Genomic DNA, 57516 nt, shown 5'->3' with positions numbered 1-57516 from the left:
GACCGCGACAGCAGTGCCGTACCTGCCGATGCGGACGTGCTGTCGCGGTCCGCGGCCGTTTCCGGAGCTTCCGGCATTCCTGGAGTTTCTGGGGTTTCCGGAGTCGCTTCCGGGGCTGACGGCGGGGCGAGTCCCGGGGCGGACGGCGGGGCGGACGGCGGGGCGAGTCCCGGGGCTGACGGCGGGGCGGGCCCCGAGGCTGACGGCGAGGCCGTTTCCGGAGGCGTTCCGTGGGGCGAGTGGTCGTCATCCTGGATCCTCAAGGTGGTCGGAGTCGCGGTTCTGCTGGTGCTGCTGCTGAACGCTTTCGTGATGCGGCCCTTCGGCGTACCGTCCGGCTCGATGGAGAACACCCTCCAGCCGGGGGACCGGCTGGTGGTCAACCAGCTCGCCTACTCCTTCGGCGGCCACGTGCGGCGCGGGGACGTGGTGGTCTTCGACGGCATCGGCTCCTTCCTCCCGTACGCGGCGGAGCCGGGCGCCGGGGAGCGTCTGCTCGACCGGCTGGGGCTCGCCTGGGGCGGTGACTCGATCTACGTGAAGCGGGTGATCGGCGTGGGCGGGGACAGGGTGACCAGCGCTGGAACGGACGGGCGGATCACCGTCAACGGGATGCCGCTGGACGAGTCGGCCTACCTTTATCCGGGGGACATGCCTTCGCGAGTAGCGTTCGACGTCGTGGTCCCGAGCGGGAAGCTGTTGGTGCTGGGCGACCACCGAGGCGCGTCCCGGGACTCCCGTGACCACCTCGGCGAGCCCGGCGGCGGTTTCGTGCCGGAGAGCAAGGTGATCGGCCGGGCGGACTGGGTGGTCTACCCGATCGGGCACTGGACGTCGTTGGAGCGGCCGGCCGCGTTCGCGGCGGTGGACGCGGCCAGGCCGCACCTGGCCGGGCAGGCGCACGGTGGCGGCGGGTCGGGCACCGGTACGGGCGGGGGGATGGGCAGCGATGGGCAGCAGGGGTAGAGGCCGGGCCGCCGAACCGGCCGGTGCGAGAGCGGCCGGTACGGGAGTCGGGGTTGGTCCCTCCGCGGGTGCGGGTGCGGGTGCGGGCCGGGAGGGCCGGGGCGGGCTGGCTGCCGCCGAGGCTGTCGGAGCCGGCCAGGTGCCGCAGGCCCGAGGACGGGCCGATCGCCGGCGGACGGCGGCGCGGGCGCGGCGGAGCGGCCGACGGTCGTTGCTGCGCGAAGTCCCCGCGGTGCTGGCGATCGCGCTGGTCGTCGCGCTGCTGCTGAAGACCTTCCTGGTGCAGGTCTTCGTGATCCCGTCCGGATCGATGGAGCAGACGATCCAGATCGGGGACCGCGTCCTGGTGGACAAGCTCACCCCGTGGTTCGGCAGCGAGCCGGGCCGCGGTGACGTGGTGGTCTTCAAGGACCCCGGGGGCTGGTTGGAGTCGGATCACAAGAGCTCCTCGGACGGGCCGGTGGTTCGGGCGACGAAGAAGGTCTTCTCCGCCGTGGGGCTGCTGCCCTCCGACAACGAGCAGGACCTGATCAAGCGGGTGATCGGTGTTCCCGGCGACACGGTCGAATGCTGTGACGACCGGGGGCGGCTGACCGTGAACGGCACCGCGGTGGACGAGCCGTACATCGCGGCGGGCAACGTCCCGTCGCGGCAGCCGTTCAAGGTGACGGTCCCCGCCGACCGGTTGTGGGTGATGGGCGATCACCGGGACATTTCTGCGGACTCGCGCTACCACATGGAGAATCCCGGCGGCGGGACGATTCCGATGGGTAATGTGATCGGCCGCGCCGTGGTCATCGCCTGGCCGATCGGGCGGGTGCGTCAACTCGACGTTCCCTCTTCACTCTCCTCGCTTCCGGTCCGTGCGGCGGGTGTTCCGGCAGGTGGTCGGGTAGTGGCCGGAGCAGGGCCGGTCGGCTCCGGGGGAGGCACCGAAACACCAGGTGGGAACCCGGTGCCGCCGGAACCTCCGGTCGTTATGGGTGTGTTGGGCGTCATTCCGCTCGTTGTCCGGCCGAGGTCGGTCCGTGTGCTGGGTGTTCGCTCGGTCGGCTGATCGTCCTGGCTTCCGTGTGGGAGCGTTGGGCACGACTGCCAGGAGTGATAGAGAAGTGCAGGAGTGCTCGGTGTACGGCCAGGTCGCCTCCGAAGGCTGCGCTGGTGTCAGGTGTGGCCAGGGCGGGCAGCCCTGAGGCGGGTTGACGGTCGGTCACGGAGCGTGGTGCCCGCTGTGCGGCACTGTGAGAGCGGGCGCACAGGCGTCCGCGCAGCAGGGAGGAGATGTTGTGGGGGATCTGGTGATCGGCGCCCGCTCAGGGGCTCCCGAGCCCGATGGCACCGACGGAGGTTCTGGACAGGTGGACGGTACGCCGGAGGCGGTGCCGTCCGAGCCCGTGGCCGATGGGGCCGAGGAGCAGCGACCTGACCGGAAGGAGCAGAAGCAACGCTCCTTCTGGAAGGAACTGCCGATTCTGATCGGCATCGCGTTGATCCTGGCGCTGGTGATCAAGACTTTCTTCGTCCAGGCGTTCTCCATTCCTTCGGGGTCGATGCAGAACACGCTGCAGATCGGCGACCGGGTGCTGGTGGACAAGCTGACGCCGTGGTTCGGCGCCGAGCCCGAGCGTGGTGAGGTCGTGGTCTTCCACGACCCGGGCGGCTGGCTGAACGACGAGCCGGTGCAGCAGAACGACAACGCGTTCGTCCGGGGCCTGCAGGACGTGCTCAGCTTCATCGGGCTGATGCCGTCGGCCAATGAGAAGGACCTGATCAAGCGGGTCGTCGGGGTCGGCGGCGACACCGTCGAGTGCCAGGGCACCGGGCCGTTGAAGGTCAACGGCGTCGCGCTGAACGAGCCGTACGTCTTCCCTGGTGCCACCCCCTGCGGAGACAAGCCGTTCGGGCCGATCAAGGTCCCGAAGGGCCGGATCTGGGTCATGGGTGACCACCGCAACGACTCGCTCGACTCGCGGTACCACCAGGACCAGCCCGGTGGCGGGACCGTCCCGGTGGACAACGTGATCGGGCGCGCTTTCGTGGTGGCCTGGCCGATCAGCAACTGGGCGACCCTGCCGGTGCCCGACACCTTCGACCAGAAGGGCCTGGCTGCCGCCGCGCTGCCGTTCGCCCCGCCGGCCGCAGGGGCGGCGCTCGCGGTGCCCGCCGTGTACTGGCTCCGGAGGTACCGGCGCTGAGCCGGGCACTCCGGTAGGACGGTCTCCGTCCGGGAGCCGGGGCTGGTCCTCTCTTGGGTCTCGGTTCGGTCGAGAGGTCTTGCGCGGGCCGTGGTACTGGTGAGTAATCTGCTCGCACGTGCCACGGCCCGTCGGCTTTCCCGGCCCGGCCACGGCGGACTCCATGACGGACTCCACGGCGGACATGTCCGCCGGGCAGCCGGACCAGGAACGGATGGTGGCGATGAGCAGCGTGGCGGAGCGGACGCCCCCCGCACAGGGCCGGACCGGGGCGGCCGGACGGCGCCCCAGCCCGGCAGCCCTGCTGCAGGGGCTGGCGATCGGCCTCGGCTTCGTCCTGATGGTCGGCGGCTTCGGCGCTATCGCCGTGAGTTACCGGCCCTACCGGATCCCCACCAATTCGATGAGCCCCACGGTGGAGCCGGGGGACACGGTGCTGGCCAAGTCGGTGAGTGCCGACGGCATCGGGCGGGGTGACATCGTGATCTTCCATGATGCCGTCTGGGGCCCGGAAACCATGGTCAAGCGCGTCGCCGGGGTCGGCGGGGACACCGTGGCCTACAGCCCGGCCGGTGGCGGGCTCACCGTGAACGGCAAGCCGGTGGACGAGAGCTACCTGACCGGCGACCGGGGTGACGTCGCCTTCAGCGTGCAGGTGCCGCAGGGGCGGCTCTTCCTGCTCGGTGACGACCGCACGGTGTCGCTGGACTCGCGCAGTCACCTCCAGGTCGCCGCCGGGACGATCCCGGCCACCGAGGTGACCGGCCGGGTCGCGGGCCGGGCCTGGCCCTTCGACCGGATGGCCGTCCAGCAGCGCACGGCGGCCTTCGACAGCCTGGGCGGGCCGACGGCGTCGGGCCCGGGGCTGTTGCAGCCGGCCACGTACGCGATGGTCGGCGGAGCGGCGCTGATCGTGCTGGTCTCGGCCCTCGGCGGTGTAGTCGGGCTGGTCCGGCGGCTGTCCGGCCGGAAGGCCGGCTGAGCAACCTCCACCTCCCGTTGCCCGGTCGAGCCGGTGGTCGGCCCGGCAAGCGCCTCGGTCCGCCATGAGCAGCGGCCCGGTGGGCCGGCCCGCACGGAGCTGCGGACCTGCGGGGAGGTGAGGACCTGGGGGGAGCTGCGGACCCAAGGGGAGGCGAGGTCCTGAGGTGAGCAGCGGGCTCGAACCGGGCCGCGGGCACGAGCGGAGCTGCAGGATTGGACTGAGCCGAGGACATGGGCGGAGCCGGGCTCCCGGTTGGAGCCGCAGGCCCTGTCGCGGTCGCGGGCCGAGACGGGTGCGGGATCGGGCGGGCCCACGCGGACGGGTCTGCGGAGCTGAGGCACCTCCGGAGGTGGCGAGGGTGACGGTCGAGCGGCGCCGGGCGGCGCGGGTCCTGCTGCTGGACGGGGAGGACCGCATCCTGCTGCTGCGCGGGACGGACCCGGCCGTGCCCGGGGTGGCCTGGTGGATCACCCCCGGCGGCGGCTTGGAGCCCGGGGAGGACACCCGGGCGGCCGCACTGCGCGAGCTGGCCGAGGAGACGGGGCTGCGGAAGGTCGAGCTGGGGCCGTTGGTGGCGTACGACACGGTGGCCTTCTCCTTTCAGGGGCAGCGGTACGAGCAGGAGCAGTGGTTCCATCTGGCACGCGTGCCGGGAACGGAGCTCGGACTTGATCTGTCCGGCGCGGCTTTCGACGAACACGCGCGGCTGCTGACCGCGAGATGGTGGACTGTGCGAGAACTGCGGGACACCGCGGAGACCGTGTACCCGAACGGTCTGGCGGAGTTCCTGGCCCGGTTGCTGACGGATGGCCCGCCAGTCCTGCCGGTAAGGCTCTCCGCCGGGGTGTAGTGGTCCACAATGGGGTGGACGTGACGAGCTGAGGGGACGCCTGAATGAGTGCCGAAGACCTCGAGAAGTACGAGACCGAGATGGAGCTCAAGCTCTACCGGGAGTACCGGGACGTCGTCGGCCTGTTCAAATACGTGATCGAGACCGAGCGGCGCTTCTATCTCACGAACGACTACGAGCTGCAGGTGCACTCGGTCCAGGGGGAAGTGTTCTTCGAGGTGTCGATGGCGGATGCGTGGGTGTGGGACATGTACCGGCCCGCCCGGTTTGTCCGTAAGGTGAGAGTCCTGACCTTCAAGGACGTGAATATCGAGGAACTCGCCAAGAGTGATTTGGAGCTGCCGTCGGACGACGCCTCCTTCGGCAACTGACAGTGATCCGACTCTCGGCGCAATGTCCAGAGACATACCCGATTCTCCCTCCTACGGGTGATGCGAGTTATCCACACCCCGTAGTTATCCACAGGAATTAAGAAGTCTCTGGCCTGCGCCGAGTCGGCACGGCAGCCTCCCGCCCATGGAGGTGATGACCGTGCAGAGTTCCAACATCGGTCTCGGTCGGTACGGCGAAGAAGTCGCTGCGCGCCGGCTCGCGGAGAGCGGGCTGCACATCCTCGAGCGCAACTGGCGTTGCGTCGAGGGGGAGCTCGACATCGTCGCGCTGGAGGGCGAGACCCTTGCCGTCTGCGAGGTGAAGACCCGCTCCGAGCGTGGGTTCCAGGAGCCGAGCGAGGGGATCGACCGCGTCAAGGCCGAGCGGCTCAGGCACCTGGCCGAGCGCTGGCTCGGCGAGCGCTGGCCCGTCCACTTCGAGCAGCTGGCGAGGTTGGTCCAGCCGGAGTGGCACCCTGACGACCAGGGGGCGGCCCCGCCCGCATCCGTGCCCGCCGAGCCGGAGACCCCGGTACCGAAGAAGCGTCGCAGCGCCAGAACCAAGCAGGCCGCCGGGGCCGCCCCCCAACTGCCCGGGATGCCCGGTGCGGGCGGTGCGGGCGGTGCGGGCGGTGCGGGCGGTGCGGGCGGTGCGGGCGGTGCGGGCGGTGCGAGCAGCGGGGGAGCCACGATCGGCATCCGCCAGGTGCCGCTGCCGCCCGGCGGGGTGCGGATCGACTTGGTCGCGGTGGTCAACCGCCTGAAAGGCCCGGCCCAGGTCGAGCACCTCCGGGGGGTGGTCTGAGATGGTCTTCGCCCGCACCTGCTCGGTCACCCTGCTCGGAGTGGACGGCGTGGTGGTCGAGGTCCAGGCCGACCTCGAACCTGGCCTGGCCGCCTTCGCCCTGGTCGGTCTGCCCGACAAGTCGCTCTCCGAGGCCCGCGACCGGGTCCGGGCAGCTGTGGTCTTCCCTGTCAAGTCTATGTGTTCAGGTTTGAGCGTGTTGAAGGAGTGCTCGTGGGACCAGAGGTCGGTACGATTTTCGACACGGTGCCTGTGCATGTCGGTGAGCAAGACCCTTTCAGCGTGGGGGTGTTAGGAAGTGGCCGACGAGGTGACCTTCACCGGTCAGTCGGGCAAGACGTGGCGTTACTGGGAGAGCAAGCCGCTTGGGAAGCCGGGTGGGTTTGGCGGCGTCTACGAGGCCGAGGGGCCGGACGGATCACCCATGGCGGTCAAGGTGGTTCCGAAAAACCGCCCTGAGGGGAGGCTCGACGACCGGCTCCTACAGCGAGAGGTCCTCATTGGCAAACGGGTCGCTGAAAGCGGCAGTGGAATGCTGCTGCCGGTGATCGACGCCGCTGACGCCGGCGACGTCATGCTCCTGGTCATGCAACGCGCCGAGGGCGTGCTGACGTCCGGCCCGATGGCCGAGGCTGAGGCGGTGGCCGCCTTGGTGGACATCGCGACGGGTCTCCAGGACCTGCACTCAATCCCGATCACGCACCGGGATCTCAAACCAGCCAACGTGTTGCGTCACGAGGGCAGGTGGAAGCTCGGGGACTTCGGGATTGCCCGGGACGAGGAGATCGGAACCGGTGACCCGACGTTCCGTGGGGCCGGAACGTTGCCTTACATGGCACCAGAGCTGTGGGAACTGAAGTCTCCCACGGTCAAGACCGACCTATATGCGCTCGGGTGCCTGGCGTTCGAGCTGCTGGCCGGCGTTACGCCGTTCACCGGGGACCTGAATGCGATCCGCGACGGCCACCTAAATCAGGCCCCGCCCGAGGCACCCTGCAACGACCTCGTGCTCAAGAAGCTCATTGCCCGCCTCCTGGCGAAGCGACCGGAAGACCGCCCGCAGGATGCCCGAGCTGTGGTCGAGCGGCTCAGCCGGGTGCTGGTGCCCCGCACTCCGGTCCAGGAGTCCATCGCGCGCGGTCTCGAAGCCCACGTTGCCGCGAAGGCTCGTGCCGACTCCGCGCGCTTGCTTGCGCAGGCGGCCGAGGACACGCTGCGCCAGCAGACTGCCCAGGCCGAGGCCGACCTGCGCGAGATCATGGAAGACGCGCTCATCGATCTGCAAGCTATCGAGCCGAACGCGGCCCTCGAAACGCGGGGAACCACGGGAGGCTCAGTCAGGGCGGTACCGAGCTTCAGCCTGACTGCTGACGAGGTCAGGCTTCGGATTGAACTGTGGGAAGGCATGACCACGGACCAGCCGGTCCCGAACGACACGATGGTCGTGGCTGGCTGCGTCGTGATCACAAATCCGAACTTCTACAGCGAGTTGAACTCGGCCAACGTCGTCTACGAGCAGGTCGGCGACCGCCTCGTCTGGCAGGTCTACAAGTTCCAGTCCAGCTTCGTGACGCCCGACAAGTACAAGTTCGGGCCTCATGGGCGCACCCACGGTCTTCGGCACGGCGAGTTCTTCGACTCTCAGCAGCGATACTTCATGCTCCGCCCAGCAGGCATTCATGTCTGGAAGCACACTGTCAGGCGGCTGACTGCCGAAGCCCTCTTGGAGCTGTTCCAGGAGGCTGTTGATCTTCACCCTCCGGACCCGCGTACCGGCATCTGGTCGTAGTCTCCGATCTGGTCTGTTCCCGACAGGAGCGCTGCTGTCGGGAACAGACCAGATCGGTGCCCAGAGCTGCGGGAGATGACGGACGGCCTGGGGCACTGGCTCACGCCCGTTCACCTTCTCCATGGACAACATCTTCGCGGCCACGTCGGCTGTCACGCAGTTGGGCGTCGCCTCGGTCGTGAAGCATGCCGATGTAGGGCGTGTGAGTAACCTGGTAGTGCTTCGAGGCCGGTTGTGGGTGAGCCCTGCATCAGATCCGCACAGCCTTCAGTGCGTGGCCTCTGCTGACTGCGGCAAGCGGTGTGGGAAGCGCCTGGAGCGTGAGCGCGTCTGTGCGCCCGTCGAGGTACAGCTGGGGGCACTCGGTTATGTCGAGGCTTACGTCGATCCGTTCGGATGGCTTATCGACGGACACCGCTGGCTGTCTCAGCTCTGCATGGACCACGCTGCGCAGGGCTTTGCAACGGTCTCAGGACCCGAGCTTCGCCCGTTCCATGGCGAGCGCGACGCTGCCTATATCCGCTCGTATCGGATCGATGCCCGATTCGACCAGGCCGAGCCGACGCCTAGCGTCTGCCTCGTCGGCTAGCGGGCCTACGGGACCGAGCGGGTGCTCCGCCGCCTGTGAGGTCCTGCCCTGACTGCCAGTGCGACCTGAGTGACCGTGCGAGGGTGTCTGGCCGGTAGCGTGGCTGCTGGAGGCATCCGACCGGCTGCTGGGCCCCCTGGTGGAGGGCGGGTCGCGTACCCGGTGGACGGGCTCCGCAGCCATCCCGATGATCACGCCAAGATCACTCAACTCCCTCTGGCGGGATGCTCTGACCTGGCGGCGCGCCGGGGCGGATGTCGGTATGCTCGCCGCTACCCTGACAGCATGGGTGATCGTGATCTGATCAGCGAAGGGCAGCTGGAGGTTGCAGTGGTCGTCACTGCCCCCGGCCGCAATGTGCTGGTGCATCGCCCGGTCCGGTCCTCCGCTGTCCGACCGAGCCCATGGTCCACCCTCAGGGCTCGGACCGAAGGCGACAGTCTTCAGGCTGCTGTGCGGCTCATCGATGTGCCCTGGCTGCGTGATCGGGTCTCCGGCAGCATGCTCAACTACCTGGGCCGGGTCCGCGGGCTCACTGGGCAGTTCTCCGCAGTCGATGTCTACGAGGTGGGCTGGACCGGAGCCGGCACCGCCACCTTGAAGCGGGACGGCATGCTCTACGAGGCCGACTTCGTGAACCTGGATGAACTCGCCGGTCTCCCGCTCACCCAAGCTGGCGCTGCGGCATTCGCTACCTACGCCAAGTCCTTGGAGAAGCCTTCGACTCCGAGGTTGACCTTGCTGCTGAGGAGCCCTGTCACCTCCACCGTCGAATCGACGGTGGAGGACATCTTCGCGGTTGAGGAGAACTCGTACTTCCTGCGGGACCTCCTGAATCTGCTGTACGTCGAGGGCACGGGAGAACGCTGCACCCTGCGGTAGGACCTGCGACACCTAGAGCCGGCCCTTCTTCCGCAGGTAGACGACCGTCCGCCGGTGCGTCGCCACGAGGAGGTCGAGCTGGCCCTGGCTCAGGCTGTCTCTGGGGGTCGCCACGAAGGCGACGGGCCCTCGAAGAGGTTGGGCACCCGTAGCGCCGTTCAGACGCCAGCGCATGCCTCCCGCGACCCTGTTGATCGCCCGGTAGTCCCGGCCCCACGACTCGTACGGGTCGAACACGCACAGGCGTACGGGCGGGCATTTTTCGAGAGGATAAGTCTGAAGGCACCCGCCTCCCTTGCGGCCTTCTGCGAGGAGGGCCTGTAGATCCGCAAAGCGGTCCTGTCTGAAGACCAGAAGTCCGCCGGGCTCTAGGGCTGCGTAGCGGATAACTGGGGCGGTCGTGGCGTGATCGGCCACGGGGCCCCTCGGGCAGGTGCTCACAGAGGGCACAGTGCCAGATGGATCGGCGCGGAGGACCAAGCCACGCGGGCGTCTCGGGGCTGGTGAAGCCGATTCGTGGTCGATGCAGAGCGAGTGCGGCCTGCGACCGGTCCGGAACGTTCCGGTATCTCACCGAGTGTGTTCACCAGCCGCGAGGCCAGGCGCGAACGGGCCGAGCGAAACTCTCGCTCGGCCCGTTCGACTTCCTGGTTCTGATCGCCTAACGCGCGGGCTACTTCTCCAGTCGCAGGTACCAGAAGCCGGCGTCATCACGGTCTTCGACCGTTGCGGGGGTCAGCTTCCCGGAGCCGTCATCGACCTGGACCTGCATCCCGGGCGTGAGCTGCTGGTCGAGAGCGAACTCATGCACGAACGTGAGGCCGCCGGGCTGAACGTTGTCGACGTCTGCCGGGACGACCATCCTCTGAAGGGTCTGGGCCATGGCATCTTCTCTCGGGTCGGAACTCGATCGTACTCGCCACTCCTGCGGGAGGATAGTGACCGATGTCATAGTTCCAAGGGGTTGCTCCACAATGCCAGCACGGGTTCGAAGTGTGCCGCCAGGCTTGCTCGCGCAGCCTTCCGGGCATTCTCGGTGCTGCCGTCGCGGTTACTCAGAGCAGTCGGCACCTCCAGCGTGTGATCCGCGACGCAGATGTCGTAGTGCACCGGATTGGTGCGGTAGGGGTCGCCGTCCGCGCCCGTGACATCGGTCGGCCAGATCGTGTAGCCGACATCAAGAATCCGCTGGGCGATCACGGTCTGATACCGCTGCTGGTTGGTGCCTTCGGCAAGACGGTCCGGCGTCCATCCATCCCGCAGCGCGAAGACGCTCAGTACCCAAGCAGTTGCCCCCGGAAGCCCTAGTGAAACTAAGACTGGTTGGTAGAGCTTCCTGTAGTTCAAGGCGTGGAGCACGGCACGGTTCACGTCCTGGCACCACCACCGTAGGAGTGTGCAGGACGGGTCGAGGGCCGGGGTCTCCGCCCGCAGCGTGACACTCTGGGGGTGGTTGGGAGCGGGCCCGTTTGAAGCCTCCATATGTCCAGTTTGGGTGCGACCCAAGCAGCGCGCGCGACGACCGTTGGCCACCCCCGCCCAGACCACAGCACCTACGCTGACCCGTCGCCAACCACGAAGTCAACGGCCGCCAAGGAGGTCTTGCTGGTCAGCCGACGAGGCCCTGACAGTCTCCCGCTGAGCCCTCCGGAGCGGAGTGGGCGGTCGAGCGGTGAGACCGTCAGGAAGGGGCCGGGCCGGTCTAAGTCCTACTGGAGAGTGAGAAGTGCGCCGCGGTCGACGGCCTCACGAAGGACGGTGGCGAACTCCTGGGGGAGGACGGTGACGGCATCAAGCGCGGCTGTAGTCAGCGGGATCTCCTCCAGCAGGTACTCGCCTCGTCCTTCCTGGCTGAACTCGGGTCCGGTGCGGTCCTCGAAGTTCCACGTGTCGATGGTGGCGAGGTAGAAGTCCTGGCGCTCGTCGTCGGTCTCGATGGTGTGGAGGAGGCTGACGATCTGGGCCTCGCCGGCGATCTCCTCGCGGACTTCGCGGAGCAGGGCCTCTTCGGGGCTGGCGTCGGTGGGCTCGATCTTGCCGCCGACGATCACCCAGTATGGGTCGATGCCGGGGCGGATGCGCTTGATCAGCAGCATGGTGTTGTTCGGGGTGAGGAGGACGGCGCGGACGCGGTGCTGCACGGTGGTCTCTTCCTGGTGGGTGGGTGGTCAGTGGAGGAGCCAGCCGCCGTCGACGTGCAACGACTGGCCGGTGATGAAGGACGCGCTGGGGCCGGCGAGGAAGGTGACCGCAGCGGCGACGTCCTCGGGCCGGCCCCGGCGGGGGACGCACTGGCGGCGGATCTGGTCTTCGGGCCGGGCGCGGTGGTGGGCGGGCAGGTCGTTCTCCGCCTCGACCTGGATGGCCCCGGGCAGAACAGTGTTCACGCAGATTCCGGCCGGGCCAAGTTCCCTGGCCAACGAGCGGGTGAGGCCGATCAGTCCGGCCTTCGCGGTGCTGTAGGCGGTGAGCCCGCGGCGGCCAGCACGGGCGTTGACGCTGCCGATGTTGACGATCCGGCCCCACTGCCGGGCCGCCATACTGGGGGTGACGGCCCGGCAAGTGCGGTAGTGGATGGTTAAGTTGGTCTCGATGGCACGGGCCCACTGGTCCTCGCCGAGGTCATCCCATGGGGTGCGGGGGTAGGCACCCGCGCAGTTGACGAGAATGCCGATCGGACCAAGCTCGGATGCGACCTGGCTGGCCAGCGCGGCGACGGCGTGCGGGTCGGTGAGGTCGGCGCTGACCTCGATCCCGGGGCGACCAGTGCGGCGCACGTCTCCGAGCACGGTGCGGGCCTGGTCGATCTGCGCCAGGTGGCCGACAGCAACGGCCGCCCCGGCGGCGGCCAGGGCCCGGCAGATCGCGGCGCCGATGCCGGTACCCCCTCCGGTGACCAGTGCGACCCTGCCCTGGAGCGGGAGTGCGGCGATGGGCAGGTCAAGCCCGGTTGCTGTGGTCATCGTCTGTCCAATCGTCGGGTCCGGCCGCGGGGGCCGGCTGGGTGCGGGTGAAGACCTCGCAGGCCGTGTCGGGGTGCTGGACCTCGGCGAACTTGGCCAGCAACAGGAGCAGGTCGTCGCCGGTCAGGAGGTCGGGTGGGATCACCCCGAGAATCCGGAGTACGAGGAAGTGGCGGAGCTGGGCGAGGGCCCGGTCCGGGTCGAGCCCGGCGGCTGGGGCGAGGTCGGAGCGCACGCGCTCCAGCAGGCGGGTGATCGCCGCTCGGCGTCCGGCTCCGAGAGGCCAGGTGTAGCGGACCTCCAGGCGGCGGTGGCGCTCGTCGTGGTCGACATGCTGAAGGTGCGGGGTGGTGACGGGCGGCAGGTGCAGCGGGAGGGTGCGGGCGTACACGGCGGGCTGGTAGGTCGGCACGAGCCAGCCGCCCAGGCCGAGCAGGTACCAGAGCAGGACGGCGATCTCCCCGGCGAGCGTGTTGCGGCCGGCGTACTCGAAGTCGAGCCAGCACAGCGGATCAGCGATGTTCGGCTCGGTCGGGTCGCCCTGGGTGAGGGCAGTGGTCCAGCGACTGCCCGGGGCGAGGGCTTGCCGGGCCTCCCGGATAGCGGTGGGCAGGTCGAGCCGCAGCAGGTGGCTGTTGACGACGAAGGTGTGGCCGGTGAGTGTGCTGAGCGGGATCGGAGTGCCGGTGCGCGGGGCGGGGACGGCCAAGTGGCCGGACAGGTACCAGGTGTCGAGTCGGCCGCCGGGGCGGATGCGGTCCAGGTAGAGGCCGGACACGCAGGCGTCCAGCGGCGCGGTGCGGGCAGTGTCGGCGACGGCGGCTAGCCAGCTGTCGCAGACGGCGTCGATCAGCGCGGTGACCCTCGGCAGGACGTCGAGGTGGCGGTCAGCGGTGGAGATGAGGTCGCCCAGCAGCATGGTGCACCGGCCACCCGCGAGCACGTCCTCGTAGGCCACCAGGTGCCCGTTGGCCAGCTCGGTGCGGCCCAGCAGCTCGGGCACCGGCAGGAGCTGGGAGACGGCCTGCCAGCCCCTTACCTCGGCGTCGGCCGTCACCGAGTCCAGGACCTTGCAGAAGACCGGCGTGGGGGCGGTGTTCATGCGCGGCTCGTCGGCAGGGCGAAGGTGGCCAGCCAGTGGCCCAGCACGGTAGTGGCCAGCTCCACAGCTCGGTCCCGGTCCTCGCGGGCCTCGCGTCGCAGGGCGGCGCCGGCGGCCGGGTCGCGCTCCAGGAAGACGGCCAGGGCGTCGTCGTCGGAGGAGCACTCGGTGCCCTCGAAGCGGAGCATCACCTTGGCCAGCAGAGCGGTGATCTTGAAGAGGGCCCGCAGGTCGGGGGCGCCCTTGAGGAGCTGACGGCGGATCTCGACGGCGGCCTGCACCCCGGCCTCGACGCTGGCGGCGATGTCGGTGGCCGCGTCCGGGGCGGGCAGGGCGAGGCCGGGGCGGCACCACAGCGGGGCGAGGGCGCCGGAGCCGATCAGGGCGAGGACGTGCAGCAGCCGGGAGGTGACGGCCCCGGTGCGGCACTCGTCCGAGGTCAGCACGGTGAGGCCGAGCTTGACGCCGCCGAGTTCGGCTTCCAGCTCGGCCAGGGCCTGCCGCAGCTTGGGCGTGCTGTCCTGGTCGGCGACGACGAACACGTCCAGGTCGGACCAGCCGTGCTGGTACTTGCCGCGGGCGCCGCTGCCGGTGACCGCGAGCAGGTCGATGACGGGCGGCTGCTGGAGGGTGGTGCGGTCCAGCAACTCGGACAGGTAGGACTCCAGGTGGACGGGCAGGCCCAGCGCGTTGACCGGCACGGTGGTCGGCTCCCGCAGCGGCCAGCGGTGGGCCAGCGCGATCCCGTCGAGCCGGCGCTCCAGGTGCAGGCGGCTGCCGTTGTTGTCGATGACCTCGTGCGCGAGCGAGGCGACCTGGGCCGCCCCGCGCCGGGCCTTGACCGCGTCGCGCTCCACCACGTCGTCCGGCCCGGCGGTACCGCGCTCGGCCCGGACCTCGGGTGAGGCGTCAAGGTAGACCACGTTCAGCTGGCTGCCGAGCATCCGCCGCAGCTCGGCGGTGGCGTCCTGGTCGTGCAGGGACTCGATGGTCACCTGGTCCAGGAAGTGGTGGGCCGCGCAGTAGCGGTCGAGGCCGTCGACCAGCAGTTCGGCCCGCACCACGGCCGGGATTCCGTACGGGTCGGCGATGCCCGCCCGGTGGGCGGCGTCCTCGATCAGGTACCCGATCTTGAGGCGGGCGTACTCGTGGCGGGTCCGCAGGTACTCGCCCGCCGTGCTCTTGCCGCTCTCCGACATACCCCCGAGGGCCACGACCCGCACGCCCGCCAGCGCGCCGGACGGGACCAGGGGCGTGAGCGGGTGAAGGTGCCGGCGGATCTCGTCCTGCACGGCCATCACCCGGCGCTCGCCGACGACGATGGTCGTCGCCCACCTGCCCTCGTCGGCCAGCCGGTGCAGGTGAAGGTGCAGGTGCCGCTGGTAGTCCGCGTAGGTCGGCGTGACGTGGTGCTCGTGGGAGAGGCTGCGGGCGGTGCCGATCACCAGGTCCTCGTCGTGCAGCAGCACGATGCCGTGCTCGGCGGCCTCAGCGGCCCGCAGGTCGGCCGCGAAGGGCTCCAGCAGGACGCGGGCCCGGTCGGCGGCCTCCTCGACGCTGAGAAGCCGCTCGCGCACCGCGACGGTGGCGGCCAGCGACGCCTCCAGCATCGGGATGCCCCGGTCCATCAGCCGCACCGCGGCGGTGGCGGCCCGGCGGGAGCGTTCCAGGTAGGAGTGGGCCAGGACGTCGGCGACCTCCCCGATCGACCCGCGCTCGAACCACCAGGTGCCCATGCCCATGGCCTTGATCGTGTCCCAGCGCGGGTCGCAGTCGTCCAGCCGGCCGGTTGCCTGGGCGGCCGGGCCGACCCGGCGGGCCAGGATGCCGATCTGCTTGGTCTTGCCCACGTTGTCGGGCCCGCTGAACGCGATGGTGACGGGCCGGGTGGTGGTGTGGCTGTGCTCAGGTGCGATGGACACTGCTGCCTCCACGGGTGCTGCACACGGTCTCGAAGCTGCGGGGTGCCCCGGCTACGGCCAGGGCATGGGGTCAGATCGGCACGTCGTCCGGAGCGGTGGCGGCCGGGCGGGCGTGGCCTGCGGCGCCGGCCTGGTCGTGGTGCAGGATCAGGCCGGGTAGGAGGCCGATGGCGACCGCGTGGCCGAGCAGCCACAGCGCGGCCAGGACGTCGCGGAGGCGGTCGTGGGGCTCGCCCCGGTGCTGGCCGCTCACGTCCGGTCCACCGAGAGGTCGGCCCATACGGTCTTGCCGTACGGGTCCAGGTCGACGCCCCAGATCACGGCGAAGCCGTCCACCAGGACCAGGCCCCGGCCCGACTCACCGTCGGCGCCGGGGATCAGTACGGGCAGGGAGCAGGAGCCGTCGCGCACCGAGAGCCGCACGGCCCGGCCCACCCGGTTGGTCACCCGCTCCGCGCTGACCAGCATCTTGGTGGTGCACCCGGTCTTGGCGGCGTTGGTGACCAGCTCGGTGACGACGAGCTCGGCGTCACCCACCAGGTGCTTCAGTCCCCAGCTGACGAGCGCGTCGCGCACGAGCTCGCGGGCGGCCGAGGCGGACTGTGGCTCGTAGTCCAGCGATGCCGCCGTGGGCGGCGCGGTCGGTTCCGTGCTGGTCAGAACTTGTGTGGTCACGGCCCGCTCCCGGTCACCAGGGCTGCCCGTTCCGGACAGCGGGGGCGGTCCGGTTGGCAGCGGTCGGAGGTTGGCCGCCCGGGTACCTGAGCCAGAGTCGGCTCGCCTGCGGGCGGCTGACTCCAAGTCAACCGGCGTTCCTTCGTTCAAGACCCTGCTGCGGAGGGCCAGTTCTCTTTACCGTGTTTACCGCCACCCGGTGCCGAGAATGGGATAGGCCATGGCCACCCCTGTGACGAACCAGCAGCTCGAAGCAGCCATCACCGACGCCAACCTGACGTTCGACGCGCTCGCCCGCGGCGTGGTCCGGGCAGCAGCCGAAGCCGGCGTCCAGCTGCGGACCAACCCCTCGACGGTGCACAAGTGGCTGCGGGGAGCCGAACCCGACGGTGAGACGGCCAGGTTCATCTGCGAGGCGCTGTTCCGGAAGACGGGACGGATCTACACCCCGGCCGACATCGGGCTACGGTCAGTGGAAGAATCCGATCCGGGCCTCGGGCTGACCATCGGCCCGGACCCGGTGGACGTCCTCGCGCGGGTGTGGAGAGCTGATTTGGACCGTCGCAAGTTCCTGGCTGCCTCGGCGTTCTCCGTCGCTGCGATGCACCTGCCGCTGGAGTACGTCCGCGAAAGCGCCCAGCGCACCGCCGCCATCCGCAGCGGCGCCGTCGCCGGGAAGGCCGAGGTCGCCGCCGTCCGCGACATGATCAGCATGTTCACCGAGCTTGACGAGCGCCACGGTGGCCAGCACGGACGCTCCGCCTTGATCCAGTACCTGCGCTCCGACGTGGCCGCCCTGTGCCGGGGTTCCTTCCGCACCCACGAGGATCGCCGGCAACTGCTGTCGGCCGCGGCGGTCGGCGTGCACCTGGCCGGCTGGAAGGCGTACGACGCGGGCGAGCAGGGCCTCGCCCAGCGGTATTATCATCAGTCGTACGCCCTCGCTGTCGAGTCCGAAGTCGTGGGCCACGACGCCTTCGTGCTGCGGACCCTGGCCCAGCAGGGCATGAAGCTCCGCCACCCGTCCCAGACCTTCGCCCTGTCCGAGACGGCCCTCTCCCGGGTCACCGGACGCTTGGACGCCGAGACCGAGGCCCTGTTCACCATCACCCACGCCCACGGCCTGGCCGCCACCAACCAGCGCCGCCCGGCGGTTCAGGCTGTCCAGCGGGCCCGTGACCTCCTGGACGCGGCGAACGGCGAGGACATGCCGTACTGGGCCCGCTCCTGGGGTCCAGCCCGCGCCACCGTGAACTCCCGCTCGGCGAAGGTCTTCTCCCGGCTCGGCGACCGCAAGGGCGCCGCCGAGAACTACGCTGCCGCCGCAGCGAACAGGCCAGCCGCCACGTACGCCCGCATCCAGGCGCTCGACCTGGTCGCGCAGGCCAAGATGGAGCTGGCCGACGGCGGGATCGAGCAGGCGTGCAGCACCTGGAACAGGGCCCTCGACAGCATGGACGGGGTCAAGTCAGTACGGACCCGCCGCGCGGTGCAGGAGATGCGCAAGAGCCTCGCCCAGTTCAAGAGCCGCGGCGTCACCGCAGCCCACGAGCTGGACGAGCGAGCCGTCCTCTTCCTGTCCTGACCCCGAAAACCCACAGCGCCGTGTGCGCGGTCGGGAGCTTCAACACGCTCCCAGCTCCGAACAGGTTCTCGGGGGAACCCCGCTATGGCCTAGGGAAGCGCACCACGTTGTCGGGCAGCTGGGCCGCCGCCTCGGCCTTGCGCAATCGTTCGGCCAGGACGGCTCCCGCGAGCGTGAGATGGGTGACCTGATCCTTCAGTCCATCGTTCTTCTTCGTCAGCTCGGAAACGCTCTTCCTCAGCTCGGAGACCTTCTTCCGCAGCCGCGCCTCGGCCTCCGGGACCTGGGTCGTCTCGGCGCGGACACGCTCGTAGAACGCGTTCTTCAGGTCCGCGTGCCGCTTCATCAGGGCCATGCGATGGACACCGGCCTCGGCCGCCAAGGCGACCACGGTCAGGCTCCCGTTGGAGACGGTGGGCTGGCCGCTCAGGAGCCGGTCGATGGCGGCACGGATACGGGTGCGCTCATCCTGGTGCTGGTCGTTCATCTCAGGTCCTCGGCTGGTAGGGCAGTGGCATCGTGAGTATCGGCGACTTCGCGTAGGCGGTCCGCATTGCGCTTCAACCTCCGGCCTACCGGTTCGGGAGATGCAGCGGCCAGTGCGTCGAGCTCGTCTGCGCGTACACGCAGACCGCGGGCGTGAGTGTCGGTGCGGACAGCGTTGCCACATCCCAGTTCACAGGCGAATTGATTCGGTGCGATGGCGTTCGGGGCCGGCTCGCAGAGCGCGGTGTCGCGCTTGAACACGCAGATCAGGTGAGCATCAGGATTGTCGAACAGGACCAGTCCGTCACGGGCCAAGAAGTTGGCGGCCTTCTTGGCGAACTTGGAGGTGACGATCTTGCCCTCGAACCGTGGAGTGGCCGCGACTGCGGTCAGGGCCCGGCGGGCAGCAGGCCCGGAGATCTTCTCCCCGGCCGCCATGCGGTCGGTCAAGTTCGCCGCGGTGTCGGCTGCCGCCAGCACGGTCTCGACGTCCAGCTCGCTGTGGATACCACGCCGACTGCGGACGCCGTAGCCGGTGGACGTGCGAGCATCCAGCACCGTGCGCATATGACCATACTGAATCGCAAGCGCGATCAGCCCGCGTGGGCGTCGCGCGACATGCCACGCCAATGTCCTGCGGAACCGGATAAGAGTGACCTCGCCATACGGGTCCTTCGGGATTCCTTGCTCCGGTAGCCCTCGGGACTGAGCCTCCCCGTTCGCCCACTCCACGAAGTCCGCGATCCGGTATCGCAGCCCGGCGAGCTTCAGGGCACCGGGCAGAGGGCGGTTGGTGAGGAAGTCATGGTGGGCCGCGCTGAACAGCAGTTCGCCATCCGGGACCATGCGCTCCAGAACCCGGATGGCGCGAACCACGGGGGCGATCGCAGTCCAGGGAACCTCGCGGTCCTCCCCTCCCGAGATGTGGTTGCCATCCTCATCGGTGACGTTCTTGAAGTGCCGGCTGAAGATCAGGTGATGCCCGGTTGTGCCGTCTGGGTCAGGCTCGGGACAGCAGCCTGACCGCAGGTTCTGAACCTCCTGCGGGCGCATGCCGGTCAGGTACAGGCAGATGACCGCCGCGGCGGTGCCCAGATGCCGGATCAACTCGGCGGCCTCGTCCCAGCTGATGGACTCGCGCCACGGTTGCCCGTTCAGCAGGCCAGTTATCTTGATAGGGAGTGGGGCAGGCGTGTGACGCTCGTCGGCGATTTCCGTCAGGCCATGCCGCTGGTTGAAATGATCGACCTGGGCAGGGCTAGCCCCGGTCGTCGCCGCCACAAAGAGTCTGGCGAGGCGGTGAAAGCCTTTGTGCTCGACTGTCGGCAACGAGGCTCCGCAGCGGACAAGCGGCAGCAGGTACTCCTCCAAGGCAGCCCGCCCTTCAGGGCTGGCGCGGAGCGTGGAAGCGAGATCGGTCATGCGTCGCCTCTCGTTCCAGGCCGCCAGGATGTCGTCCGCGAAGTCCTCGACCAGCCGGATCGACCAGACCAGCAGCGGTCCAATGACTGCTGGGTCGAACGGCTCAGTTGCGTTCTCCACCTCGCTGCCGCCCTGCTCGGCGGGCAGGTAGTCGTCCAAACCCTCGACTGCCCAGGGGGGGCTGGGGAACGCCGGCCGGGTGCGCGGTGAGCTGGTCGTATGCCCAGAGGTCGGTCAGCCGACCCAGTACCCTCTCCATGTAGGTCCGGGTGGCGTCACTGCCGCGATGAGCGGCGTAGGCGGTGTAGTCATCCGAGCTGCAATCTGAGAGGCTGCGGATGCCGCGCTCGACCAGCCACTGAGCCATGATCATCCACTCGTGGCAAGTCATGACCAGCTCTGCGGCCCCCATCCGAGAGCGTGCCGCGACTGCTCGGGTCCTCAGGTAACTGGGGCGGAGTTCACCGTTGATCGTGGCCCAGGCGATCATCTTCAGTTGGTCGTGCACCTCGGCTGGACTGTTTTTCCAGTGGATGGACACCAGGCTGGTAGCGGGGTTGTCGATCAACGGGGCAAGAGACCAAACCTCGTCCCGATAGCGGCTGTTGGGGTGATGATTGTCCGGGCTGATCCACCGGTCCAGCACAACCGGGCTGTCCGGGGTTGGCGCCGGCAGACGATATGGGTCGTCGTCACCGGCAACTAGAGTGGCGCTCATGGGGTGAGATCGCCTTTCAGAAGGAGGTCTACCAGCATGCGGTCGGTGTCGTTGACCTTGGCCAGGGCGGCATGCCAGGTGGAATGGCCGACCTTGTCGCGCAGGTCCTCCAGCCTCAGCAGGTGGTCGTGCCAGCGGTCGTTCCAGTGCTGCTCAGGCAGAACAGACTGCATGCTTGCCAGCTGCTGGTGCAGATGGGCGAGGCGGGCATGGTGGCCGGGATGAACATGTGCGTTCCGGCAGGCCAGGCACAGCATGAACTCCGCTCCGCAGCCGCCGTCGGAGTGCGGCCACGGGCTGGTGTTCTCATCTGCGCAGTCGGCGGTGGCGGTTTCCAGGTGTTCCGGGTCTGGGATGTCGCTCAGTTGGCCACCGAAGACGGTGGCACGAGCCTTCTCCAGGGCCGCGGTGGCACCCTCCTCGAAGATCTCACGGGAAGCAGCCTGAACGCGCCGGTCGGGTAGGACGTAGACACTCTGATGTGTGCGCTGGGAGTGCTGGAGAGGGCGCCCCTCCTCTACGACGGTGCTCCGCCGGACCCGCTGGAACGGTGAACCGCGGAGTCCTAGTGAACGCCCCCAGCTCCCCGCAGACTGATCGGAGATGCCGAATCGTAGAGGACCAACTGGACGTGGCCGGTCCATCTTCTTGTCCTCGCGCATGGTCTTGAAGGTGCGGAACGTGATCAGCAGATCGGTACCCGGAGCCAGCTCCGCCGCGAGAACCCTGCCGTGCAGGGTGGCCTCCAGAGCCTGGGTGATCAGCCGCCCTGGCGAATCTGCTCCGGAGTCGGTGATGTTTTCGGTGGAGAACCAATGCCCTCTGCCGGCCCGGCGCTTCTGGATCTGTACCTGGTAGGTGATCGCCTTCGTCTCGCCGGCCGACGGCGCTGTCGTGGGCGCTGGCATGTGGTTGAGGACGCTGAGGTTCCAGCCGAACCGGCCGGTTAGGAGCACACCAAGGGCCGTGGCCTCGCGATTCGTCAGGAACAGCCGATTCCACACCGGTCCGGCGGCTGCGGAGCGGAGCAGGCGACGGTTCCACAGGACCCGGTGGCCACCTGGCGTAACCGAGTGGGGAACGTCGCCGGTGCGGGCTAGGTGGTCGAGCGTCCTCCCGATCCGCCAGTCTTCGCTGCCCTCGATGAGGTGCCCGGCTCGCCATCGCTCCAACAGCTCCGTGTTCTCACGGATGCGAATCCTCGCGGTCCGGAACTCCCGCTGAGCGGCCAGTAGTACCTGCTTGCGTTCTGCCTCATCAAAGGACTGCTGTTCGCTCCTCGGCCCCGGGACGCGCCGGGAAACCTCCTCTGCTGCTGGCCCGGTTCGCATGCGCGCGTCTTGCAGCAGCAGCACCCGGAGGCGTGCGAGGATGCCCTTCCCGTGACTGCTGGCGATGTTGATCTGGCGCCACCGCCTCATAGTGGCCACATCAAGATCATCCAAGTCGCGTGGGATCGGCTTGCGATGCTCCAGGAAGCGCACGAAGGCCAGCAGCGTGGACCAGTAGGCCAGAGCCGTGCTGTGCTGGGTCCACCCACGCGATGCGCGGGCGAAGGCAGCAGCCAGCGAACGCTGCATCGGTTCGGGTGCCGCCAGCGTGGTGAAGTCGAACTCCTTGGAGAAGCCAGCCTTGTTGACTACCGTCACCACGAGCCCGCCGGGTGGCAAGGGCTGAACGGCATGGTGATCGTGAGTGGGGAGTGTTGCCCGGCGCCCGCGTCCGCTCATGAGCCCACCGCCGGAAGTGCATCGACCAACTTGTCCACCAAGATCTCCACGTCCTGGATTCCCGTGGTCTCCCGTGCGAGCCGGGCGAACACCCCGTCCAGGTCCTCGATCTCGTGCTTGCCGGGGTCGGTGTCGGTAATCGCGAGGATCGACTCCAAGCGCAGGTGCGACACCGGTGCTAGATAATGGCGCCTAGTGGTCTCCACGTCCGCGTGCCCCAACAGTGTCATGACCAGGAACCACGGGTCGCCGAACAACAACGCGAAGTCCCGCCGGTCCGCAGGTTTCAGCCCGAACCTCGTCTCCATCAGCTTGTTCAGCAGGATCAGCATGTAGAGAGCCATGGAGTGCCTAGCGGAGTGCGGTGTCGCCCACGGCGATTTGCCCCGCACCTCGGCGAGTCGGAAATCCCGCCCCAGCTTCCGCTGGTCTGAGGTCAGCAGCACCTCCTCGCAACGGAGGTTGGCGTTCCTGAAGACAGTGTTCCAACGGTCCGTCAGCATCGGCAGGCCCTGCTCGGTCAGCCACAGCCACGCCGGCTCCGGCCCATCAGGTCCTTCCATGAACAGCCACCGGCGCTCGCGCCAGTCCAGGAGATCGAGCTTCTGCTCCCCTTCCCTTCCAGCGCGGTCAACCCAGCGGACCTTCGGCACCCTGCCGTGCGTCACCTCCGTGATCAGCCGCATCTGGGAGATCCGCTCGTACCGCCCGGCCTCTTGAGCCCGCGCGATCGCCCAAGCCCGTTCGGACTGCACGTACGCGTCAACCTGGCCCAAGGCATCCACACTCGCGTAAAACGTCCGACTCCTCTTCGACCGCGTCAGGGCGGCGGCGACGAGCCCATGGCAGTACCGCCCGTGCCGCAGCCGTTGTGTGGGTAGCTCGAACGTCAGCAGGGCGCCGCCCTCCTGACGCCGGAGCCCCGAACTCAGCGTCAATTGCACGAATGAAGTGTTACGCTCTTCGGTCCGCGCAGCCCACCCGGGCTCTGGTACCCCCAGGTGGGTGTGGCCGCGCAACCCGATGTTTGACCACAACCTCCAGGTCCTGGGTGTCAGCCACGAGACCCGTGAACTGACCGAGTGTGCTGCCCGGTGCTCTCGCCGTCCTACGTCTACCGGCATCGGATCTGCCTTCGCCCACCTGTACAGGCGCGTGAAGGCTGCCGCCTCGCGGTCCCACTTCGCTCCGCCGATCCTCCTCTCGTTCAGCGGAGAGTTGCATCGCCAGTCCCGGTAGTCCGACAGGTCCTGCTCACTCGCATCCCGCCACCTCACGCCGCGTAGCGAAAGGAAGCTCAGCAGAAGCCGGTAGTCCGTCCCATAGTTCCGCCTGGTCTCCCGATCCAGGATGCGGAACTCCTTCGACCGTACGAAGTCCAGCAAGTCGACATCCACGCTGAACTGCGGTGACACGAAGACCGGATCGCCCGGCTTCAGCCCTATTTCTGCCACTGCCGCCGGCAGATCCCTGACCCCCAACACCTCATCGTTCGGCAGCAGCCCCCACTCTCCCGGATCTGGCACCCACGCCACAGTCCACTCGCTCACGACGGCCCTCCCTTCCCCTTGAACACATCCAATCATCAGGGAAGGCGTGAACAGCGGGGAGAAGTGGCCGCAGCGCAAGTTGACGGTCGGTCTGAGCCCCGCGTCCGTGCCCAAGAGCGGCAGCGGGTTCGACTTGGCCGTGGCCTGCGCCGTCCTGGCTGCCGCCGAGCGGCTCGATCCCAGCTCGATCGCTGACCTGCTGATCATCGGTGAGCTCGGGCTGGACGGCCGGGTCCGTCCGGTCCGCGGCATCCTGCCCGCCGTGCTCGCCGCCGCCGACGCGGGCTACCGCCAGGTGGTGGTGGCCGAGCAGACCGCCGCCGAGGCCGCACTCGTCCCCGGCGTCACCGTCCTCGGCGTCCGGAGTCTGCGGCAGCTGGTTGCCCTGCTCACCGGATCGCCGGTGCCTGAGGAGGATGCCGCCCCTGTCGGCGGTCCGGTGGACCCTGCCCTGGCCGGGCTGGTCCTGCCCGGTTCCATCCTGCGCGGGCGGCCGATGGAGAAGCCGCCCGAGCTCGACCTCTCCGATGTCGTCGGCCAGGACACCGCCCGCCGTGCCCTGGAGATCGCCGCCGCCGGAGGCCACCACCTCTACCTCAAGGGCCCGCCCGGGGCAGGGAAGACCCTCCTCGCCGAGCGGCTGCCCGGCCTGCTGCCGCCGCTCACTCAGAGCGAGGCCCTGGAGGTCACCGCCGTCCACTCGGTCGCAGGCCTGCTGCCCTCCGACCGCCCGCTGATCGAGAGCCCGCCCTACTACGCACCCCACCACTCGGCGACCATGCCCGCGATCGTCGGTGGCGGCAGCAGCCAACCCCGACCCGGGGCAGTGTCCCTGGCTCACCGGGGTGTCCTCTTTCTCGACGAGGCGCCGGAATTCTCGGTCCGCGTCCTCGACGCGCTGAGACAGCCGCTCGAATCCGGAGAGGTGGTGATCGCCCGCTCGGCCGGCACCGTCCGGCTGCCGGCCCGGTTCCAGCTCTGTCTCGCCGCGAACCCGTGCCCCTGCGGGCGGCACTCCCGCCGGGGCGGGGGCTGCGAGTGCACGCCGACGATGGTGAACAGGTACCAGAGCCGCCTGTCCGGCCCGCTGCTGGACAGGGTCGACCTCCAGGTCGAGGTCGAGCCGGTCACCAGGGCTGAGCTGCTCGGGACGGTTGACACCAGTGAGACCACCAAAGCGGTGGCCGACCGGGTACGCCGCGCCCGCCGGCGGGCCGTCGCCCGGTACGCCGACACACCGTGGCGCACCAACGCGGAGGTGCCCGGGCACACGCTCCGCACCCGGTGGAGACCGGCCGCCGGCGCACTCACCGACGCCGAACGCGACCTGGAGCGGGGGCTGCTGACCGCCCGTGGTCTCGACCGAGTCCTACGCGTCGCCTGGACGGTGGCCGACCTCGCCGGCCACGACCAGCCGACCAGGGCCGACGTCCAGGCCGCACTGATGCTCCGAACCGGCTTCGTACGCGGCCGCCCGCTGGCAGGTGCCCTCGCCGGCCGGTCCGCAGACCCCGACTCCAACCTGGGCGGCGAGCTCTGACCGACCTTCGCGCCCTGCTGCTGCTCGGCCACCGCACCACGGCGGGCCGGCTCTGCTCACCCGCAGACCGGCCGCCGGCCGATCCAGTCCTGTCGCCGGGGGCCGGGGGCCGGGGGCCGGGGGCGGGTGGCGGGTGGCAGGTGGCAGGTGGGGGCGGCGGGCGTGGGGCCCGCACCATCGAGCCCCGCCACTCCGCTGCTCCCACCACCCCGCGGCCCAACCGACCCCACCACCCCGACCACCAGCACCCACGCACCCATCAACCCACCCAGCCCACCCAACTCACCCGCACGGAGGCGCAGGTGAACCGCTCCCAGCTCAGACTCCCGCTCGCCCTGCCCGAGGAACCTCCCGCCCGGCAGGATGCCGCGACCACCGCCGAGCGACGGGCCCGTGCGGCCCTCTGCCGACTGACCGAGCCCGGCGATGCCGCCATCGGCCGCTGGCTGACCACGGTGAGTGCTACGACGCTGATCGAGGCAATCCGTGGTCAGACTGTGCCGGGGTTCCTCGATCTGGACGCGACCAGACTGGCCGGGTACCAGGCGCGATTGCCCCTCCTCGACCCCGATCGAGACCTGGAACGGGTACGTACGCTCGGTGGGCGGTTCATCATTCCGGGCGACAGTGAGTGGCCCTCCCAACTGGACGATCTCGGCGACAGCCGCCCGCTCGGGCTCTGGATCCGAGGCACCGGTTCCCTCCGGCTGCTGGCCCTCCGCTCGGTCTCAGTGGTCGGCGCCCGTGCCTGCACCTCCTACGGGGCGCACGTCGCCGGTGAGCTTGCCGCCCAGCTCGCCGAGCGCGGCTGGGTGATCGTCTCCGGAGCCGCGTACGGGATCGACGCGGCAGCTCACCGGGGTGCTCTCGCGGTGGGCGGCATCACGGTCGGCATTCTGGCCTGCGGCGTGGACGTGGCCTACCCCCAGGGCAATTCCGAGCTGATCTCGCGGATCGCCGCACAGGGCCTGCTGGTGAGTGAGCTCGCGCCGGGCGAGCACCCGAACCGGTTCCGCTTCGTGCTCCGCAACCGGGTCATCGCCGCGTTGACCAGGGGCACAGTGGTGGTCGAGGCGGCCCTGCGCAGTGGTGCCCTCAGCACCGCTCGGCGTGCGCGGGACCTCAACCGTCACACCATGGGCGTGGCCGGGCCGGTCACCTCGGAGCTGTCGGCCGGAGTGCATGCGCTGATCCGCAGCGGCGCGGCCACCTTGGTGACGGATGCTGCCGAGGTTGCCGAGCTGGTCGGGGCGATCGGGGACGATCTCGCACCGCGACACTCCGGGCCGGTGCTGCCGAGGGATTTGCTGGAGCCCGCCGTGGCCAGGGTGCTGGAAGCTGTCCCGGCCACCGCAGCCGGGGCCCCGGTCGAGCGGCTGGCCCGGCAGGTCGGGCTCTCCGGCGACGAAGTCCTGCAGCGGCTCTACGAATTGGGCTCGCTCGGCTTCGTCGAGCGGTGCGGCGCGCACTGGCGGGTGGTGCGAGGGCGCGGCGGCGCGGCAGGCGGCTCGCCCCGGTCGGCGTGAGCCGCACTCCACCGGATCGAGGGACGACCGAGTGGCGGTAGCGCATTGCAGCGACTCGGTCACGCTACGCTCGCATAGGCTCCTATCAGCACATGACTCGGCAGAACGGCGCAGACCAACGTATGCCCACACACATTCCCGGACGCAGGGTGACTGGTGCCGTCCGGTCCTCGGGAGGGTCAGGAGCGGAGGCACGGCCCGCTGCCGATCTTCAGCCGAAGACGCCACGGGCGACCAACCTGGCCAGGCAGCCCGGGCGGTCCGCCCTCGGTGCCAAGGACGACACCCCCACAGGCCTGGGCGTGCGCCCGCCCGCCGCCCGCCGTGAGCCCGGCGCCCCGCCGGTGGACCTGGCTCCCGGCATCAGCCAAGGCCGCAGCGGCGCACTGCCGGCCGACGCGGCCACCTTGCCGACTGCCGTTGCACCAGCAGCAGCTGCACCGACCTCCGCCGCGCCAGCAGTTGCCGAACCGTCAATCGCAGTAACGTCCGCTACCGCAGCATCGTCTGCCGTGGTCACAGCCGCAGGCCCGGCAGTCACCGACCCGCCCGCCGCCGACCCGTCCGCCATCAAGCCCTCAGTCGCCGGACCACTCGCTGCCGAACCGCCTGCTGCTGAACCACCCGCCGCCCAACCACCCGCCTCCGTATCACCGCCTGCCGCAGCAACGGCCGCAGTGAAGGCAACTGCTGCGACCTCGGCGGGCGGCGAGCCGGCGGTCACCGACCGCACGGCGCTCAACCTGCTCTGGCGTTCGTACAAGGAGACCGGGGATGCCCGGCTGCGCGAGCAGCTGATCCTGCACTACTCGCCACTGGTGAAGTACGTGGCGGGCCGGGTAGGCGTCGGGCTGCCGACCAACGTCGAGCAGGCGGACTTCGTCTCCTCGGGCATCTTCGGGTTGATCGACGCGATCGAGAAGTTCGACATCGATCGGGCGATCAAGTTCGAGACCTATGCGATCAGCCGGATCCGGGGCGCGATCATCGACGAGCTGCGAGCGCTCGACTGGATCCCGCGTTCCGTCCGGCAGAAGGCCAAGGCCGTCGAGCGCACCTACGCCACGCTGGAGGCGAGGCTGCGCCGGACGCCGCACGAGCCCGAGGTCGCGGCGGAGATGGGCATCCCCCTGGAGGACCTGCACGCCATCTTCAGTCAGCTCTCGCTGGCGAACGTGGTCGCCCTCGACGAACTGCTGCACCCGGCGGGCGAGGGCGGTGACCGGCTGAGTCTGATGGACACCCTGGAGGACATCGCCGCTGACAACCCGGTCGAGATCGCCGAGGACCGCGAGCTGCGCCGCCTGCTGGCCACGGCGGTCAACACCCTCCCGGAGCGGGAGAAGACCGTGGTAACGCTCTATTACTACGAGGGCCTGACGCTGGCCGAGATCGGCCAGGTGCTCGGGGTCACCGAGAGCAGGGTCAGCCAGATCCACACCAAGTCCGTCCTCCAGCTGCGCGCCAAGCTGTCGGACATCCGCTGAGTCCACCGCTGAGTCCACCGCCGAGTCCGACTCCACCGCGCGCCACCGCGCTCCGGTGAGCACCGGGAACGGCGGTGGTGGCCGTTCGGGAGTGGTCCAGCGGGAGCAGCCGGGCCTGGCCTGAGCCGAGCAGGGCCAGTGGGTCGAGGTAGCGGTGGCCGCGCAGCAGCCCCCAGTGCAGGCAGCCCCCGGTGCAGTGCCCGGAGTCGTCGGCGGCCAGTTCCCCGATGGCCGCTCCGGCGGCCACCTCGATGCCGGGCGGGAGCGAGCCGGCGACGGGTAGGTACGTGGTCCGTAGCGGCGGGTCGCCGGAGCCCGGGTGGGTGACAGTCACGACCGGTCGGCCCGCCACCACGCCGGAGAAGGACACCACCCCGGGGGCGGCGGCCCGTACGGTCTCCCCGGGCGAGGCCGCGAGGTCGACCCCGCGGTGCCCGGCGGCCCACCGCACGGGTGGCGCGTCGAAGCGCCGCAGCACCCCACCCGGCCCGCCAACCGGCCAGGCCCGCCCACCTCCCGGCCCGGCCTGGCTGACCAGTGTCCCGGTGGCCGGCCAGGAGGCCCGGGCGAACGGCTGCGGCGCGCCGAGCACGAGCACTGCCGTCAGCAGCGCGAGCAACAGCACCCGCCACCGCCGGTCGGGCGCGGGCGGCGGCGCCGAGGAGCGGGCCCACGGACGGGCCGACGTGGTAGGTACGACACAGGTAGCAGCCATGGCATGGGAGGGTCCTCCGCCCCCACAGCCCAGGCCACCCACCACCGAAAACCTGTGGACAACCTGGCCCCTGTGGAAAAGCGGCGAGCCCGAGCCACGCCCCGCCTCACCCGGACGGGTGAATCACCCCCGAGCCGCCGGCCCAGCACAGCCCCCAGCCGGCCCCCGTCCGGCTTCCACCAAGTCCCCACCAGGCCTCCGCTCGGCCCCTGCCCGGCCCCGGCACGTCGCACCAACCACCCCCGCCCCGCCCGCCCACCGAAGGCGGAGTCGCTCGGCGCTCGGCGCTTCCCGTACACTTCACACGCGACCCGGTCCGCCGGGTCGACTTCGCACGCCCCGCCACCGGCAGGGCCCGGCCCCGCGAGGGCGCCGGAATCCCCGCCAGGTGCGAGTGCCGCTCGGTCCACCGAGCCCGCCGCGGTCCAACCGCCCGGGCCGGAGGCTCGGCACGTTCGGGGCGTCAGGCGTGGCGGTCCTCCTGACCGTCACGGACAAACCGAGCCCGACCTGGCAGCACCGCGAAACGCGGCAGCGGCCAGGCGCATTACCTGAGGAGCACGGCTATGGCCGTCGTCACGATGCGGGAGCTGCTGGAGAGCGGCGTCCACTTCGGTCACCAGACCCGTCGTTGGAACCCGAAGATGAAGCGCTTCATCTTCACGGAGCGCAACGGCATCTACATCATCGACCTCCTGCAGTCGCTGAACTACATCGACCGCGCCTTCGAGTTCGTCAAGGAGACCGTTGCCCACGGCGGCAGCGTCCTCTTCGTCGGCACCAAGAAGCAGGCCCAGGAGGCCATCGCCGAGCAGGCCACCCGCGTGGGCATGCCCTACGTGAACCAGCGCTGGCTCGGCGGCATGCTGACCAACTTCTCGACCGTCTACAAGCGTCTGCAGCGCCTCAAGGAGCTCGGCGAGATCGACTTCACGGATGTGGCCGGTTCCGGCCTCACCAAGAAGGAGCTCCTGGTCCTCCAGCGCGAGTACGACAAGCTGGAGAAGACCCTCGGCGGTATCCGCGACATGCAGCGCGTCCCCAGCGCTGTCTGGATCGTGGACACCAAGAAGGAGCACATCGCGGTCGGCGAGGCCCGGAAGCTCAACATCCCGGTCGTCGCGATCCTCGACACCAACTGTGACCCCGACGAGGTCGACTACAAGATCCCGGGCAACGACGACGCGATCCGCTCCGTCACCCTGCTGACCCGTGTGATCGCCGACGCCGTCGCCGAGGGCCTCAAGGCCCGTGCCGGTGTCGCCAAGGGCGACGCCAAGGCCGAGCCGGGCGCCGACCAGCCGCTCGCCGACTGGGAGAAGGACATCCTCGAGGGCCAGAAGGCCGCCGAGGTCGAGGCCCCCGCCGCCGAGGCCGCTGCTGAGGCCCCCGCCGCCGAGGCCCCGGCCGCCGAGGCCGAGCAGGCCTGACGTACCAAGGGTGAGGGGCACTCGCCGGTACGAAACCGGTAGGTGCCCCTCTCTCCCGTGCCGGGGCCGAACCATCAGCTCCGTCGCACCACTCCCCGCAGACACGCGAGACGCGAGAAGAGATTCACACCATGGCGAACTTCACCGCCGCGGACGTCAAGAAGCTCCGTGAGCTCACCGGCGCCGGCATGATGGACTGCAAGAAGGCTCTGGACGAGGCCGAGGGCAACGTCGAGAAGGCCGTCGAGCTGCTCCGCATCAAGGGCCTGAAGGGTGTTGCCAAGCGCGAGGGCCGCGACGCCTCCAACGGCGCCGTTGCCGCCCTGATCGCCGAGGGCAACAACTCCGGTGTCCTGGTCGAGCTCAACTGCGAGACCGACTTCGTCGCCAAGGGTGACAAGTTCGTCGAGGTCGCCGACAAGCTCGCCGCCCACGTCGCCGCCACCTCCCCGGCCGACCTGGACGCCGCCCTGGCTTCCGAGATCGAGGCCGGCAAGACCGTCCAGGCGTTCGTCGACGAGGCCAACGCGACCCTGGGCGAGAAGATCGTCTTCCGTCGCTTCGCCCAGTTCGACGGTGACGGCTTCGTCGCGGTCTACCTGCACAAGAGCAGCCCCGACCTCCCGCCGACTGTCGGTGTCCTCGTCGAGCTCGACAAGGAGAACGCCGAGGTCGCCAAGGACGTCGCGCAGCACATCGCCGCCTTCGCGCCGAAGTACCTCTCCCGCGAGGAGATCCCGGCCGAGGACATCGAGAACGAGCGCCGCGTCGCCGAGGCCACCGCTCGCGAGGAGGGCAAGCCCGAGGCTGCCCTGCCGAAGATCATCGAGGGTCGCATCACCGGCTTCGTCAAGGAGAACTCCGTTCTGGAGCAGGCCTTCGCGAAGGACAACAAGAAGACCGTCGCCAAGGTCCTCGAGGAGAACGGCGTCGCCCTCAAGCGCTTCGCCCGCTTCCGCGTCGGCGCCTGATCACACGTTCCTCCGCGCTTCCCACCCCGGGCAGAGAACCCGCCTAAGGTAGGAAGCGCCGGGCCACCCGCGAGGGCGGCCCGGGACGCGCCGTCGGGCTCACCCAGCGCACCCCAGGTCAGAGGGCGGGCTACGTCGGCACCATGAACGACGAGGAGGCCATTGCCGTGCAGGACACCGTTACCGGTTCCCGCGGCAGTGGCCTCCTCGCGTGTACGCGCAGCTCCGAGGCCCGGCACCCCCGGTCGGCCCGGTCTGTGAACCAGTAGGTGGAGAAGGAGAAGTCCATGCAGGAGACGCAGGAGTCCGCGACCGACGGGACGCGGCGCCGCGTTCTGCTCAAGCTGTCCGGTGAGGCGTTCGCCGGTGGCGGCGGCCTTGGCGTCGACCCGGACGTCGTGCACAAGATCGCCCGCGAGATCGCCACGGTGGTCCGCGGCGGTACCGAGGTCGCCGTCGTGATCGGCGGTGGCAACTTCTTCCGGGGCGCCGAGCTGCAGGTCCGCGGCATGGACCGGGCCCGCTCCGACTACATGGGCATGCTGGGCACCGTGATGAACTGCCTCGCCCTGCAGGACTTCCTGATCAAGGAAGGCATCGAGACCCGGGTCCAGACCGCCATCACCATGGGCCAGGTCGCCGAGCCGTACCTGCCGCTGCGGGCCGTCCGCCACCTGGAGAAGGGCCGTGTGGTCATCTTCGGCGCCGGTATGGGCATGCCGTACTTCTCCACCGACACCACCGCCGTGCAGCGTGCCCTGGAGATCCACGCCGAGGTGCTGCTGATGGGCAAGAACGGCGTCGACGGGGTCTACGACTCGGACCCGCGCACCAACCCCGAGGCGGTCAAGTTCGACTCCCTCGACTACACCGAGGTCATCGCCCGCGACCTCAAGGTCGCCGACCTCACCGCGATCACGCTGTGCAAGGACAACGGCCTGCCGATCCTGGTCTTCGAGCTGCTCGCCGAGGGCAATATCGCCCGTGCGGTGAAGAGTGAGAAGATCGGCACACTCATCAGCCAGGATTCCGCCCGGGCCTGAGTCGAAGTCACGACGGCCGCCGGTAGCGGCAGCCGCAGCACCACCGCCGTCCCGGGCACCGGAAACGGCACCAGAGCAGATGAACCGGACAGGGAGCAGACAGTGAGCGAAGCGATCGAAGAGATCCTCCTCGAGGCCGAGGAGAAGATGGAGAAGGCCATCGCCGTCGCGAAGGACGACTTCGCGGCGATCCGTACCGGTCGTGCCCACCCGGCGATGTTCGCCAAGATCGTCGCGGACTACTACGGCGCGATCACCCCGATCAACCAGCTCGCCTCCTTCTCCGTGCCGGAGCCCCGGATGGCGATCGTCTCTCCGTTCGACAAGAGCGCGCTGCGCAACATCGAGCAGGCGATCCGCGACTCCGACCTCGGCGTCAACCCCTCCAACGACGGCAACATCATCCGGGTGACGCTGCCGGCGCTGACCGAGGAGCGCCGCCGCGAGTACATCAAGCAGGCGCGCAACAAGGGCGAGGACTCCAAGATCTCCATCCGCGCCATCCGTCGTAAGGCCAAGGACGGCTTCGACAAGCTGGTGAAGGACAAGGAGGTCGGCGAGGACGACGGTCGCCGTGCCGAGAAGGAGCTCGACGACCTCACCGCGAAGTTCGTCGCGGTCGTCGACGAGCTGCTCAAGCACAAGGAAGCCGAGCTGCTCGAGGTCTGACCGACCCGCACCTCGGTAGTACCCGCACCCCGCTGGTACCCGCAGCCCGGTAGTACCCCACCTCGGTAGTACCCGCTCCTCAGCAGTACCCCGCTCCCGCACCCGGTTGCCGCCGCCGTGAGTGCCCCGGACGGCCCGGCCGGCTCGACAGAGCCCGGCAGGCCCCAAACGGGTCACTCACGGCGGCCGCCGGTGTACCGGAGGCCTCGCGCGACACAGACTCAGTCCATGCGCGAAGCAGTACCGCAACGCCAGAGCCGTCCGCACCCCGCACCGCCGTCCGCCCCAGGGCAGGAGACACCCGTGGCCCAGCCCGACCAGCAGCCCCGCAAGCAGCGCGGTGGCCGCAACCTGCAGGCCGCGATAGGGGTCGGTGTCGGCCTCGGCGCAGTGATCATCGCCTCGCTGTTCGTGGTGAAGGTGCTCTTCCTCGTCGTGGTGGCCGCCGCCGTGGTGGTCGGCGTCTGGGAGCTGACCAGTCGGCTGACCGAGCGCAAGGGGATCCACACCCCGCTCGTCCCGCTGGCCGTCGGCAGTGTGGCGATGCTCGCCACCGGCTACTGGGCCGGCGCCCAGTGGGCCGCCGCCGCGCTGGCGCTGACCGGGCTGGCCGTGATGGTCTGGCGGATGAGCGAGCCGCCGGAGAACTACCTGCGCGACATAACGGCAGGTATCTTCACGGCCTTCTACGTGCCCTTCCTGGCCACCTTCGTCGCCCTAATGCTCAGCGCCGACGACGGCCCGTGGCGGATCGTCCTCTTCCTGATCGTCACGGTCTGCAGCGACACCGGCGCGTACGCCGTGGGCTACAAGTTCGGCAAGAACAAGCTCGCCCCGACGATCAGCCCCGGCAAGACCCGGGAGGGGCTGGCGGGCGGCATCGCGCTCTCGATGCTGGCCGGCGCGCTGATGATGCAGTACGTCATCGACGACGGCACCTGGTGGCAGGGCCTGATCCTGGGCGGCTGCGCGGCCGTCACCGCGACCCTCGGCGACCTCGCCGAGTCGATGATCAAGCGTGACCTCGGCATCAAGGACATGGGCACCCTGCTCCCCGGCCACGGCGGCATCATGGACCGCCTGGACTCCCTGCTGCCGACCGCCCCCGTGGTCTGGCTGCTGCTCGCCGCCTTCGTCGGCAGCTGACCCCCGCTCGAACCGAGGCCCCGGACGGCCGCCGTCCGGGGCAAGGGCCTTTTCGTCCAGGAGAAGCCGCCGATCATCCGCGTCGGGTCGGACCGCATAGCGCGGCACCACCGGGACTCCGGCAAGGCGGCCTTCCAGGCCGAGGTCGAAGCTGCGGGGCTGAACTGGCGCCAGGAGATGCTCGAGCTCGCCGACGTTCCGGCGCCCGCGTGGGTGGCCGAGTGGTTCGGTATCGAGGCCGGCGCCTTGGTGTTCGTCCGGCGTCGCCGCACCTGGATCGAGAACTACCCGACCCAGCTCGCGGACAGCTACTTCCAGCTCGACACCGTCGAGGGCACCCTCATCCGTGAGGAGAACACGGGCCCCGGCGGCAGCTACAAGCGGCTGGAGGAGAAGGGCCACCGGCTAACCAAGTTCCGGGAGGAGATAGAGGCCCGGATGCCGACGCCCGAGGAGAGCAAGGCCCTGCGCCTTGTCCCGGGTACGCCCGTCGCCGAACTCCACCGGATCGCGTTCGCCGGAGACCAGCCCGTTGAGGTCTTCCGCTCGGTGATGGCCGCCGACCGCCATGTCTTCGCCTACGAGTTCCCCGCCCCCGAGTAGGAGCACCGTGCACATCAGCTACACCTGCCAGCCCAGCCCGGACGCGGCGGTCAACGAGGACTTCATCGTTGCGGGGGAGCGGTTCGTCATCGTCTTGGACGGTGCCACCGCCAGCGGGCTGCCGTGGGGGTGCGAGCACGATGTCCGGTGGCTGGCGACCCGGCTCGGTGGGCAGTTGGCGGGCGTGTTGATCGAGGAGCCGGGGCTCTCGTTGGTGGAGGTGTTGCGGGAGGGCATCGTCCGGACTCGGAACCTTCACCCGCAGTGCGACCTGACCAACCCGAACAGTCCGTCCAGCACGGTGGCCATCGTCCGGGAGCACGAGGGGCGGTTGGACTGCATCACGCTGTGCGACACCCCGGTAATCGTGAAGACGGTGGACGGCGTGGTGACCGCTCTGGTGGACGACCGTACCGCGCACCTTCCGGCGTACGACCGGGACTCGCTGAGCCGTCTGCGGAACTCGGACGAGGGCTTCTGGGTGGCCAGCACCAAGCCGGAGGCCGCAGACCGGGCTGTCACGGGGAGCTTCGCCACGAGCGAGGTGCAGAGCTTCGCCTTGGTCACGGACGGCATCTCGCGGCTGGTCGACCGGTACGGCTGGTCCTGGGAGCAGCTCCTCGGCACGTTGGAGAAGCAGGGCCCCGAGCAGGCCGTTGCCGCGATCCGCGAAGCGGAGCTTGCGACCGAACCCGGCACCTTCCGGGGCAAGCGCCAAGACCGGGGGGCCACTCGGCCAAATTGCGGTCAGGCCCATAAAGCCCTGACCGAGTCGCAGCAGCTTACGGCCCCCCGATCATGCTCGGCCCCAGACCAGGCAGGACACCGGCCAAAACCGCTCCGCCACCCGCGCGGTAACGTGCATGCAGCGACAAAATGGCTCACCAGGTGGGGGGATTCATGAGTGCGAGTGGCGGAGCCGCTGGACCGGTCCGGGGCCTGCGGCCCCTGCATGTCGCGGGGATCGGCCTGCTGCTAGGTCTCGCAGCGTTCGGAGAGCGACTTTCGGCATGGCGTGATGGCCGCTCCTACGTCTTCTGCCACGCTTCGTCCTCAGTCGACCGCATCACTTACGTGGCCCTGCTGCTCGTGCTGATGGCCTGTATATCTGCGGTGGTGGGCGGCCTCGCACTTGTATGGTTCGAGCCGAGAACAGCCGTCCCAGCCGTTGCCTGTCTTGTCGCTGTCGTGATGCTTCTGGTGGCTGCGGATGGCGTCGACGCCCATGGCGAACGCCAGGCTCAGAAGGTAGCGGCCCAAGGGCGAGCGGAGAGCACGTGTGACTACGCGCTGCCTATTTACACGGTGACGCCGGGATGGTTCTGGTGGTGATCGCCGACAGTCGGAGGTCGGCGGAGTATGTGCCTGCCCAATCCGGCGGAGCTGAATAACGTGCTCATGGGGACTGATCCGGGCCCGCCGAGTGGTGGGATCCCGGGCCGTCTCTGGGCCGTGCGAGGTCGGCCAGCGATGACAGGTGACGGCCGAGGCCGAGTGCTCCGCCCCAAGTGGGGCACGGGCCAGTTCTCCAGATCTGCGACACTGGAACAACCATGCCTAAGCCCGGAGAACTCACCTTTGTCGCGCCGCGCGGCGCCAAGCCCCCGCGACACCTCGCCGACCTGAGCCCCGCCGAGCGCAAGGAGGCCGTCGCCGAGCTGGGCGAGCAGCCGTTCCGCGCCAAGCAGCTGTCGAACCACTACTTCGGCCGGATGTCCGACGACCCGGCGAGCTGGACGGACATCCCCGCCGCCAGCCGGGAGAAGCTGACCGAGGCGTTGCTGCCCTCGCTGATGTCGGTGGTGCGGCACGTCTCCTGCGACGACGACACCACCCGCAAGACGCTCTGGAAGCTCTTCGACGGCACCCTGGTCGAGTCCGTGCTGATGCGCTACCCCGACCGGGTGACCATGTGCATCAGCTCGCAGGCCGGCTGCGGCATGAACTGCCCGTTCTGCGCCACCGGCCAGGCGGGCCTGACCCGCAACCTGTCGACGGCCGAGATCGTCGAGCAGATCGGTGCCGGTATGCGGGCCCTCAAGGCGGGCGAGATCCCCGGCGGTGAGGCCCGCCTGTCCAACGTGGTCTTCATGGGCATGGGCGAGCCGCTGGCCAACTACAACCGGGTGCTGGCCGCGATCCGCCGCCTGACCGACCCGGCGCCGGACGGCTTCGGGATGTCCCAGCGCGGCATCACCGTCTCGACGGTGGGCCTCGTCCCGGCGATGCACCGTCTCGCGGACGAGGAGATGAGCGTGCGCCTCGCGCTCTCGCTGCACGCCCCCGACGACGAGCTGCGCGACGAGCTGGTGCCCGTCAACACCCGGTGGAAGGTCGCCGAGGTGCTGGAGGCCGCCTGGTACTACGCGGAGAAGTCCAACCGGCGGATCTCGATCGAGTACGCGCTGATCAAGGACATCAACGACCAGGCCTGGCGCGCCGACCTGCTCGGGCGGCTGCTGAAGAACCACCGCGCCCACGTCAACCTGATCCCGCTGAACCCGACCCCGGGCTCCAAGTGGACGGCCTCCCGCCCGGAGGACGAGCGCGAGTTCGTCCGGCGCCTGCAGGCGCACGGCGTGCCGACCACCGTCCGCGACACCCGCGGCCAGGAGATCGACGGCGCCTGCGGCCAGCTCGCCGCCGCAGGCTGACAGTGACACGGAAGGGGCGTGCGGCATGAGCCGCACGCCCCTTCGGCGTTCCTAGTTCAGCGCGCCCGCTGCCAGTGCGGCGGTCAGGCCGCCGGTGAGCAGCAGGACCGTGCCCGCGGTGGCGGTCCGCAGCAGGGCCGCGCCGAGGAGCAGCCGGGGTGCGGCGCCGAGCTGGGTGAGGGCGGCGGTCACCGGGCGGCGGGAGCTGCGGATCTCGGCGGCCCGGACGAGTACGGCGCCGACCACGCAGCAGAGCACCAGCAGGCCCTCGACGGCGGGCAGTGGCGCCGCCGTGCCGGGCTTGTCGAACCAGTAGCGGAAGGTGGTCAGCAGCAGCGCCAGCGCCAGGGCGAGCACGGCCAGCGGGGTGCCGAGGCGGCGGGCCTCGGCGGTGAGGCCGCGGCCGGCCAGCAGCCGGACCGGGGCCGGCCGCCCGAGCGAGAGCAGCCGCCCGGCCCAGGCGAGCGCGGGGGCGGTGATCAGGAAGAGCCCGGCGGCGGCCAGCGCCCAGCCGAAGAGGGCGGCGTGGCTGGTGGTGCCGAGCCCGGCCGGCAGGTGGACGGGGCGGCCGTCCTCGGCGGCGCCGGGGCGCAGCCCGTACAGCTCCAGGGCGAAGCCGGTGAGCAGCAGGCCGAGCGGGACGGCCAGGCGGAGCGGGCCGAAGGCGGGCACGGCGGGCTGGGCGGCGCGGCCCGGCAGGGCCTCCCGGGCCGGGACGGCCAGCGCGGCCGAGACACCGGCCACCAGCGGCACCAGGGCGAGCAGGGTGACGGGTGCGGCGGGCGGCATCGGCACGCCCATGCCGAGCTCGGGGGCGAGCGAGGGCCCGGCGACGTCGTTGCGCAGCACCAGGAAGAGCAGCAGGGTCAGGGCGCTGCCGAAGGCGCAGGCGAGTGCCGTCTCCCCGGCGATCAGGGTGCGGATCCGCCCGGCACCGGCCCCGGCGGCGGTGAGGCCGGTGATCCGGTCCGGCCGGCCGGCGGGCACGGCCCGGGCGGCGACGGCGGCGAACCAGGCGACGGCCGTCAGCGGCGGCAGGCACCACAGCAGCCGCACCAGGGCCCCGGCCGCCGGGTCGGTGAGCGCCCGGCCGAGCGCCCGCAGCAGCAGGGCGGCGACGAGTGCGGCGGCCGTCGCGGTGAGCAGCCACCGCCCGAGGTCGGCGAAGCGGTAGCCCCGGGCCAGACGGAGGTAGAGCATGCGGACCCCCTTTCAGCGCGCTGCGGAGACGGCGGTGGCAGAGCGCAGGACCGGGGCGGCGGGGCCGGTGAGGCGGCCGTCGACCAGGGCCACGGTGCGGTCGGCGTAGCGGGCCAGCTCGGCGTTGTGGGTGGCGAGCACCAGGGTGAGCTGGTGGGAGCGGGCGGCGCTGGCGAGTATCCGCAGGACCTGGTCCTGCGCCTCCCGGTGCAGGGGCGCGGTCGGGTCGTCGGCGAAGACGACCGGGGGCAGCGGGGCCAGCGCGCGGGCCACCGCGATCCGCTGGCACTGACTGCGGATCAGCTCGGCGGGGCGCTTGCCGGCGCAGTCGGCGACGTCGAGGCGCTCCAGCCACTCCGAGGCGGCGGCGTAGGCGGCCTTGTGGCCGGCCCCGGCGAGCAACAGCGGCAGGGCGACGTTCTCCCGGGCCGTCAGCTCCGGCACCAGGTGCGGCTCGGAGCCGACGAAGCCGAAGCGGTCGCGGCGCAGCCGCTCACGCCCGGCCCGGCCGAGGGTGTGCACGGGGGAGCTGTTGAACCAGACCTCGCCCTCGTCCACCGGCAGCAGGGCGGAGAGACAGCCGAGCAGAGTGCTCTTCCCGGAGCCGCGCGGGCCGGTGATGGCGAGCACCTCGCCGTCCCGGACACCGATCGAGACGCCACGCAGGGCCGGGGTGCCGTCGTGTGACTTGACGATCCCCCGTGCCCACAGCACGTCGTTGTCAGGCGGGGCCGCGGACATGAAGATCCATCCTGGGTGCTGCGCAGGGATATGACAGTCGTCAGATTAGAACGACAGAGTCACGCCGCGGTTGCGGCACACTGACCCATCCGGGGGCAATTCCCCCCTAATCCGGCGTGTTTGCCCGGAAATAGCTGCACCGAAGGGCGGCCCCGGGGGAGTGGGGCCGCCCTTCGGCGGAGGGTGGGACGGAAAGATCAGGTGATCAGATCTTGGCCCAGGCGTCGGTCAGCGTGACCCGCAGGATCTGCTCGATCTCGTCGAAGGTCGACTGGTCGGAGATCAGCGGCGGGGCCAGCTGGATGACCGGGTCGCCACGGTCGTCGGCGCGGCAGTACAGGCCGTTGTTGTACAGCTCCTTCGAGAGGAAGCCGTAGAGCACGCGCTCGATCTCGTCGTCGTTGAAGGACTCCTTGGTGACCTTGTCCTTGACGAGCTCGATGCCGTAGAAGTACCCGTTGCCGCGGACGTCGCCGACGATCGGCAGGTCACGCAGCTTGTTCAGCGTGCCGAGGAACTTCGACTCGTTGTCGAGCACGTGCTGGTTGAGGCCCTCGCGCTCGAAGATGTCGAGGTTGGCCAGCGCCACCGCCGAGGAGACCGGGTGGCCACCGAAGGTGTAGCCGTGCAGGAAGGTGTTGTCACCCTTGTAGAACGGCTCGGCGATGCGGTCCGAGATGATCGTGGCGCCGATCGGGGAGTAGCCCGAGGTCATGCCCTTGGCGCAGGTGATCATGTCCGGCACGTAGCCGAACTTGTCGGCGCCGAACATGGTGCCCAGACGGCCGAAGGCGCAGATGACCTCGTCCGAGACCAGCAGCACGTCGTGGCGGTCGCAGATCTCGCGCAGGCGCTGGAAGTACCCGGGCGGCGGCGGGAAGCAGCCACCGGCGTTCTGCACCGGCTCGACGAAGACGGCGGCGACGGTGTCGGCGCCCTCGAACAGGATCGCCTGCTCGATCTCGTCGGCGCACCAGCGGCCGTAGGCCTCGGGGTCGACGGTGCCGTCGGGGCCCGCGAGGTACGCCGGGGCGCGGTAGATGTTGGTGTTCGGCGCCTTGTGGGTGCCCGGCACCAGCGGCTCGAACGGGGCCTTCAGGCCCGGCAGGCCGGTGATGGACAGGGCGCCCTGAGGGGTGCCGTGGTAGGCGACGGCGCGCGAGATGACCTTGTACTTGGTCGGCTTGCCGGTCAGCTTGAAGTACTGCTTGGCAAGCTTCCAGGCGGTCTCGACAGCCTCGCCGCCACCGGTGGAGAAGAAGACCTTGTTGAGGTCGCCCGGGGCGTAGTTCGCCAGGCGCTCGGCCAGCTCGACGGCCTTCGGGTGGGCGTAGCTCCACACCGGGAAGAAGGCGAGCTCCTTGGCCTGCTTGGCGGCGGCCTCGGCCAGCTCCTCGCGGCCGTGCCCGGCCTGGACGACGAACAGGCCCGCGAGCCCGTCCAGGTACTTCTTGCCCTTGTCGTCCCAGACGTAGGTGCCCTCGCCGCGCACGATGGTCGGCACGGGGGAGTTCTCGTACGACGACATGCGGGTGAAGTGCATCCACAGGTGGTCGTAGGCGGTCTTGGAAAGGTCCTTCTGCGCCGGGTCGGCTGTCATCGGGTGCCCCAGGTGTAGGTCTGTTTCCGGAGCTTCAGGTAAACGAAGCTCTCGGTGCTCCGCACGCCGGGAAGGGCGCGGATGCGCTTGTTGATCATTTCGAGCAGGTGCTCGTCGTCCTCGCAGACGAGTTCGGCCAGCAGGTCGAACGAGCCGGCGGTGCAGACCACGTAGTCGACCTCGTCGAAGGCGGCCAGCGCGTCCGCGACGAGCTCGACGTCGCCCTCGACGCGGATCCCGACCATCGCCTGCCGGGTGAACCCGACGGTGAGGGGATCGGTGACCGCGACGATCTGCATCACGCCTTGGTCGAGCAGCTTCTGGACCCGCTGCCGCACGGCCGCCTCGGACAGGCCGACGGCCTTGCCGATCGCGGCGTACGGGCGACGCCCGTCCTCCTGGAGCTGCTCGATGATCGCCTTGGAGGCGGCATCAAGGGGAACGCTGGCGTTCCGGTCTCGGTTGGCCACGACGCCACTGTGCCTGATCGCCCGCGTCCGTGCAAGCCGCCCTGCTGCTGATTTCGTCGTTGATTCGAAAAATGCATGCGGATTGCGTTGTCTCCCGAGATGACCACTGCCGATACCAACAGCGGTAGAGGTACCCTTGCCGGGTGCGCGCGCTGACGTGCACAGACCCAGTGGACCGCGGCTTCGACAGCCCGGCCACTCGGCGCCCGGTACCCTGGCGCCGGTTCTGCAACGTGGCAGGCCCAGACCGAGGAGAGAGCCCGTGAGCGAGCTTCGTACGCTGCGCAACTACATCAACGGTGAGTTCGTCGACGCGGCCGACGGCCGCACCCTGGACATCGTCGACCCGACGACCGGCCAGGTGTACGCCACCTCGCCGCTGTCCGGCGCCGCGGACGTCGACGCCGCGATGGCCTCCGCCGCCGAGGCGTTCCCGGTCTGGCGCGACGCCACGCCGAGCACCCGGCAGAAGCTGCTGCTGAAGATCGCCGACGCGGTCGAGGCTCGGGCCGACGAGATCGTCGACGCCGAGTGCCGCAACACCGGCAAGCCGCGCGGGCTGACCCTCTCCGAGGAGATCGGTCCGATGGTGGACCAGATCCGCTTCTTCGCCGGTGCCGCCCGCCTGCTCGAGGGCAAGGCCGCCGGTGAGTACATGGACGGGATGACCTCGATCATCCGCCGTGAGCCGGTCGGTGTCTGCGCCCAGGTCGCGCCGTGGAACTACCCGATGATGATGGCCGTCTGGAAGTTCGCCCCGGCGATCGCCGCGGGCAACGCCGTCGTGCTCAAGCCCTCGGACACCACCCCGGCCTCCACCGTGCTGCTGGCCGAGATCATCGGCGGCATCCTCAAGGACATGGAGCTGCCGGCCGGCATCTTCAACGTCATCTGCGGTGACCGCGAGAGCGGCCGCCTGATGGTCGAGCACCCGACCCCGGCGATGGCCTCCATCACCGGCTCGGTCCGGGCCGGCATCCAGGTCGCCGAGTCGGCGTCCAAGGACGTCAAGCGCGTCCACCTGGAGCTGGGCGGCAAGGCCCCGGTCGTGGTCTTCGAGGACGCCGACATCGCCGAGGCCGTCGAGGGCATCTCGGTGGCCGGCTTCTTCAACGCCGGCCAGGACTGCACCGCCGCCACCCGCGTGCTGGTGCACGAGTCGATCCACGACGACTTCGTCACCGCGCTGGCCAAGGCCGCGGCCGACACCAAGACCGGTGGCATCGACGACGAGGACGTGCTCTACGGCCCGCTCAACAACGCCAACCAGCTGAAGCAGGTCTCCGGCTTCATCGAGCGCCTGCCCGCCCACGCCAAGGTCGAGGCCGGTGGCCACCGGGTCGGCGAGGTCGGCTACTTCTACGCCCCGACCGTCGTCTCGGGCCTGAAGCAGGATGACGAGATCATCCAGAACGAGGTCTTCGGCCCGGTCATCACCGTGCAGAAGTTCTCCGACGAGGACCAGGCCGTCTCCTACGCCAACGGCGTCGAGTTCGCCCTCGCCTCCTCGGTCTGGACCAAGGACCACGCCCGGGCCATGCGGATGTCCCGCCGCCTGGACTTCGGCTGCGTCTGGATCAACACCCACATCCCGCTGGTCGCCGAGATGCCGCACGGTGGCTTCAAGAAGTCCGGCTACGGCAAGGACCTCTCGGGCTACGGCTTCGAGGACTACACCCGCGTGAAGCACGTCATGACCGCGCTGTAAGGCCGGAGCAAAGGGGCGCACCGCTGAGCGGTGCGCCCCTTTTCATGGTGTCGGCCTCGGAGCAGTCCGCCTGACAGGATGCATCTGCACGTCGGGACGGGGCTTGCTTAGCCTTACAGGCATGAGCATCCCCACTGCTGACCCGGCTGCCGGACAGGCTGTCAAGGCCGCCGACCGCGCGCACGTCTTCCACTCGTGGTCCGCCCAGGCGCTGATCGACCCCATGCCGGTGGCCGGTGCCGAGGGCTCGTACTTCTGGGACTACGAGGGCAACCGCTACCTCGACTTCTCCTCGCAGCTGGTGAACACCAACATCGGGCACCAGCACCCGAAGGTGGTCGCGGCGATCCAGGAGCAGGCGGCGAAGCTCTGCACCATCGCCCCCGGCTTCGCCGTGGAGGCCCGCAGCGAGGCGGCCCGGCTGATCGCCGAGCGCACCCCGGGCGACCTGAACAAGATCTTCTTCACCAACGGCGGCGCCGAGGCGAACGAGAACGCCATCCGGATGGCCCGGCTGCACACCGGCCGCCAGAAGGTGATGTCCACCTACCGCTCGTACCACGGCGCCACCGCCAACGCGATCGCCCTCACCGGCGACCCGCGCCGCTGGGCCAACGAGACCGGCACCTCCGGCGTCGTGCACTTCTGGGGCCCGTACGCCTACCGCTCGAACTTCCACGCCGAGAACGAGGCGCAGGAGTGCGAGCGCGCGCTGGCGCACCTGGAGCAGGTGGTGGCCTTCGAGGGCCCCGGCACCATCGCGGCGATCATCCTGGAGACCGTGGTCGGCACCGCCGGCATTCTGATCCCGCCGGCGGGCTACCTCGCGGGAGTCCGGGAGATCTGCGACCGGTACGGCATCGTCTTCATCCTGGACGAGGTCATGGCCGGCTTCGGCCGCACCGGTGAGTGGTTCGCCGCCGACCACTGGGGTGTCACCCCGGACCTGCTGACCTTCGCCAAGGGCGTCAACTCCGGCTACGTGCCGCTGGGCGGCGTGGCGATCTCCGAGGCGATCGCGGCGACCTTCGCCGAGCGCCCCTTCCCCGGCGGGCTCACCTACTCGGGCCACCCGCTGGCCTGCGCCTCCGCCGTGGCGACGATCAACACGATGGCCGAGGAGGGCATCGTGGAGCACGCCAAGCACATCGGCGAGAACGTGCTCGGCCCGGCCCTGCGCGAGCTGGCCGAGCGCCACCCCTCGATCGGCGAGGTGCGCGGCCTGGGTGTCTTCTGGGCGCTCGACCTGGTCAAGAACCGCGAGACCCGCGAGCCGCTGGTGCCGTACAACGCGGCCGGTGCCGACAACGCGCCGATGGCCGAGCTCGCCGCCGCCTGCAAGAAGCGCGGTCTGTGGCCGTTCGTGAACATGAACCGGTTCCACGTCGTGCCGCCGTGCACCGTCACCGAGGAGGAGATCCGCGAGGGTCTGGCCGTCCTCGACGAGGTGCTCACCCTGACGGACGCGCACACCGTCTGACCTCAGGTCCAGCTCCCCAACGGCCCCGGGCAGCGCTCTGCCCGGGGCCGTCCCTTTGCCATGCCCAGCCTCGAGTCCATGCAGCTACGGAGACGATCCCCCCATGCGTCGTGCCACCCTGTCCCGCCGCGCCGCCCTCGGTGCCGCCGGTCTGCTCGGTCTGGGCAGCCTCTCTGCCTGCGGCATCCCCGCCGCGTACATCCCCGAGGAGCGGCGCGGCACGGCCGACCGTTCGGAGCGGGACAAGAAGCTGAACTTCTCCAACTGGACGCAGTACATCGACGTCGACAAGGCGGGGAAGCGGCCGACGCTGGAGGAGTTCCAGAAGCGCACCGGCATCGACGTCACCTACACCGAGGACATCAACGACAACGACGAGTTCTTCGGCAAGGTCAGCCCGGTGCTCGCCCAGGGCGGCGACCCGGGGCGCGACCTGATGGTGATCAGCGACTGGATGGCCGGCCGGTACGTGGCGCTCGGCTGGGTGCAGACGCTGGACAAGGCGAACCTGCCGAACGTCACCAAGTACCTCGACCCGCAGCTGAGCCACCCGGCCTTCGACCCGGACCGCTCGCACTCGGTGCCGTGGCAGTCGGGCCTGACCGGCATCGCCTACAACCGCAAGACGCTCGGCCGGGAGATCAGGAGGACCTCGGACCTGTGGGCACCCGACCTCAAGGGCCGGGTCACGCTGTTCGCCGGGATGGACGAGGCGCTCGGGCTGCTGATGCTGGCCCAGGGCACCGACATCGCCAGGTTCAGCGCGGACGACGCGCACAAGGTGATGAGCCAGGTGCAGAAGCTGGTGGACACCAAGCACATCCGCCGCTTCACCGGCAACGACTACACCAGCGACCTGGCCTCGGGCGCGGCGGTGGCCTGTCAGGCCTACTCGGGCGACGCGATCCAGCTCAAGGCGCAGAACCCGGACATCGAGTTCGTGGTGCCCGAGGAGGGCGCCGAGCTGTGGGCCGAGAGCCTGATGATCCCCAACCGCGCGGACCACAAGGCCAACGCCGAGAAGCTCATCGACTACTACTACGACCCGGAGGTCGCCGCCGAGCTGGCCGCCTTCGTGCAGTACATCTGCCCGGTGCCGGCCGCCCGCGAGGTGCTGGCCAAGAGCGACGACGCGGACACCGCGGCGATGGCCGACGAGCCCTTGATGTTCCCGACCGACGAGATGCGGGCCCGCCTGCACACCATGCGGGACGTCACGGCCGACGAGCGCCCGGGCCTGCACCAGATCTGGGGCCAGGTGGCCGGGGTGTGAACCGGGGGGCGCTCCGCGCCCCTCGCCTCAGCGCCGCACGGCATCGAGTGCGAGCAGCGCCACGTGCAGGGACAGGCAGGACTCCACCTGGTCGAGGTCGACCGCGAGGATCCGCTCGACCTTGTGCAGGCGGTCGTAGAAGGACGGCCGGGACAGGTGCGCGGCGTCGGCCGCGGCGGACTTGTTCCGGCCCTGCTCCAGGTAGATCCGCAGCATCTGGACCAGCTGGCTGCCGTGCTCGGCGTCGTACGCGAGCAGCGGGCCCAGCTCGCGCTCGACGTAGGTCTGCAGCCGGGCGTCGTCCCGCAGTAGGTGCAGCAGACCGCGCAGGCGCACGTCCGGGAGGCGGTAGTACGCGGCGGGGCGCCCGCCGGGGGCCTCGTGCAGCGCGGCGTCGGCGACCTGGGTGGCCTCGAGCAGGGTGCGGCGGGCGTCGCGGACGGAGCCGACCGAGGAGCCGACCGCTATCACCGGCTCGGGGGCCGTCTCGCCGCGCGCGGCCTCGGCGGCGAGCTTGCGCAGGGCGGCCGCGAAGGCCTCCAGCGCGGTGTGCTCGTCCTGCTGCGAGCCGAGCGCGATCAGCAGGCCGACCCCTTCGTCGTCCAGCGCGCCGACCAGTGCCGCCAGCCGGCAGCCGCGGACGGCGGTGGCGGCCAGCTCGGTGAAGTCCCGCAGCCGGGCCTGCGCCTCCAGCGCGGCCGGGATCGGCCCGCGCCGCTCCCGCAGCACCACGCCGACCAGCCGGCGGCCCTCCAGCGGCACGCCGAGCGCCTGCGCGCGCAGCGCGACTTCGGAGACGGTCAGCGCGTGGGTCAGGATGCCCGAGAGCAGGGTGCGGTGGGTCTGGCGCTCCAGGCTCTCCCGGTCGCGGACCACCAGCCGGTTGAGGGCGAGGGTGGCCGCGCCGCGCTCGAGCAGCATCGCGTGCGGGTGCGGGGTGTCGGTGGGCAGTGGTCCGGGCTCGCCCACGAGCACCAGGCGCCCCCAGTCCTGCCCGCGCGCGCCGACGGTGGTGACCAGCCAGCCGCTGCGCGGGTCGTGCCCGGTGCGCCCCGGCGGGCGGACCCCGCGCGAGCGGCGCTCCCAGCTCTCCAGGAGCTCCACCTCGGAGCGCCCGGCCGGGTCGTGGGCCAGCACCTGGTGGGCCAGGTTCTCCAGCACCACCGGCGCCCCGGCCATCTGGGCGACCTGCCGGACCACCTCGGCCGGCTCGGCGCCCTCGACGGCCAGCTCGTTGAAGACCTGGTGCACGGCCTCGGAGGTGCGCAGCTGCTCCAGCTGGGCGTTGACCACCAGCGCGTGGACGGCCTCGGTGACGGCCACGAAGCGCAGCTCCCGGCGGAGCACGATCAGCGGCAGTCCGCGCTGCTCGGCGGCGTGCACCAGGGCCCGGGGCAGGCTGTCGAAGTACCGCCGGCCGAACTCGATCACCAGCCCGGCCACCCCGACCTCGTCCAGCTCCCGGACGTACCGGGCCAGCCCGTCCCGGTCCTCGGGCAGCGCGATGCCGGTGGTCAGCACCAGCTCGCCGCCCTGCAGCACACCGGCGACGTCGGGCAGCTCGCTGACGTGCACCCAGCGCACCGGGCGCTCCAGGTGCGCGGCGCCCGCGACCACCTGGGGCAGTCCGCGCCGCATCGCGTCCAGATCGAGCACACGGGCGACGGTGGGGAGCACGGGGGACCTCCGAGCCGAGCAGTGGGGGTTCAGGTTGTCAGGTGAATCATCGCTGGTGGCGACGGTCTGTTGCCCACTCGGGAGCCTTGCAGTGTGTAAGGCTCTTGCTCGGCGGCTTGCCGCAGTGACCCTTGTCACTCACGGCTGATCCGGGGCATCGTCAGCGGGTCGGCCGTGGCCGGGAACGGGCGTAACTGTCGGATTCCGTTGCGTAACAAGAACGCAACCGCGGAATCCCTTGTCGCAGCCAGGCTGAGCTGCCAGGATCGCGCAAACCCGGTGATCCGCTGAGTACGAACGAACGGAGAACCCATGGACCTGACCGACTTCAGTGCAGGCGCGCAGTACCTCGGCGGCAAGCTGACCGAAGGCACCGGCACCGAGCCTTTCCAGGTCGTCAACCCCGCCGACGGCAGCGTCGTCCGCCAGGTCACCCTCGCCTCCGAGGCCGATGTGGACGCGGCCGTGGCCGCCGCCAGGGCTGCCCTCCCCGAGTGGTCGGGTGCCACCCCCGGCGCCCGCTCCGAGGCGCTGAACCGGCTGGCCGGCATCCTGGCCGAGCACGCCGAGGACTTCGCCCGGGTCGAGACCGCGCAGACCGGCAAGCCGATCAAGCTCTCCACCGAGTTCGACGTGCCCGGCACGGTGGACAACACCGCCTTCTTCGCCGGCGCCGCCCGCAACCTGGAGGGCAAGGCCGCCGGGGAGTACTCCGGCGACCACACCTCCTACGTCCGCCGCGAGGCGATCGGCGTGGTCGGGTCCATCTCCCCCTGGAACTACCCGCTCCAGATGGCCGCCTGGAAGATCCTCCCGGCCATCGCGGCGGGCAACACCATCGTGCTCAAGCCGGCCGAGCTGACCCCGCTCACCTCGCTGATGTTCGCCCGGGCCTGCACCGAGGCCGGCATCCCCGACGGCGTGGTCAACATCGTCACCGGCGCCGGGCGCACCGCCGGCGAGCGCCTGGTCTCCCACCCCGACGTGGCGATGGTGTCCTTCACCGGCTCCACCCCGGTCGGCAAGCGCGTGGCCGAGCTGGCCACCGCCACCGTCAAGCGCACCCACCTGGAGCTCGGCGGCAAGGCCCCCTTCGTGGTCTTCGACGACGCGGACCTGGACGCCGCCGTGCACGGCGCGGTCGCCGCCTCGCTGATCAACAGCGGCCAGGACTGCACCGCCGCCACCCGCGCCTACGTGCAGCGCCCGCTGTACGAGGCCTTCGTCGCGGCCGTTGCCGAGCTGTTCGCCGCGATCCGCCTGGGCGACCCGCTGAACCCGCAGACCGACCTCGGCCCGCTGGTCTCCTACACCCACCGGGACCGGGTGGCCGGCTTCGTCGAGCGGGCCCGCGGCTACGGCGCCACCGTCGTGACGGGCGGTCAGGCCCCCACGCTCGGCCACGACGGCACCGACCTGAGCAAGGGCGCCTACTACCTGCCGACCCTGATCACCGGGGTCGACCAGACCAGCGAGGTCGTCCAGGGCGAGATCTTCGGCCCGGTGCTGGTCGCGCTGCCCTTCGACAGCGACGAGGAGGGGCTGCGCCTCGCCAACGACACCCCCTACGGCCTGGCCGCCTCGGCCTGGACCCGCGACGTCCACCGCTCGCTGCGCGCCACCCGGGAGATCCAGGCGGGCTGCGTCTGGGTCAACGACCACATCCCGATCATCAGCGAGATGCCCCACGGCGGCTACAAGTCCTCCGGCTACGGCAAGGACATGTCGCAGTATTCGCTCGACGAATACACGCAGGTCAAGCACGTCATGTATGACACTACGGCGGTCGCCCGCAAGGACTGGCACCGCACGATCTTCGGAGACAGATAACCCCCGTCGTCTCCTCTGCCTCTTCCCCCAGGAGGGTGTCCCCGCATGGAGCTCCACGAGATAACCGCCGGCCTGCCGGAGCCCGTTCGCAAGGCGTGGGAACGCAGCATGACCAACGGCAGGGCCGCCCTGACCAGGCGGACCCTGCTGCGCGCCACCGGACTTGCCGTCGGCGCGGGCTCGCTCGCCGCCTGCGGCATCCCGCCGGCCAAGAGCGTCGCCACCGGTGACTCCACCGCCAACCAGGCGAAGGACCTCTCCGACACCGAGAAGGTCGTCAACTTCTCCAACTGGCCGCTCTACATCGACGTGGACGACAAGGACAAGGAGAAGCACGCCTCCCTGGACCAGTTCACCGCCGCCACCGGCGTCAAGGTCCGCTACACCGAGGACGTCAACGACAACGTCGAGTTCTTCGGCAAGGTCAAGCCGCAGCTGGCGGCCGGTCAGGACACCGGCCGTGACCTGATGGTGCTGACCGACTGGATGGCGGGCAAGCTGATCCGGCTCGGCTGGGTGGAGAAGCTGGAGATGGCCAACGTCACCAACGCCATCACCAACCTCGAGGCCCGCTTCCGGGCCCCGGACTGGGACCCGGGCCGCCTCTACTCCTACCCCTGGGCCGGCATCCAGACCGTGGTCGCCTACAACAAGAAGGCCACCAAGGGGAAGGCCGTCACCAGCGTCGCCCAGCTGCTCGACGACCCGGAGCTGAAGGGCCGCGTCACCTTCCTCTCCGAGATGCGCGACACCGTCGGCATGGTGCTGCTCTCCCAGGGCAAGAGCCCGGAGAAGTTCACCGCCGACGACTACAACGGCGCCATCGCCCGGCTGCAGAAGGCCGTGGACAGCAAGCAGATCCGCAAGTTCACCGGCAACGACTACGGCCAGGAGCTCTCCTCCGGCGACATCGCGGCCTGCCTGGCCTGGGGCGGCGACCTGATCCAGCTGCGCGCCGACAACCCCGACATCGAGTACGTCATCCCGGAGGACGGCTACCTCGCCTCCACCGACAACATGCTCGTCCCGGCCAAGGCGCAGCACAAGAAGAACGCCGAGAAGCTGATCGACTTCTACTACCAGCCGAAGGTCGCGGCCGAGCTCACGGCCTCGATCGGCTACGTGTCCGGTGTCACCGGGATCAAGGACGAGCTGGCCAAGCTCGCCCCCGACATGGCGGAGAACCCGCTCGTGCTCCCCACCGCGGAGATGGCCGCCAAGGCGCACGTCTTCCGCAGCCTCACCGAGGCCGAGGAGAGCGAGTTCGAGGACAAGTTCTCCAAGCTCATCGGCGCCTGACCACCCCCCACACCCGGCCCGGCCCCCCGTACGGCCTCCTGACAGAGAGACACCATGACTGAGCAGCTGCGCGACGCGGCGACGGCAGGCGGAGACGTCCGCCTCACCGGCATCGGCAAGACCTACGGCGACTTCACCGCCGTGCACCCGCTGGACCTGACCGTGCCCCAGGGCTCCTTCTTCGCCCTGCTCGGCGCCTCCGGCTGCGGCAAGACCACCACCCTGCGGATGATCGCCGGCCTGGAGGAGCCCACCAGCGGCACCGTCCTGATCGGCGGTCAGGACGTCACCGACCTGCCCCCCTACAAGCGGCCGGTCAACACCGTCTTCCAGAGCTACGCGCTCTTCCCCCACCTCGACATCTTCGAGAACGTCGCCTTCGGCCTGCGCCGCCGCGGCAAGAAGGACGTCAAGGCGCAGGTCGAGTCCATGCTGGAGCTGGTCGAGCTCGGCCAGTACGCCCGTCGCAAGCCGCACCAGCTCTCCGGCGGCCAGCAGCAGCGCGTCGCCGTCGCCCGAGCCCTGATCAACCACCCGCAGGTGCTGCTCCTCGACGAGCCGCTCGGCGCCCTCGACCTCAAGCTGCGCCGCCAGATGCAGCTGGAGCTCAAGCGCATCCAGACCGAGGTCGGCATCACCTTCGTGCACGTCACCCACGACCAGGAGGAGGCCATGACCATGGCCGACACCATCGCGGTGATGAACGGCGGCCGGGTCGAGCAGCTCGGCGCCCCCGCCGACCTGTACGAGAACCCGGGCACCACCTTCGTGGCCAACTTCCTCGGCCAGTCCAACCTGATCCCCGCCGAGGTCACCGGCAGCAGCGACGGCGACCTGCTGCTCAGCGCCTCCGGCGTGCGCCTCGCGGTACCCAAGGCCCGCTGCGCCACGGACGCCAAGAAGGTCTACCTGGGCGTGCGCCCCGAGAAGCTCACCATCGACCACGCCTCCGAGCCGGTCGCCGAGGGCCGCAACAGGATCGCCGGCACCGTGGTCGACTCCAGCTTCATCGGTGTCTCCACCCAGTACGTGGTGCGCTCCGAGACCGGCCAGGAGATCGCCGTCTTCGAGCAGAACATGAACCGGGACACCCGGATAGCCGCCGGCTCCCCGGTCGTCCTGCACTGGAACCCGGCCCACTCCTTCGGCCTCGACGCCGCGCAGGCGATCGACGCCGGCACGGGGGAGGACGCCGCGTGACCACCACCACCGAGGCCGCACCGGCCCAGGTCGTACCGCTCGAACCACGGAAGACGCGCCGCAAGCTCACCGCCTACTGGCTGCTGCTGCCCGGCATCGCCTGGCTGGTCGTCTTCTTCGCGGTCCCGATGGTCTACCAGGGCTCCACCTCGCTGCAGACCGGTTCGCTGGAGCAGGGCTTCAAGCTGACCTGGCACTTCGGCACCTACTGGGACGCCCTGGTCGAGTACAAGTGGCACTTCGTCCGCTCGTTCACCTACGCGGCGATCGCCACCGTGCTCTGCCTGGCCATCGGCTACCCGCTGGCCTACACGATCGCCTTCAAGGCCAACAAGCGCTGGCGCAACGTCATCCTGATCCTGGTGATCGCGCCGTTCTTCACCAGCTTCCTGATCCGCACCCTGGCCTGGAAGACGATCCTCGCGGACGGCGGCCCGGTGGTCGGCCTGCTCAACCACCTGCACCTGCTCGCGGTCACCGACGCCGTCGGCCTGACCTCCGGGCACCGGGTGCTGGCCACCCCGCTCGCCGTGGTCTGCGGTCTGACCTACAACTTCCTGCCGTTCATGATCCTCCCGCTGTACACCTCGCTGGAGCGGATCGACCCGCGTCTGCACGAGGCCGCCGGCGACCTCTACGCCCGCCCGATCACGACCTTCCGCAAGGTCACCTTCCCGATCTCGCTCCCCGGCGTGGTCGCGGGCACGCTGCTGACCTTCATCCCCGCCTCGGGCGACTACATCAACGCCCAGCTGCTGGGCTCCCCGAGCGAGCAGATGGTCGGCAACGGCATCCAGAAGCAGTTCCTCAACGTGCTGGCCTACCCGACGGCCGCCGCGCTGAGCTTCATCCTGATGGCGCTCATCCTGGGCATGGTGACGGTCTACATGCGCAAGGCCGGGACGGAGGAGCTGGTCTGATGTCCCGCATCGTCAAGTGGGTGCGCAAGCACCTCGTCGTGCTGGCCGGCGTCGCCGCCCTGGCCTACCTGGTCGTCCCGAACCTCGTGGTCCTCGCCTTCTCGTTCAACAAGCCCGAGGGCAAGTTCAACTACGAGTGGAACCACTTCTCCACCGACGCCTGGACCAACCCCTGCGGCGTGGCCGACATGTGCGGCTCGCTCGGGCTCAGCCTGCAGATCGCGCTGCTCGCCACCCTGGGGGCCACGGTCCTCGGCACCATGGTCGCCTTCGCGCTGGCCCGCTACCGCTTCCGCGGCCGGGCCGCGACCACCGCGCTGATCTTCCTGCCGATGGCCATGCCCGAGGTGGTCATGGCCGCCTCGCTGGGCACGCTCTTCCTCAACATGCGGATCCAGTTCGGCTTCCTCACCATCCTGATCGCGCACATCATGTTCTGCCTCAGCTTCGTGGTGACAGCCGTCAAGGCCCGCGTGATGAGCATGGACCCGCGGCTCGAGCAGGCCGCCCAGGACCTCTACGCCACCCCCACGCAGACCTTCCTGCGGATCACCCTCCCGCTGGCCGCCCCCGGCATCGCCGCCGGAGCGCTGCTCAGCTTCGCCCTCTCCTTCGACGACTTCATCATCACCCAGTTCAACTCGGGACCGACCACGGTCACTTTCCCGATGTTCGTCTGGGGCGCCTCCCAGCGCGGCATCCCGGTGCAGGTCAATGTGATCGGTACCGCGATGTTCATCGCCGCGGTGGTGCTGACGGTCGCCGGTCAGTGGCTCGGCAACCGCCGCAAGGCACGCGCCTGACCACTCGTTCGTTCACCTCGTGACCCGTCCCCCCACCCTCCAACCCCCTCCAGGACCAGAAAGAAGCTGATACAGCATGGACTCTGCCCGTGCGCTCAGTGATGCCCGCCCCACCCCCTTCTGGCTGGAGGATCCGGGTCGGCCGGAGGCCCTGCCCGCTCTCGTCGGCGACACCAAGTGCGACCTGCTCGTCGTCGGCGGCGGCTACTCCGGGCTCTGGACGGCCCTGATCGCCAAGGAGCGCGACCCCTCGCTGGACGTCGTGCTGATCGAGGGCCACGAGGTGGGGTGGGCGGCCTCCGGGCGCAACGGCGGGTTCTGCGCGGCCAGCCTCACCCACGGCTTCGGCAACGGGCTCCAGCGCTGGCCGGGCGAGCTCGGCGAGCTGGAGCGCCAGGGCCTGGCCAACCTCCAGGCGATGGAGGACGCGATTCTGCGGTACGGCATCGACTGCGAGTGGGAGCGCACCGGCGAGATCGACGTCGCCACCCAGCCCCACCAGCTCGCCGAGCTGCACGAGGTCGCCGAGGCCGTCGCCGAGTACGGCCTCGACCTCACCGTCCTGGACGCCGACCAGCTGCGCGCCGAGGTCGACTCGCCGACCTTCCTCGGCGGCATCTGGGACAAGGAAGGGGTGGCCATGCTCCACCCCGCCAAGCTCGCCTGGGGCCTGAAGGCGGCCTGCGTCGCCCAGGGCGTCCGGGTCTTCGAGCGCACCCAGGCCACCGACCTCTCCGAGTACGGCAGCGGCATGGCCGTCCGCACCTCCTACGGCCGGGTGTACGCCCGCCGGGTGGCACTGGGCACCAACGTCTTCCCGTCCCTGGTCAAGCGGGTCCGCCCCTTCATCGCCCCGGTGTACGACTACGCGCTGATGACCGAGCCGCTGAACGAGGAGCAGATGGCGGCGATCGGCTGGAGCCGGCGCCAGGGCCTCGGCGACAGCGCCAACCAGTTCCACTACTTCCGGCTCTCCGCGGACAACCGGATCCTGTGGGGCGGCTACGACGCCATCTACAACTTCGGCGGCAAGGTGCGGGCCGAGTACGACCAGCGGCCGGAGACCTTCCAGACCCTGGCCCGGCACTTCTTCCAGACCTTCCCGCAGCTCGAGGGCGTGCGCTTCACCAACGCGTGGGGCGGTGCGATCGACACCTGCACCCGCTTCTCCGCCTTCTTCGACACCGCCTACCGGGGCCGGGTCGCGTACGCCGCCGGCTTCACCGGGCTCGGCGTCGGCGCCACCCGCTTCGGCGCCGAGGTCATGCTCGACCTGCTCTCGGGCGAGACCACCGAGCGCACCGCGCTGGAGATGGTCCGCAACAAGCCGCTGCCGTTCCCGCCCGAGCCCATCCGGTGGGCCGGGATCGAGATGACCAAGTGGTCCCTCGACCGCTCCGACCACAACGGCGGCCACCGCAACCTCTGGCTGCGGACGCTGGACAAGATGGGCCTCGGCTTCGACAGCTGAGGGCCCTGGGGCTCCCGAGGGGGCGTGTGGCTTTGGGCCACATGCCCCCTCGGTGTTTCCCGCCGACCGGTGTAAGACCCCGGCTCCTGCGCCCTCTCCTCCTTCGGGGGGCCGACGAGAGGACAGGTCATGGAGCTGCAGAACGCGATCGACTGGCTGGCGGCGGCCGCGCCGGACCCAGCGGCCTGCCGGCTGGAGTGGGCCACCGCCGGAGTGACACTCCTCCCCGCCGGACAGCGCTGGGACGTGCTGCTGGTGCCCCGGCTCCTGGGCGACCTCACCAGCCTCACCGGCGGCCCGGTCTTCCAGAGCGGCGACGAGCTCGGCTTCCTCGTCCCCGTCGGCACGGCGGCCCGATGGGTCGGCACCGGCATCCGCAGCGCCGGTCAAGGCACCTGGCTGGCCGTACCGCACCCCGGCAGCATGCTGCACTGGCGGGTGCCGCCGGACGGCTCGGGGCGGCTGGTCGACCCGCTGCTCCTGGAGCTCGCCCTGCACGAGGCCGCCGCCCGCCTGCACCTCCGCCGTCAAGCCGGGTCCACTCCGGACGACCTGTAAGGCTGAATCTCGAAAACCCGTCAGGCTGCTCGTTGAGCCGCCGCCGGTCGCGGTCGAGACTGGGAGGAGAGCGCGGTAGCCCGTGTTCCCGCCGTCGGGGCCGACACCTGGTGGCGCAGTAGGTAGGGACCGGCATGGACCGGCGGCCGGTGTGCCGTACCGGACTTCGGAGGCAGAAGACCTTGAGCAAGCCCATCGAGAACAAGCACACCATCCACTGGATCAACGGTGCCCTCGTCCCGACCGCGGGTGCCGCCCCGCGCCGTGGCGACATCTTCGACCCGGCCACCGGCCAGGTGACCGGTCAGGTGGACTTCGCCGAGATCGCCGAGGTCGACCAGGCCGTGTCCGCCGCCGCCTCGGCCTTCGCCGAGTGGCGCCACGCCTCGATCGCCAAGCGCACCCAGGTGCTCTTCGCCTTCCGCGAGCTCTTCAACGCCCGCAAGGACGAGCTGGCCTCGCTGATCGTCTCCGAGCACGGCAAGGTCCACTCGGACGCCCTTGGCGAGCTGGCCCGCGGCCAGGAGGTCATCGAGTACGCCTGCGGCATCCCGCAGCTGATCAAGGGTGGCTTCACCGAGCAGGCCTCCACCGGTATCGACGTCTACTCGATCCGCCAGCCGCTCGGCCCGGTCGCGATCATCTCGCCGTTCAACTTCCCGGCGATGGTGCCGCTCTGGTTCTTCCCGATCGCCATCGCGGCCGGCAACACCGTCGTGCTCAAGCCCTCCGAGAAGGACCCGTCGGCCGCCAACTTCATCGCGCAGCTGTGGAAGGAGGCCGGGCTGCCGGACGGCGTGTTCAACGTCGTGCACGGTGACAAGGCCGCCGTGGACCGCCTGCTCGAGCACCCCGACATCAAGTCGGTCAGCTTCGTCGGCTCCACCCCGATCGCCCGCTACGTGTACGAGACCGGCACCCGTTACGGCAAGCGCGTGCAGGCGCTCGGCGGTGCCAAGAACCACATGCTGGTCCTGCCCGACTCGGACCTCGACCTGGCCGCCGACGCCGCGATCAACGCCGGCTTCGGTGCGGCGGGCGAGCGCTGCATGGCCGTCTCCGTCCTGGTCGCCGTCGACCCGATCGGTGACGAGCTGGTCGACAAGATCAAGGAGCGGATGGCCACCCTCAAGGTCGGCCCCGGCTGCAACGGCGACTCGGAGATGGGCCCGCTGGTCACCGGCCAGCACCGCGACAAGGTCACCTCCTACGTGGAATCCGGCCTGGCCGACGGTGCGGAGCTGGCCGTGGACGGCCGAAAGCACCTGATCGCCGCCGAGGACGCCTCCGGCACTCCCACGGCTGACGGCTTCTGGCTCGGCCCGACGCTGTTCGACCACGTGAAGCCGGGCATGTCCGTCTACAACGACGAGATCTTCGGCCCGATCCTCTCGGTCGTCCGCGTCGCCTCCTACGAGGAGGGCCTGGCGCTCATCAACGCCAACCCCTACGGCAACGGCGTCGCGATCTTCACCAACGACGGTGGCGCCGCCCGCCGCTTCCAGCACGAGGTCGAGGTCGGCATGGTCGGCATCAACGTGCCGATCCCCGTCCCGGTCGCCTACTACTCCTTCGGCGGCTGGAAGGCCTCGCTCTTCGGCGACGCCCACGCCTACGGCGCCGACGGCGTCCAGTTCTTCACGCGAGGCAAGGCCGTCACCCAGCGCTGGCTCGACCCGTCGCACGGTGGCATCAACCTGGGCTTCCCCACGAACGCGTAGCGCCAAGGCGCCTCACCGCCCGGCGTTCGCGCCGACGTCCCCCATCCGCCAGCACCGGTTGGGGGACGTTTGCATGCGTCGCCGGATCGGCGTAGTGTTCCCTAGTCGCTCGGCAGGGAGCACCGGACACGCAGCAGCGCGGACGGTCCCGGGGCGGCCAATCCCTTGAACCACCACTTCGCTCGCGGCGGAGTCA

General features: G+C 69.9%; 52 protein-coding genes and 2 pseudogenes. 35 read left to right on the top strand and 19 right to left on the bottom strand.

Features of this window, described 5'->3' with window-relative positions; translation table 11 throughout:
* The first annotated feature begins 264 nt into the window (after positions 1-264).
* The 11 genes and pseudogenes from lepB (ABT095_RS32265) to ABT095_RS32215 all read left to right on the top strand — a co-directional run bounded on the left by lepB (ABT095_RS32265) (position 265) and on the right by ABT095_RS32215 (position 9432).
* Positions 265-966 carry a signal peptidase I gene (gene lepB, locus ABT095_RS32265; protein ID WP_350533111.1) on the top strand — a complete coding sequence of 234 codons (702 nt, stop codon included), beginning with the start codon at positions 265-267 and terminating at the stop codon, positions 964-966.
* 211 nt (positions 967-1177) lie between these two features.
* Positions 1178-2023 carry a signal peptidase I gene (gene lepB, locus ABT095_RS32260; protein WP_350533110.1) on the top strand — a complete coding sequence of 282 codons (846 nt, stop codon included), beginning with the start codon at positions 1178-1180 and terminating at the stop codon, positions 2021-2023.
* A 238-nt stretch (positions 2024-2261) separates the two neighbouring features.
* A complete protein-coding gene (lepB, locus tag ABT095_RS32255) occupies positions 2262-3161 on the top strand; it encodes a signal peptidase I (RefSeq protein ID WP_502885078.1) in 900 nt (299 codons plus the stop codon).
* Between the two features lie 163 nt (positions 3162-3324).
* Positions 3325-4143: a signal peptidase I gene (lepB, locus tag ABT095_RS32250; RefSeq protein ID WP_350533108.1), complete on the top strand. Its 819-nt coding sequence runs from the start codon at positions 3325-3327 to the stop codon at positions 4141-4143.
* Positions 4144-4504: 361 nt separating this feature from the next.
* Complete coding sequence (locus ABT095_RS32245) at positions 4505-4996, top strand: NUDIX hydrolase (protein WP_350533107.1); 492 nt, start codon at positions 4505-4507, stop codon at positions 4994-4996.
* Positions 4997-5040: 44 nt separating this feature from the next.
* Entirely contained in the window at positions 5041-5367 is a 327-nt protein-coding gene (locus tag ABT095_RS32240; RefSeq protein WP_057232326.1) for a DUF2469 domain-containing protein, read from the top strand.
* 154 nt (positions 5368-5521) lie between these two features.
* Positions 5522-5782 (top strand): annotated as a pseudogene (locus ABT095_RS32235) (YraN family protein); the annotation flags it as partial.
* A 391-nt stretch (positions 5783-6173) separates the two neighbouring features.
* Positions 6174-6368 (top strand): annotated as a pseudogene (locus ABT095_RS32230) (ATP-binding protein); the annotation flags it as partial.
* A 102-nt stretch (positions 6369-6470) separates the two neighbouring features.
* Complete coding sequence (locus ABT095_RS32225) at positions 6471-7961, top strand: protein kinase domain-containing protein (protein ID WP_350533106.1); 1491 nt, start codon at positions 6471-6473, stop codon at positions 7959-7961.
* A gap of 121 nt (positions 7962-8082) precedes the next feature.
* Complete coding sequence (locus ABT095_RS32220; protein WP_350533105.1) at positions 8083-8550, top strand: hypothetical protein; 468 nt, start codon at positions 8083-8085, stop codon at positions 8548-8550.
* 285 nt (positions 8551-8835) lie between these two features.
* Positions 8836-9432 carry a hypothetical protein gene (locus ABT095_RS32215; RefSeq protein ID WP_350533104.1) on the top strand — a complete coding sequence of 199 codons (597 nt, stop codon included), beginning with the start codon at positions 8836-8838 and terminating at the stop codon, positions 9430-9432.
* Between the two features lie 673 nt (positions 9433-10105).
* On the opposite strand, the gene ABT095_RS32210 is transcribed toward ABT095_RS32215, so the two are convergent.
* From ABT095_RS32210 to ABT095_RS32175, 8 genes are all read right to left on the bottom strand, one after another.
* Positions 10106-10315 (bottom strand): hypothetical protein, encoded by a 210-nt coding sequence (locus tag ABT095_RS32210; protein WP_350533103.1) that lies wholly within the window; start codon positions 10313-10315, stop codon positions 10106-10108.
* 65 nt (positions 10316-10380) lie between these two features.
* On the bottom strand, positions 10381-10803 hold the full coding sequence (locus ABT095_RS32205) for a hypothetical protein (protein ID WP_350533102.1): 423 nt from the start codon (positions 10801-10803) through the stop codon (positions 10381-10383).
* Positions 10804-11141: 338 nt separating this feature from the next.
* Positions 11142-11573 carry an NUDIX hydrolase gene (locus tag ABT095_RS32200; protein ID WP_350533101.1) on the bottom strand — a complete coding sequence of 144 codons (432 nt, stop codon included), beginning with the start codon at positions 11571-11573 and terminating at the stop codon, positions 11142-11144.
* A gap of 27 nt (positions 11574-11600) precedes the next feature.
* Positions 11601-12395: an SDR family NAD(P)-dependent oxidoreductase gene (locus ABT095_RS32195; protein ID WP_350533100.1), complete on the bottom strand. Its 795-nt coding sequence runs from the start codon at positions 12393-12395 to the stop codon at positions 11601-11603.
* Entirely contained in the window at positions 12373-13497 is a 1125-nt protein-coding gene (locus tag ABT095_RS32190) for a hypothetical protein (protein WP_350533099.1), read from the bottom strand. Before ABT095_RS32190 ends, ABT095_RS32195 begins: the two co-directional genes overlap by 23 nt.
* A complete protein-coding gene (locus ABT095_RS32185; protein WP_350533098.1) occupies positions 13494-15419 on the bottom strand; it encodes a nucleotidyltransferase domain-containing protein in 1926 nt (641 codons plus the stop codon). The genes ABT095_RS32190 and ABT095_RS32185 overlap by 4 nt, the downstream gene beginning before the upstream one ends.
* A gap of 70 nt (positions 15420-15489) precedes the next feature.
* Complete coding sequence (locus tag ABT095_RS32180; RefSeq protein WP_350533097.1) at positions 15490-15672, bottom strand: hypothetical protein; 183 nt, start codon at positions 15670-15672, stop codon at positions 15490-15492.
* Entirely contained in the window at positions 15669-16094 is a 426-nt protein-coding gene (locus tag ABT095_RS32175) for an ATP-binding protein (RefSeq protein ID WP_350533096.1), read from the bottom strand. The genes ABT095_RS32180 and ABT095_RS32175 overlap by 4 nt, the downstream gene beginning before the upstream one ends.
* Positions 16095-16314: 220 nt before the next feature.
* On the opposite strand from ABT095_RS32175, the gene ABT095_RS32170 reads away from it, so the two are divergent.
* Positions 16315-17679, top strand: coding sequence for an NsdA family TPR-like regulatory protein (locus tag ABT095_RS32170; RefSeq protein ID WP_350533095.1), 1365 nt, complete (start codon positions 16315-16317; stop codon positions 17677-17679).
* A gap of 82 nt (positions 17680-17761) precedes the next feature.
* Here the strand turns inward: ABT095_RS32170 and ABT095_RS32165 are convergent, their stop codons facing one another.
* The 5 genes from ABT095_RS32165 to ABT095_RS32145 all read right to left on the bottom strand — a co-directional run bounded on the left by ABT095_RS32165 (position 17762) and on the right by ABT095_RS32145 (position 23585).
* A complete protein-coding gene (locus ABT095_RS32165; RefSeq protein WP_350533094.1) occupies positions 17762-18166 on the bottom strand; it encodes a hypothetical protein in 405 nt (134 codons plus the stop codon).
* Entirely contained in the window at positions 18163-19746 is a 1584-nt protein-coding gene (locus ABT095_RS32160; protein ID WP_350533093.1) for an integrase, read from the bottom strand. Before ABT095_RS32160 ends, ABT095_RS32165 begins: the two co-directional genes overlap by 4 nt.
* The gene (locus tag ABT095_RS32155; RefSeq protein ID WP_350533092.1) at positions 19691-20305 is read right to left on the bottom strand and encodes a hypothetical protein; all 615 of its coding nucleotides are present in this window, start codon (positions 20303-20305) and stop codon (positions 19691-19693) included. The genes ABT095_RS32160 and ABT095_RS32155 overlap by 56 nt, the downstream gene beginning before the upstream one ends.
* Positions 20302-21954 carry a hypothetical protein gene (locus ABT095_RS32150; RefSeq protein WP_350533091.1) on the bottom strand — a complete coding sequence of 551 codons (1653 nt, stop codon included), beginning with the start codon at positions 21952-21954 and terminating at the stop codon, positions 20302-20304. Before ABT095_RS32150 ends, ABT095_RS32155 begins: the two co-directional genes overlap by 4 nt.
* 77 nt (positions 21955-22031) lie before the next feature.
* Positions 22032-23585: a site-specific integrase gene (locus ABT095_RS32145; RefSeq protein ID WP_350533090.1), complete on the bottom strand. Its 1554-nt coding sequence runs from the start codon at positions 23583-23585 to the stop codon at positions 22032-22034.
* Positions 23586-23631: 46 nt separating this feature from the next.
* Between ABT095_RS32145 and ABT095_RS32140 the strand changes: the two genes are divergently transcribed.
* The 3 genes from ABT095_RS32140 to whiG all read left to right on the top strand — a co-directional run bounded on the left by ABT095_RS32140 (position 23632) and on the right by whiG (position 28138).
* Positions 23632-25125, top strand: coding sequence for a YifB family Mg chelatase-like AAA ATPase (locus ABT095_RS32140; protein ID WP_350533089.1), 1494 nt, complete (start codon positions 23632-23634; stop codon positions 25123-25125).
* Positions 25126-25460: 335 nt separating this feature from the next.
* On the top strand, positions 25461-26651 hold the full coding sequence (gene dprA / locus ABT095_RS32135) for a DNA-processing protein DprA (RefSeq protein ID WP_350533116.1): 1191 nt from the start codon (positions 25461-25463) through the stop codon (positions 26649-26651).
* Between the two features lie 569 nt (positions 26652-27220).
* Positions 27221-28138 (top strand): RNA polymerase sigma factor WhiG, encoded by a 918-nt coding sequence (gene whiG / locus ABT095_RS32130; RefSeq protein ID WP_350533115.1) that lies wholly within the window; start codon positions 27221-27223, stop codon positions 28136-28138.
* Here whiG and ABT095_RS32125 read toward each other — a convergent pair.
* Entirely contained in the window at positions 28077-28853 is a 777-nt protein-coding gene (locus ABT095_RS32125; RefSeq protein WP_350533088.1) for a M23 family metallopeptidase, read from the bottom strand. The two genes, whiG and ABT095_RS32125, sit on opposite strands and share 62 nt — an antisense overlap.
* A gap of 566 nt (positions 28854-29419) precedes the next feature.
* On the opposite strand from ABT095_RS32125, the gene rpsB reads away from it, so the two are divergent.
* From rpsB to rlmN, 9 genes are all read left to right on the top strand, one after another.
* Entirely contained in the window at positions 29420-30283 is an 864-nt protein-coding gene (rpsB, locus tag ABT095_RS32120) for a 30S ribosomal protein S2 (RefSeq protein ID WP_350533087.1), read from the top strand.
* Between the two features lie 131 nt (positions 30284-30414).
* The gene (tsf, locus tag ABT095_RS32115; RefSeq protein ID WP_350533086.1) at positions 30415-31254 is read left to right on the top strand and encodes a translation elongation factor Ts; all 840 of its coding nucleotides are present in this window, start codon (positions 30415-30417) and stop codon (positions 31252-31254) included.
* Positions 31255-31541: 287 nt separating this feature from the next.
* Positions 31542-32297, top strand: a complete 756-nt coding sequence (pyrH, locus tag ABT095_RS32110; protein WP_350533085.1) for a UMP kinase — start codon at positions 31542-31544, stop codon at positions 32295-32297.
* Between the two features lie 147 nt (positions 32298-32444).
* Positions 32445-32966 carry a ribosome recycling factor gene (gene frr, locus ABT095_RS32105; protein ID WP_350533114.1) on the top strand — a complete coding sequence of 174 codons (522 nt, stop codon included), beginning with the start codon at positions 32445-32447 and terminating at the stop codon, positions 32964-32966.
* A gap of 228 nt (positions 32967-33194) precedes the next feature.
* On the top strand, positions 33195-34112 hold the full coding sequence (locus tag ABT095_RS32100; RefSeq protein WP_350533084.1) for a phosphatidate cytidylyltransferase: 918 nt from the start codon (positions 33195-33197) through the stop codon (positions 34110-34112).
* Positions 34113-34184: 72 nt separating this feature from the next.
* Positions 34185-34715, top strand: a complete 531-nt coding sequence (locus ABT095_RS32095; protein WP_350533113.1) for a GntR family transcriptional regulator — start codon at positions 34185-34187, stop codon at positions 34713-34715.
* Positions 34716-34722: 7 nt separating this feature from the next.
* Positions 34723-35619: a protein phosphatase 2C domain-containing protein gene (locus tag ABT095_RS32090; protein WP_350533083.1), complete on the top strand. Its 897-nt coding sequence runs from the start codon at positions 34723-34725 to the stop codon at positions 35617-35619.
* A 170-nt stretch (positions 35620-35789) separates the two neighbouring features.
* Positions 35790-36047 carry a hypothetical protein gene (locus ABT095_RS32085; protein WP_350533082.1) on the top strand — a complete coding sequence of 86 codons (258 nt, stop codon included), beginning with the start codon at positions 35790-35792 and terminating at the stop codon, positions 36045-36047.
* Between the two features lie 221 nt (positions 36048-36268).
* Entirely contained in the window at positions 36269-37369 is a 1101-nt protein-coding gene (rlmN, locus tag ABT095_RS32080; RefSeq protein WP_350533081.1) for a dual-specificity RNA methyltransferase RlmN, read from the top strand.
* A gap of 51 nt (positions 37370-37420) precedes the next feature.
* On the opposite strand, the gene ABT095_RS32075 is transcribed toward rlmN, so the two are convergent.
* The 4 genes from ABT095_RS32075 to ABT095_RS32060 form a co-directional block, all read right to left on the bottom strand.
* Positions 37421-38569, bottom strand: a complete 1149-nt coding sequence (locus ABT095_RS32075; protein WP_350533080.1) for a hypothetical protein — start codon at positions 38567-38569, stop codon at positions 37421-37423.
* Positions 38570-38581: 12 nt separating this feature from the next.
* On the bottom strand, positions 38582-39310 hold the full coding sequence (locus ABT095_RS32070; RefSeq protein WP_350533079.1) for an ABC transporter ATP-binding protein: 729 nt from the start codon (positions 39308-39310) through the stop codon (positions 38582-38584).
* A gap of 205 nt (positions 39311-39515) precedes the next feature.
* Complete coding sequence (locus ABT095_RS32065) at positions 39516-40910, bottom strand: aspartate aminotransferase family protein (protein ID WP_350533078.1); 1395 nt, start codon at positions 40908-40910, stop codon at positions 39516-39518.
* Positions 40907-41380: an Lrp/AsnC family transcriptional regulator gene (locus tag ABT095_RS32060; protein ID WP_104818485.1), complete on the bottom strand. Its 474-nt coding sequence runs from the start codon at positions 41378-41380 to the stop codon at positions 40907-40909. Before ABT095_RS32060 ends, ABT095_RS32065 begins: the two co-directional genes overlap by 4 nt.
* Positions 41381-41642: 262 nt before the next feature.
* On the opposite strand from ABT095_RS32060, the gene ABT095_RS32055 reads away from it, so the two are divergent.
* From ABT095_RS32055 to ABT095_RS32045, 3 genes are all read left to right on the top strand, one after another.
* Complete coding sequence (locus ABT095_RS32055) at positions 41643-43088, top strand: gamma-aminobutyraldehyde dehydrogenase (RefSeq protein ID WP_350533077.1); 1446 nt, start codon at positions 41643-41645, stop codon at positions 43086-43088.
* 121 nt (positions 43089-43209) lie between these two features.
* Complete coding sequence (locus tag ABT095_RS32050; protein ID WP_350533076.1) at positions 43210-44568, top strand: aspartate aminotransferase family protein; 1359 nt, start codon at positions 43210-43212, stop codon at positions 44566-44568.
* Positions 44569-44671: 103 nt separating this feature from the next.
* Positions 44672-45841, top strand: coding sequence for a polyamine ABC transporter substrate-binding protein (locus ABT095_RS32045; RefSeq protein ID WP_350533075.1), 1170 nt, complete (start codon positions 44672-44674; stop codon positions 45839-45841).
* Positions 45842-45868: 27 nt separating this feature from the next.
* Here ABT095_RS32045 and ABT095_RS32040 read toward each other — a convergent pair whose 3' ends face one another.
* A complete protein-coding gene (locus ABT095_RS32040) occupies positions 45869-47518 on the bottom strand; it encodes a PucR family transcriptional regulator (RefSeq protein ID WP_350533074.1) in 1650 nt (549 codons plus the stop codon).
* A gap of 312 nt (positions 47519-47830) precedes the next feature.
* Here ABT095_RS32040 and ABT095_RS32035 point away from each other — a divergent pair, with 312 nt between their 5' ends.
* The 8 genes from ABT095_RS32035 to ABT095_RS32000 all read left to right on the top strand — a co-directional run bounded on the left by ABT095_RS32035 (position 47831) and on the right by ABT095_RS32000 (position 57320).
* Positions 47831-49348 (top strand): gamma-aminobutyraldehyde dehydrogenase, encoded by a 1518-nt coding sequence (locus ABT095_RS32035; RefSeq protein WP_350533073.1) that lies wholly within the window; start codon positions 47831-47833, stop codon positions 49346-49348.
* Positions 49349-49393: 45 nt separating this feature from the next.
* Positions 49394-50647 (top strand): polyamine ABC transporter substrate-binding protein, encoded by a 1254-nt coding sequence (locus ABT095_RS32030; protein ID WP_350533072.1) that lies wholly within the window; start codon positions 49394-49396, stop codon positions 50645-50647.
* 54 nt (positions 50648-50701) lie between these two features.
* Positions 50702-51847 (top strand): ABC transporter ATP-binding protein, encoded by a 1146-nt coding sequence (locus ABT095_RS32025; protein WP_350533071.1) that lies wholly within the window; start codon positions 50702-50704, stop codon positions 51845-51847.
* The gene (locus ABT095_RS32020) at positions 51844-52767 is read left to right on the top strand and encodes an ABC transporter permease (RefSeq protein WP_350533070.1); all 924 of its coding nucleotides are present in this window, start codon (positions 51844-51846) and stop codon (positions 52765-52767) included. Before ABT095_RS32025 ends, ABT095_RS32020 begins: the two co-directional genes overlap by 4 nt.
* On the top strand, positions 52767-53570 hold the full coding sequence (locus tag ABT095_RS32015; protein ID WP_350533069.1) for an ABC transporter permease: 804 nt from the start codon (positions 52767-52769) through the stop codon (positions 53568-53570). The genes ABT095_RS32020 and ABT095_RS32015 overlap by 1 nt, the downstream gene beginning before the upstream one ends.
* Positions 53571-53646: 76 nt before the next feature.
* On the top strand, positions 53647-55041 hold the full coding sequence (locus ABT095_RS32010) for an NAD(P)/FAD-dependent oxidoreductase (protein ID WP_350533068.1): 1395 nt from the start codon (positions 53647-53649) through the stop codon (positions 55039-55041).
* Positions 55042-55170: 129 nt separating this feature from the next.
* A complete protein-coding gene (locus ABT095_RS32005) occupies positions 55171-55599 on the top strand; it encodes a hypothetical protein (protein WP_350533067.1) in 429 nt (142 codons plus the stop codon).
* A 182-nt stretch (positions 55600-55781) separates the two neighbouring features.
* The gene (locus ABT095_RS32000) at positions 55782-57320 is read left to right on the top strand and encodes a CoA-acylating methylmalonate-semialdehyde dehydrogenase (protein WP_502885076.1); all 1539 of its coding nucleotides are present in this window, start codon (positions 55782-55784) and stop codon (positions 57318-57320) included.
* Positions 57321-57516: the final 196 nt, after the last annotated feature.

Source organism: Kitasatospora sp. NPDC002227 (assembly GCF_040296285.1).
Lineage (GTDB): Bacteria > Actinomycetota > Actinomycetes > Streptomycetales > Streptomycetaceae > Kitasatospora.
This window is presented reverse-complemented; position numbering and strand designations above follow the sequence as displayed.

Excerpts from the sequence above, each read along its gene's own strand:
- lepB (WP_350533108.1), top strand. The coding sequence starts at position 3,325 with ATGACGGACTCCACGGCGGACATGTCCGCCGGGCAGCCGGACCAGGAA.
- ABT095_RS32240 (WP_057232326.1), top strand. The coding sequence starts at position 5,041 with ATGAGTGCCGAAGACCTCGAGAAGTACGAGACCGAGATGGAGCTCAAG.
- ABT095_RS32220 (WP_350533105.1), top strand. The coding sequence starts at position 8,083 with ATGGACAACATCTTCGCGGCCACGTCGGCTGTCACGCAGTTGGGCGTC.
- ABT095_RS32215 (WP_350533104.1), top strand. The coding sequence starts at position 8,836 with ATGGGTGATCGTGATCTGATCAGCGAAGGGCAGCTGGAGGTTGCAGTG.
- ABT095_RS32210 (WP_350533103.1), bottom strand. The coding sequence starts at position 10,315 with ATGGCCCAGACCCTTCAGAGGATGGTCGTCCCGGCAGACGTCGACAAC.
- ABT095_RS32195 (WP_350533100.1), bottom strand. The coding sequence starts at position 12,395 with ATGACCACAGCAACCGGGCTTGACCTGCCCATCGCCGCACTCCCGCTC.
- ABT095_RS32190 (WP_350533099.1), bottom strand. The coding sequence starts at position 13,497 with ATGAACACCGCCCCCACGCCGGTCTTCTGCAAGGTCCTGGACTCGGTG.
- ABT095_RS32170 (WP_350533095.1), top strand. The coding sequence starts at position 16,315 with ATGGCCACCCCTGTGACGAACCAGCAGCTCGAAGCAGCCATCACCGAC.
- ABT095_RS32165 (WP_350533094.1), bottom strand. The coding sequence starts at position 18,166 with ATGAACGACCAGCACCAGGATGAGCGCACCCGTATCCGTGCCGCCATC.
- ABT095_RS32155 (WP_350533092.1), bottom strand. The coding sequence starts at position 20,305 with ATGAGCGCCACTCTAGTTGCCGGTGACGACGACCCATATCGTCTGCCG.
- ABT095_RS32125 (WP_350533088.1), bottom strand. The coding sequence starts at position 28,853 with ATGGCTGCTACCTGTGTCGTACCTACCACGTCGGCCCGTCCGTGGGCC.
- rpsB (WP_350533087.1), top strand. The coding sequence starts at position 29,420 with ATGGCCGTCGTCACGATGCGGGAGCTGCTGGAGAGCGGCGTCCACTTC.
- tsf (WP_350533086.1), top strand. The coding sequence starts at position 30,415 with ATGGCGAACTTCACCGCCGCGGACGTCAAGAAGCTCCGTGAGCTCACC.
- pyrH (WP_350533085.1), top strand. The coding sequence starts at position 31,542 with ATGCAGGAGACGCAGGAGTCCGCGACCGACGGGACGCGGCGCCGCGTT.
- frr (WP_350533114.1), top strand. The coding sequence starts at position 32,445 with ATGGAGAAGGCCATCGCCGTCGCGAAGGACGACTTCGCGGCGATCCGT.
- ABT095_RS32100 (WP_350533084.1), top strand. The coding sequence starts at position 33,195 with ATGCGCGAAGCAGTACCGCAACGCCAGAGCCGTCCGCACCCCGCACCG.
- rlmN (WP_350533081.1), top strand. The coding sequence starts at position 36,269 with ATGCCTAAGCCCGGAGAACTCACCTTTGTCGCGCCGCGCGGCGCCAAG.
- ABT095_RS32075 (WP_350533080.1), bottom strand. The coding sequence starts at position 38,569 with ATGCTCTACCTCCGTCTGGCCCGGGGCTACCGCTTCGCCGACCTCGGG.
- ABT095_RS32070 (WP_350533079.1), bottom strand. The coding sequence starts at position 39,310 with ATGTCCGCGGCCCCGCCTGACAACGACGTGCTGTGGGCACGGGGGATC.
- ABT095_RS32065 (WP_350533078.1), bottom strand. The coding sequence starts at position 40,910 with ATGACAGCCGACCCGGCGCAGAAGGACCTTTCCAAGACCGCCTACGAC.
- ABT095_RS32050 (WP_350533076.1), top strand. The coding sequence starts at position 43,210 with ATGAGCATCCCCACTGCTGACCCGGCTGCCGGACAGGCTGTCAAGGCC.
- ABT095_RS32045 (WP_350533075.1), top strand. The coding sequence starts at position 44,672 with ATGCGTCGTGCCACCCTGTCCCGCCGCGCCGCCCTCGGTGCCGCCGGT.
- ABT095_RS32035 (WP_350533073.1), top strand. The coding sequence starts at position 47,831 with ATGGACCTGACCGACTTCAGTGCAGGCGCGCAGTACCTCGGCGGCAAG.
- ABT095_RS32030 (WP_350533072.1), top strand. The coding sequence starts at position 49,394 with ATGGAGCTCCACGAGATAACCGCCGGCCTGCCGGAGCCCGTTCGCAAG.
- ABT095_RS32025 (WP_350533071.1), top strand. The coding sequence starts at position 50,702 with ATGACTGAGCAGCTGCGCGACGCGGCGACGGCAGGCGGAGACGTCCGC.
- ABT095_RS32015 (WP_350533069.1), top strand. The coding sequence starts at position 52,767 with ATGTCCCGCATCGTCAAGTGGGTGCGCAAGCACCTCGTCGTGCTGGCC.
- ABT095_RS32010 (WP_350533068.1), top strand. The coding sequence starts at position 53,647 with ATGGACTCTGCCCGTGCGCTCAGTGATGCCCGCCCCACCCCCTTCTGG.
- ABT095_RS32005 (WP_350533067.1), top strand. The coding sequence starts at position 55,171 with ATGGAGCTGCAGAACGCGATCGACTGGCTGGCGGCGGCCGCGCCGGAC.